Below are 55,913 nucleotides of genomic sequence, written 5' to 3' on the forward strand. Positions count from 1 at the left end.
GCCCCCCGCCGCTTCCGCGTTCAGCGGTGCAACAAGCTACCTCAATACCACTTACGCCGTGTTATAAAACTGGTCTGACTTTTCCCGATCCAGCGTCTTTTTCCATTCTCCCTCTGCCGTTTTTTCATTGTCCAGTAGGACAACACGCCGTTTGCACCTGCCGCTGCGCTTTTTGCTCGAAGTGGTATTACTCACTTTGATGCCACTTCAAAACCACTTGACCGCCTATTTTTTCAGCAGCATGCTGTTCTTGCAACTGCAAAAAAACAAGATCACAGGGTAGTTATTTACGAAGCAGAGTGGCATTTCTGCAAACCTGAACAGGAGACAACGTGGAAAATTTAATACTCAAAAAAACAATCAGAAACATGATGGTATGTCTGGCCAGCGGTGGCGTGCTGGCGGCATGCGGCGGTGGCGGCGACGCCAGCGCACCCGGCGGCTCGCAATTGCTGGCGGCCAGCACGGTGGTCGCTTGCGTGCCGTGGCAAGAGGGCGGCACGTATAACGCGGGCACCGTGGTCACTTATCTGGGCGCCAACTACACGGCCCTGGTAACGCAGACCGATCACGTGGGCTCCGGCTGGAATCCCGTTTCCACACCGAGCCTGTGGAGCGCCGGCGGCACCTGCGACGGCGGCACCACGCCGACCCCGACACCTACTCCCACCCCAACGCCAACCCCGACACCGACGCCGAATCCAACTCCGACCCCAACGCCCACCCCGACACCGACGCCAACCGGCGGCACGTGCGCACTGGCCTGGGTGGCCGGCACGGCCTACAGCGCGGGCGCCACCGTCAGCTATGCGGGCACGAATTACCGCGCCAACTACTGGACGCAGGGCGACAACCCGTCGACCAGCAGCGGCGCCGCCGGCACGGGCAAGCCATGGACCAGCCAGGAGATCTGCAGCACCACGCCGACCCCTACGCCGACACCGACACCGACACCGACACCGACACCGACACCGACACCGACGCCGACACCTACTCCAACGCCGACACCAACTCCAACGCCGACGCCAACGGGCCGCGAAGTCGGTTCCTACTTCGCGCAGTGGGGCGTGTATGGCCGCGACTATGAAGTGGCAAACGTGCACACGAGCGGCGTGGCCGACAAGCTGACCTTCATCAACTACGCTTTCGGCAATATCTATCCGAAAAACGGCGGCTATGAATGCGGCATGATCACCAAGGCCGAGCCGGGCGCGACGAATCCGAACGCGCCGGACGCGGGCACGGGCGGCGATGCCGAGGCCGACTACATCCGCACGCCGAAGCGCACCGTCGATGGCCAGGTCATTCCATGGGACGCTCCACTGTCGGGCAACTTCCTGCAGCTGAAAAAGCTGAAGGCGGCGCACCCGAACCTGAAGCTGTTCATTTCGCTGGGCGGCTGGAGCTGGTCGAAGAACTTCTCCGTCGGTTCGGCCACCGATGCGCTGCGCAAGCAGATGGTGCGCTCGTGCATCGATATCTACATCAAGGGCAACCTGCCGGTACAGGGCGGTCGCGGCGGCGTGGGTGCGGCGGCCAACATCTTTGACGGCATCGACATCGACTGGGAATATCCGGTCGGCGGCGGACAGCCGTACAACACGGTCAGCCCCAACGACAAGCGCAACTTCACCTTGCTGATGGCGGAATTCCGCAGCCAGCTCGATGCGCTCGGTGCAGCCAACGGCAAGCGCTACCTGTTGACGGCGGCTGTCGGCGCCGGCAAGGACAAGATCGACAACACGGAACCGGCCCTGTACTCGCAGTACATGGACTGGATCAACCTGATGACCTACGACTTCCACGGCGGCTGGGAAAACAGCACCAACTTCAACGCCCAGCTGTTTGCCGACCCTGCCGATCCGTCGACGGGCATGGCGCGCGAATACGTGGGCGACAAGGCGGTGCAGTACATGATTGCCGCCGGCGTGCCGCGCGACAAGCTGCTGCTGGGCATACCGTTCTATGGCCGCGGCTGGACGGGCGTGGCGCCGGGGCCGAATGGCGATGGCCTGTACCAGGCAGCCACGGGCATGGCGCCGGGCACGTACGAGTCGGGCATCGAGGACTATAAAATCCTCGTCGCCAAGTCCGGCACGCGCTACTACCATCCCGTGACCAAGCAGCTGTACCTGTACACGGGCGCGGGCGGCCAGTGGTGGAGCTACGATGACCCGACCGTCATCGGCACCAAGGTGAAATACGTGAAGGACCAGGGCTTGCGCGGCGCGTTCTCGTGGGAACTCGATGGCGACGCGAATGGCGTGCTGGCGACCGAGGTGTGGAAAGTGCGGTAATACTGCGCTAGAGTAGGAGGCGGCCGGGCGGCATTGCTGCCCGGCCGCTTGTTCACATAAAAAACAGGAGACGGGCGATGGCGGCGGTATCGACATTCGGAGTCAAGCAGAAAGAACAGCAGCCGGAACAGGAGCTGAGCCGCGAGTGGCGCAGCTGGATCGCGGAAAACCTCATGCTGGGCAGTCATCCGTCGGCGCTGATGCCGGTGCTGCAAAAGGCGGGCATCGCGGAGCCCTTGGCGCGCCGCGAAATCGAGCTGGCGCTGCAAAGCCCGTATCTTGCCGGCGCCGTGCGCCTGTCGAACCGGCTGGCCAAGCGCGACTGGGTGATCGACATCCAGCGCAAGCTGAACCAGCTGCGCGACCGCGATATTCCCCGCCGCGACAAATTGACGGCGCAGGAATTCCTGGACGAGTATTACTCCACCAACCAGCCCGTCATCATCACGGGCATGATGGACGACTGGCCCGCCATGGCCAAGTGGAGCCCCGCCTATTTCCGCGCGCATTACGCGCAGCGCGAAGTGGAAGTGCAGTTCGGCCGCGAGGCGGACGATCAGTACGAAATGAACAGCGTGGCCCACAAGCGCAAGATGGCGTTTGGCGAGTACGCGAGCCTGGTCGAGGGCGGCGGTGCGACCAACGATTTCTACATGACGGCGAATAACGATTCGCAAAACCGGCAAGCCCTGCGCGAGCTGTGGGACGATATCGGCCAACTGCCCGAATACCTGAAGCAGGATGGCGGCCCCACGGGATTTTTATGGTTCGGCCCGGCCGGCACCGTGACGCCATTCCACCACGACCTGACGAACAACTTCATGGCGCAGGTCAAAGGGCGCAAGCGGCTGCGCATCATGGCCGCCTGCGAGGTGGCGCGCGTGTACAACCAGCGCCACTGTTTTACGCCAGTCGACGGGCGCGACATCGACGTGCGGCGCTATCCGCTGATGGCCGACGTGCAGGTGCGCGAATGCGTGCTGGCGCCGGGCGAGATCCTGTTTTTGCCCGTCGGCTGCTGGCATTTCGTCGAAGCGCTCGACGTATCGATGACGGTGGCGTTTACCAACTTCAAATGGGATAACGATTTTTACAGCAAGTATCCATCGAATCACGACTTCTGATGGCGGGGCCAAGATGGCCGCGAACAGCCGCCTTATGGGCGGCTTTTTTCATGCTACGGTGCGCTTCTTGTATCAGATATTTCCATAAAATAATTGATTCAAATCATTTTGCAGCAATTATTTTGATATGAATAGCCACGATGTTTCATTATCCAGATGCTCATGGCGGGCGGATAATTTGATGGCTGGCGCGGCGCCAGCACCGACAACATCTGGAGGCGGCAGGGCATGAACACGCAGCAAATGACACAGTTACAGCAAGCAGCAGGTAGTGCCGAACTTCGGCTCGACACGCGGCTGACCCGCGAAGCGGCCGAGCTGCTGGCCAGGGCCGACATCCATCTGAATGGCCGCGCCGCCTGGGACATGCAGCTGCGCAAACCGGGCGTGCCGGAGCGCGCCTTCGCCAGCGGCAACTTGGGCCTGGGCGAGGCCTATATGGACGGCGACTGGGATGCGCAGCAGCTCGACGAATTCTTTTGCCATCTGCTGCGCGCCCGGGTGGCCGACGACGTGCGCCCCATGCGCCTGGCTTTTCACGTCTTGTATGCACGCCTGTTCAACCTGCAGACGGAGCGTCGCGCCTGGACGGTGGGCAAGGAGCATTACGACCTGGGCAACGCCTTCTATGCGGCCATGCTCGACCCGCGCATGACCTATACCTGCGGCTACTGGAAGGATGCGGGCAACCTGGCCGAGGCGCAGGAAGCCAAGCTCGATCTGGTTTGCCGCAAACTGTGCCTGGAACCGGGCATGCGCGTGCTCGACATCGGCTGCGGCTGGGGCAGCTTCATGCGCTATGCGGCGGAAAAATACCAGGTGCAATGCGTGGGCGTGACGATCTCGCAAGAGCAGGCCGCGTATGCGCGCAGCATGCCGGGCGGCGAGCGCCTGGACTTCCGCTTGCAGGACTACCGCGACATCGATGAAAAATTCGATCGCATCGTCAGCATCGGCATGTTCGAGCACGTGGGGCACAAGAACCACCGCGCCTTCATGGAAGTGGCGCACCGCTGCCTGGAAGACGACGGCCTGTTCCTGCTGCACACGATCGGCAAGAACAAGCGCCATTCCACGTGCGACCCGTGGATCGACAAATACATTTTCCCGAATGGCGACTTGCCGTCGATCGGCCAGATCGGCGACGCCATGGACGATCTGTTCGTGGCCGAAGACTTGCACAACTTCGGCGCCGACTACGACAAGACCCTGATGGCCTGGCACGCCAATTTTGAGCAGGCGTGGCCGCGCTTTGCCGCCCGGCTGGGCGAGCGCTTCCACCGCATGTGGTCCTACTATCTGCTGTCCTGCGCCGGCGCCTTCCGCGCGCGCGACCTGCAGCTGTGGCAGTGGATGCTGTCGAAGCAGGGTGTGCTGGGAGGGTATGCTCGTATCAGCTGATATCATGGACTGATGGATATCAATCAAGCGCGGACCTTCCTCGAAGTGGCGTCCTGCGGCAGCTTCATCATGGCGGCCGAACGCATGCACGTGACGCAGACGGCCGTCAGCGCCCGCATCCGCACCCTGGAGCAGCAGTTGGGGCGCCAGCTGTTCGTGCGCAACAAGGCGGGCGCGCGCCTGACGTCGGCCGGCGAGCGCTTCATGCGCCATGCGGCCACCATGGTGCAGGTGTGGGAGCGGGCGCGCCACCAGGTGGCCTTGCCGCCGGGGCGCGACGACGCCGTCAGCATCGGCTGCGAACTGAGCTTGTGGCCGCCGCTGCTGGGCGACTGGCTGATACGCATGAGCCGCGACTGTCCCGAGATCGCCCTGCGCGCGGAAGTTGACAGCCCCGCGCGCCTGCTCGACGCCGTGCACGACGGCTCGCTCGACCTGGCCGTGCTGTACAACCCGCCCCAGCGCCCGGGCCTGGCCAGCGAACTGCTGGCCGAGGAAAAGCTGGTGATGGTGACCACGCGCGCCGACGGCCAGATGCATGCCGATACGTACGTGTATGTGGACTGGGGGCCCAGCTTCGCGGCCAATCACCAGGCCACGTATCCGGAGCTGAGCAGCCCGCCCGTGTCGATCTCACTGGGGCCGCTGGCCCTCGTCTACCTGCTGGAAGTGGGCGGCGCCAGTTATTTTCGCATCGGCAGTGCGCAACCCTATCTTGACGCGGGTCTCTTGCACCGCGTGCGCGACGCGCCCGAATTCTCGCATTCCGCCTACGCCGTCTACGCGGCCCAGCGCGACAATCCGACCCTGGACCGGGCCCGTGCCTGCCTGCTCGAGGTGGCGGAGAGAATCAAGTAGCTTCGACAGACGTAAAAAAGCCGACCCGAGGGTCGGCTTTTTGCTGTTTCAATCGCAGCGCTTAGTCGCGGCTGCCGCCAGCGAAACCCAGCAACGAGAGCAGGCTGGTGAAGATGTTGTACACGTCCAGGTAGATGCGCAGGGTGGCGGAGATGTAGTTGGTCTCGCCGCCGTTGATGATTTGCTGCACGTCATACAGGATGTAGGCCGAGAAGATGGCGATGGCAACCATGGAGATCACGATCGACAGTGCCGACAGTCCCAGGAAGATGTTCGCCACCGATGCCAGGATCAGCACGATCACGCCGGCGAACAGCCATTTGCCCATGGCCGAGAAGTCGCGCTTCGAGACCGTCGCGATCGTCGCCATTACGGCCAGGATGGTGGCCGTGCCGCCGAATGCCGTCATGATCAGCATGCCGCCGTTCGAGTAGCCGAGCGTGCGCGTCAGGATAGGCGTGAGCATCAGGCCCATGAAGAAGGTAAAGCCCAGCAGGACGGCGACGCCGAGGCCCGAGTTCTTGGTCTTTTCAATCGCGTACATGAAGCCGAATGCGACGGCCATGAAGATGATGAAGCCCATGCCGCCGGTCAGCATCGGCAAATGCATTTGCACGCCGATGAAGGCGCCCAGCACGGTCGGGATCATGGACAGCGCCAGCAGCCAGTAAGTGTTGCGCAAGACCTGATGGCGGACTTGCTGCATGCCCCCCGACAGGTCAAAGGTGCGTTGCATGTTCTGATTCATAGTGCCTCCGTGTTGTCAATTCAAATTACTACTTTACCCAAGGATAGCATGGGGGGCGGAATTTGCCAAAAAAGCAGCTTAAGATTTCATTAAACAGGAGCAGGGCGGCAAGATGCCCCCTGCCTGTCTGGGTGATATGGGGTGGAGTATGGTAAAATCAAAGGTTGATTGAGTTCTCAATTTACCGTTTTAAACCTTACTTTTTATTGGAGTTTTCACACATGGCAATCGAACGCACCCTGTCGATCATCAAACCAGACGCAGTTGCAAAAAACGTAATCGGTCAAATCTACTCGCGTTTTGAAAACGCTGGCCTGAAAATCGTTGCAGCACGCATGACCCAACTGTCGCGCGAACAAGCTGAAGGTTTCTACGCAGCGCACAAAGAGCGCGGCTTCTTCAAGGATCTGGTCGACTTCATGGTTTCCGGTCCAGTCATGATCCAGGCCCTGGAAGGCGAAAACGCCGTTCTGGCCCACCGTGACCTGATGGGCGCGACCGATCCGAAGAAAGCAGAAAAAGGCACGATCCGCGCCGATTTCGCCGATTCGATCGACGCTAACGCCGTACACGGTTCCGACGCTGTCGAAGCTGCTAAAGTGGAAATCGCTTACTTCTTCCCAGAACTGAAGGCTTAATTGCCTTAGATAACGTTATTTCCTGGCGTTATCTGTGAAATAACTTATCACCCCCTGTTCCCGCTGCGCTGTGGAGTTTTCGCTCCGAATGCGCGCGGGGACGGATTTTTAGAATAGACAAGATCATGAATACGACGACCCTCACCAACTTGCTGGACCTCGATCCCGCGCAACTCATCGCCTACTGCGCCGAGTTGGGAGAGAAACCGTTTCGTGCGAAACAATTGCAACGTTGGATACACCAGTTCGGCGCCTCCGACTTCGACGCCATGACGGACCTGGCCAAGTCGCTGCGCGACAAGCTGGCCACGCGCGCCGAAGTGCGCGCCCCGGCCATCATCAGCGACCACACGTCGACGGACGGCACGCGCAAGTGGCTGGTCGACGTGGGCAATGGCAATGCCGTGGAAACCGTGTTCATTCCGGAAGAAAACCGCGGCACCCTGTGCATCTCGACCCAGGCCGGCTGCGCCGTGAACTGCCGTTTCTGCTCGACGGGCAAGCAGGGCTTCAACCGCAACCTCAGTGTCGGCGAAATCATCGGCCAGCTGTGGATGGCGGAATTCGAATTGCGCCGCACCAAGGGCATCGAGCCGGGCCCGAAAGGCGAGCGCCAGATCACCAACGTGGTCATGATGGGCATGGGCGAGCCCCTGCTGAACTTTGAGCCGACCGTCACGGCCCTGAAATTGATGCTCGACGACAACGCTTACGGCCTGTCGCGCCGCCGCGTGACCCTGTCGACGTCGGGCGTCGTGCCGATGATGGACAAGCTGTCGCAGGAAGTGCCGGTGGCCCTGGCCGTCTCGCTGCACGCCTCGAACGACGCCTTACGCGACGGTTTGATTCCACTGAACAAGAAATACCCGCTGAAGGAATTGATGGCGGCCTGCAAGCGCTACCTGGAATTCGCCCCGCGCGATTTCATTACCTTCGAATACTGCATGCTCGACGGCGTCAATGACAGCGACGAGCACGCGCGTGAACTGCTGGCGCTGGTGCAAGACCGCGAGTTCGGCGTGAACTGCAAGTTTAACCTGATCCCGTTCAACCCCTTCCCCGAGTCGGGCCTGTTCCGCTCGAAAAACCCGCGCATCAAGGCTTTTGCCCAAGTGCTCATGGATGGCGGCATCATCACCACCGTGCGCAAGACGCGCGGCGACGATATCGATGCGGCCTGCGGCCAGCTGGCTGGCGAAGTCAAGGACCGCACCCGGGTGCAGGAACGCATGGAAAAGATGACTGAATATCAACAGAAATTTGGCGCCAATTTCGGCAAGATCGTGGAGATCCGCTCCTGATGCGGGGAGGCATGGCTTATCCTGGCATACTTGCCGCGGCTGTTGTCAGCCTGGGCGTGCTGCTTGCCGGCTGTGCTTCCACCGCGGACAAGGAGCAAGCCGCATCTGTCGAGCAGCGCGCCGCCTTGCGCTTGCAGCTGGCCAGCGCCTATTATATGCAAGACCAGTTTGTGGTGGCGTTGGCCGAAGCGGAGCAGGCGGTCCAGCTGGTGCCGGGCAACGCGCAGGTGCGCGGCATGCGCGCCCTGATTTTTGCCGCTCTGCGCCAACCTGTCGCTGCTGAAAAAGATTTTCTTTACGCATTGCGCCTTGCGCCCCACAATCCCGAGTTGAGCAATAATTATGGCCTGTTTCTGTGCCAGACCGGGCGCGAGGCGCAGTCGCTGGCGTATTTTGATGCCGCATTGCAAGATGCCGCCTATGGCACGCCCGAACTGGCGCTGCATAATGCGGCCGCGTGCAGCCTGGTCATGAAAGATTACCCGCGCGCCGCCAGCTACTGGCTCAAGGCGGAGCGCATCGCACCTGGCGCGGCAATCACCTATGCCGGCCTGGTGCGCGTGTATTACCAACAGCAAGACTACCGGCAAGCGGCTCATTACCTTGAGCGGCTCGGTAAAGTAGCGACAATGGAGAGCCAGACGGCCGATGTGCTGTGGCTCGGGATCAAGGTGCAGCATAAGCTCGGGGATGCGGGTGCGGAAGCTGGCCTGGGAGCGCATTTGCGCAACCACCATTCCGGCTCCCCCGAATATGCTGCTTATCAAAATGGGGCGTTTGATGAGTGAGACAGGGATACCAATGAATTCAGAGTGGGCAGAAACGCCTCAGCAGCAGCCCCAGGGCAATCTTGCGTTGGCAGGTGCACAGTTGAAGGCGCAGCGCGAAGCGCTGGGCTGGCCTGTAGAGCAGGTGGCCGACCAGCTCAAGCTGGCGCCGCGCCAGGTGATCGCGCTGGAAGAGGGCGACATGGCGGCCTTGCCGAACCTGGCTGTGGTGCGCGGTTTCGTGCGCGCCTACGCCAAGGTGGTGCGCCTCGACGCGGCGCCGCTGGTGGCCATGATCGAAGTCCACCCGGCACCGGCGCAAGACCCGGCCGCGCCCGTGCGGCGTGAAATTTCCGCCACGTTTTCCGAATCGCGCTTCCCCTCGATGACGCAGCGCTCGTCGAACCAGACTCCCCTGTGGATCGCCGGCGCCGTGGCCGTCGTCGTGGCGGCCGCCTTTGGTGCGTATAAACTCGGCTACGTGCCGGCCAGCCTGCTGTCTTCGCAAGCCGGGAAAGAAACATCGCATGCGGAAGTGGGCCCCGTGGAAACGACCCTGATCAAGCCGGGCCAGGATTTGACGCCCGTGCAGTCGCCGTCCGTGCCCCTGATTTCCGTGCCGCCGCCACCAGGCAACGATACGCAGACGGGCGCACCGGCTGCCGCCATCGCTTCGGCGCCGGCCGCCGCCGTGCCGCCAGCGGCCGTGCCAGCCCCGGCGACAACTGCCGTCACGCCGCCTGCTGCCGCCCCTGCCGTGGGCGCAAATGCGCTGGTGCTGAAGGTGGAGCAGGATTCCTGGGTGGAAATCCGCCGCCCTGGCAGCGCGCCGCTGATTTCGCGCATGGTCAAGGCGGGCAGCACGGAAACCTTCGATATCACGGGTCCGGCCACCCTGGTGGTGGGCAAGCCCGGTGTGGTGCAGGCAACCTTGCGCGGCGCCAAGCTGGAGCTGCCGACCGTTGCCGGCGGCACGATCTCGCGCGTCAGCATCAAATAATTGCAGTAACCGTTCAAGCAAACTCAGAAGATAATATTATGGCTACCTCGAAAACAGCGATCGGCTCCGGTCCATCCGGCCGCCGCGACAGCCGCAAGGTGCTGATCGCGCACGGCCAGCGCCAGATCTGGGTGGGCGGCGACGCCCCCGTGGTGGTGCAGTCGATGACGAACACGGATACGGCGGACGCCATCGGCACGGCGATCCAGATCAAGGAACTGGCGCGTGCCGGTTCGGAGCTGGTGCGCCTGACGGTGGACCGTCCGGAAGCGGCCGCGGCCGTCCCCTACATCCGCGAACAGCTCGACAAGATGGACATCGACGTGCCGCTGGTGGGCGATTTTCACTACAACGGCCATACCCTGCTCAACGACTACCCCGATTGCGCGCGCGCGCTGTCAAAGTACCGCATCAATCCGGGCAACGTGGGAAAGGGCGCCAAGCGCGACACGCAATTTGCGCAAATGATCGAAGCGGCTTGCCGTTACGACAAGCCGGTGCGCATCGGCGTGAACTGGGGCAGCCTCGATCAAGCCTTGCTGGCGCGCATCATGGATGAAAACGCGGGCCGCGCCGAACCGTGGCCGGCGCAAGCCGTCATGTATGAAGCGCTGGTGACGTCGGCCATTGAAAACGCCGTGCGCGCCGAAGAGCTGGGCCTGGGCCGCGACAAGATCATCCTGTCGTGCAAGGTCTCGGGCGTGCAGGACCTGATCGCCGTATACCGCGAACTGGCGCAGCGCTGCGACTATCCGCTGCACCTGGGCTTGACGGAAGCGGGCATGGGCAGCAAGGGCATCGTCGCCTCGACGGCGGCTCTGGCCGTGCTGCTGCAAGAGGGCATCGGCGACACCATCCGCATTTCGCTCACGCCCGAACCGGGCGGCGACCGTACGCGTGAAGTCATTGTCGGCCAGGAAATCCTGCAAACCATGGGCTTGCGCAAGTTCGCGCCCATGGTCATCGCCTGTCCCGGTTGCGGCCGCACGACGTCGACCACCTTCCAGGAGCTGGCCGACAACATCCAGACGTATCTGCGCGAGCAGATGCCGGAGTGGAAGAAATCGTATCCGGGCGTGGAAGCGATGAACGTGGCCGTCATGGGCTGCATCGTCAACGGCCCCGGCGAATCGAAGCATGCGAACATCGGCATCAGCCTGCCCGGCACGGGCGAGTCGCCTGCCGCGCCCGTATTTGTCGACGGCGAAAAAGTCGTCACCTTGCGCGGCGAACGCATCGTCGAGGAATTCCAGGACATCGTCCTCAATTATGTTAAAAGCCATTACGGCGCCGCCGCCACGGCAACGGCGTAGGTCAGGTAGGTCGGATTAGCGCTACGCGCGTCATCCGGCAATCAAGTTAAAGCAAAGAAGAACACTATGTCCGAAAATAAAAAGCTCGACAAGATCACAGCAGTCAAAGGCATGAACGATATCCTGCCAGCCGACGCCCCGCTGTGGGAATTGTTTGAAAACACGGCGCAATCCGTGCTGCAAAGCTATGGCTTCCAGCAGATCCGCACGCCGATCGTGGAAGAAACGAAATTGTTCGCGCGCGCCATCGGCGCCGTGACCGATATCGTGGAAAAGGAAATGTATTCGTTCACCGATTCGATGAACGGCGACAACCTGACCCTGCGTCCTGAAGGCACGGCCGGCGTGGTGCGCGCCGTCGTCGAGCACAACCTCGTCTACGAAGGCCCGAAACGCCTGTGGTACAAGGGCCAGATGTTCCGCCACGAGCGTCCACAGAAAGGCCGCTACCGCCAGTTCCACCAGTTCGGCGCGGAAGCCATCGGCTTTACGGGCCCGGACATCGACGCCGAGCTGATCATGATGACCCGCCGCCTGTGGGATGACCTGGGCCTGGAAGGCATCCGCCTGGAACTGAACTCGATCGGCGACGCGGCCGAGCGCCTGCGCCACCGCGCCGACCTGATCGCCTACCTGGAAGGCCACAGCGAGCTGCTCGACGAGGAAGCCAAGCGCCGCCTGCACAGCAATCCGCTGCGTATTTTGGATACCAAGAATCCTGCCATGCAGGATCTGGTCAATGGCGCGCCGAAGCTGCTGGAGTACCTGGGCGAGGAATCGCTGGCCCATTTCCACGGCGTGCAGAAGATTCTGAACCACAACAATATTCCATTCATCATCAATCCACGCCTGGTGCGCGGCCTCGATTACTACAACCGCACGGTGTTCGAGTGGGTCAGCGACAAGCTGGGCGCGCAAGGCACGGTCTGCGCCGGTGGCCGCTATGACGGCATGGTGGAAATGTTTGGCGGCAAATCGACGCCAGCCGTCGGCTTCGGCATGGGCGTCGAACGCCTGGTGCTGCTGATGAAGGACGCGGCCGAGCCGGAACAGCCAGCCCAGTGCGACGTCTACCTGGTGCACCAGGGCGAGCAGGCAGGCTTGCAAGCGTTCGTGCTGGCAGAGCGGATTCGCGATGCGGGCCTGGACGTTGTGCTACATTGCGCAGCGAGCAACGGTGGCGGCAGCTTCAAGACGCAAATGAAAAAGGCCGATGCCAGCGGCGCGGCGTTTGCCGTGATCATGGGCGATGATGAAATCGCCAACAACGTCGCGACGGTGAAAGCCATGCGCGAAGCCGATGCGGGCGCGCAGCAGAACACGGTGCCGTTCGACGATGTCGTCGATTATGTGGTGGACCAGATCATCGGCGACCACGATTGCGGCCATGACCACGGTCCTGGCGGCCACGTGCATCATCACCACTGATTTGCAGCAAGACCGTTCTACCCTCGATCAACTACTCATTAAAACTGACGACCCATGGCATACGATCACGAAGAACAAGAACAACTGGCAACCCTCAAGGCCTGGTGGCAGCGCAATGGCAATCTGACCTCCTGGGTCCTGATCGTGGCGCTGGCAGGCTACAGCGGCTGGGCTGGCTGGCAGTACTACCAGCGCACGCAGGCTGCGCAAGCGGGCCAGCTGTACGACGAACTGCAAAACGCCATCGCCGCCAAGGACACGGCCAAGGTGATGCGCGCGGCCGGCGACATGCAGTCGCGTTTCAGCGGCACGGCGTATGCGCAGATGAGCGCCCTGGCCGCGGCCAAGGTGGCGTTCGATGCGAACGACCTGAAAACGGCCAAGACCCAGCTGCAATGGGTGGCCGAGCATGGCACGGAAGAGTACAAGTCCATCGCCAAGCTGCGCCTGGCAGGCGTCCTGCTGGATGAAAAAGCCTACGATGAAGCGCTGAAAGTGCTGGCAACGGCTTCCGTGGCGCAATTTGCCGGCGCCGTGGCCGACCGCAAGGGCGACATCCTGGTGGCGCAAAACAAGCTGGCCGATGCCCGCACGGCCTACCTGGCCGCACTGGCTGCGACGGACAAGAACAATCCAGGCCGTCAACTGATCCAAGTCAAACTGGAAGCGATCGGCGGTACGGTGCCGGAAGACAAAGCCAAGGCTGACAAGGCTGCCGCCTGACAGGAACACTGATGGCGTGGCCGGGTGGCGTTATGCGCCGTCTGCCTTGCCCTTACAAGTACAAGAAAAAGGTTGGATAACACTTATGCGTGTCACTGAAAAGCTGGTAGCTGCAAGTCTGTTGGCCCTGATGGCCGGTTGCTCGTCGTGGAACCCGTTCGCTTCGAAAGATCCGAAAGTCGAACCGGCCAAGCTGGTCGAGTTAAAATCGAGCATCGCCGTGCGCGACGCCTGGAAGTATTCGATCGGCAAGGCCGGCGTGTACGCGTTTACGCCTGCGCTGGCCGGCAACAGCCTGTACGTGGTCAGCGCCGATGGCGCGCTGGCGCGCCTCGATGCGGCCAGCGGCCGTGAAACGTGGCGCGTCAAGGCCGGCAGCGATATCACCGCGAGTGCCGGCAGCGATGGCACGGTCGTGGCCGTCGGTGCCGCCAAGGGCGCCGTGCTGGCGTTTGACGCCGATGGCAAGCAGCTTTGGAAGGCGCAGGCATCCAGCGAAGTATTGACGGCGCCCGTCGTGGGGCAGGGCGTGGTCGTGGTACGCAGCGTCGACAACCGCATCGTCGGCTTCGACGCCAAGACGGGCGAGCGCAAGTGGACGGTGCAGCGCGCCACGCCGGCATTGACCCTGCGCAATGCGCCGGGCATGGTGCTGGGCGGTGCGAACATCTACGTGGCCCAGCCTGGCGGCAAGCTGCTGGCACTGACGGCAGCGACCGGTGTGGTACGCTGGGAGATCGTCGTCAGCGAACCGCGCGGCGCTACCGAACTGGAGCGCGTCTCCGACATCGCCGGCACGCCGGTGGTGTACGAAGGCGAAGTGTGCGCCGTCACCTACCAGGGCAAGGCGGGCTGCTTCGATGCCGCCACGGGCGTGCCGCGCTGGACCAAGCCGATCTCGTCCGATGTGGGCGTGGCCGTCGACCAGCGTTTCGTGTTTGTCGCGGATGACCAGGGCGCCGTCGTGGCGTTCAGCCGCGAAGGCGGCCAGAGCGCCTGGAAGAATGAGGCGCTGGCGCGCCGCCGCCTGTCGACGCCGGCCTCCTACGGCCGCAGCGTCGCCGTGGGCGACTATCAAGGTTACATCCACTTCCTGTCACGGGAAGATGGCGCATTAATAGGTCGTGTCAGCACCGATGGTAGCCCGATTGTTTCGGCTCCCGTTGTTGCCGGTTCGAATTTGATTTTTCAAACCCAATCAGGGACAGTGACCGCTCTCGCGGTCGAGTAATACAATGAAGCCGGTAATTGCACTAGTAGGTCGACCCAATGTTGGGAAATCGACTTTATTCAATCGTCTGACCCGCTCGCGCGATGCGCTGGTGGCGGATTTGCCTGGGTTGACGCGCGATCGTCACTATGGCGAAGGCCGTGTCGGCGAACGTCCCTTCCTCGTCATCGATACGGGTGGTTTCGAACCCGTCGCCAAGGAAGGCATCATGCACCAGATGGCACTGCAGACCAAGCAGGCCGTGGCCGAGGCCGACGTGGTGGTGTTCATCGTGGACGGCCGTCAAGGCCTGACCCCGCATGACAAGACCATCGTCGACTTCCTGCGCAAGAGCGGTCGCCCGGTCTTGTTGGTGGTCAACAAAAGCGAAGGCATGCGCTACACGGCCGTCGTGTCCGAATTCTATGAATTGGGCATGGGCGATCCGTATGCGATCTCGTCGGCGCACGGCGACGGCGTCAACGACCTCGTCGAAGTGATGCTGGATCTGGCGTTCGCGCAGCGTCCGGATGAGCCTGAAGAGCTGGAAAAGACCGACCGCGGCATCAAGATCGCCCTCGTCGGCCGTCCGAACGTGGGCAAGTCGACCTTGATCAACACCTTGCTGGGCGAAGAGCGCGTGATCGCCTTCGACATGCCGGGCACGACGCGCGATTCGATCGAAATCCCGTTCGAGCGCGATGGCCAGCAATACACCCTGATCGACACGGCCGGTATCCGCCGCCGCGGCAAGGTGTTTGAAGCGATCGAGAAATTCTCGGTGGTGAAAACGCTGCAGTCGATTTCCGAAGCCAACGTGGTCGTGCTGATGCTCGACGCGCAGCAGGATATCTCGGAGCAGGACGCGCATATCGCCGGCTTTATCCTGGAATCGGGCCGCGCGCTGGTCGTGGCCGTGAATAAATGGGATGGCTTGCAATCGCACGAGCGCGACGAGATCAAGATCGATATCGACCGCAAGCTCGATTTCCTGTCGTTCGCGCAGATGCATTTCATTTCGGCGCTGAAGGGCACCAACATCGGTCCACTGATGAAGTCGCTCAACGCCGCGTATGCGGCCGCCATGTGCGACCTGTCGACGCCGAAGCTGACGCGCGCCCTGATCGAGGCCGTGGAGAAGCAGGAACCGCGCCGCAAGGGCTCGATCCGTCCGAAGCTGCGCTATGCGCACCAGGGCGGCATGAACCCGCCTGTGATCGTTATTCACGGCAATGCGCTCGACGCCGTTGGCGATCCGTACAAACGCTATCTGGAAAAACATTTCCGCGATACGTTTGCCCTGGTCGGCACGCCGCTGCGCATCGAACTGCGTACGGGTAAAAACCCGTTTGCACGCACGCCTAGCAAGTAAATAGTTAACGGCTGAATTAAGTGCATATTAAGGCGCCGCGGAGATAATGCGGCGCCGACAGACATTTAATGGCTGTTTGCACGAAAATAATAAAGTGTTAATGCGCCATGCGCGACAGCGATCGCGAAAACAGGTTACAGTAGCTATGACGCATCTTTCTTTCTTTGAAAGGTGTGAGAGCACTTGAAATCAAGCGAGTCGCCTCCAATTCTTACACAACAACATAAACAACGGAGCTGTTATGAGCAACAAAGGGCAACTGTTACAAGACCCATTCCTCAATGCATTACGCAAAGAGCATGTTCCTGTCTCGATCTACCTGGTCAATGGCATTAAATTGCAGGGCCATATCGAATCGTTTGATCAATATGTCGTATTGCTGCGCAATACGGTGACACAGATGGTGTACAAGCATGCCATCTCGACAGTGGTGCCGGCCCGTGCCGTCAATCTCAATATTGAATCTGAAGCGGAGTAAAGCGTTGAGCTTGACGGCCCAGCGCCTTTCACCCTCCATCGCCCCCGTCCGCGCCAGCGGCGCTGATGCGTTTGCATCGGCGTCGGCGTCCGCCGCAACTCATCAGATGCCATCATGCGCGCGGCACTAGTCGGAGTTGACTTCGGTCACAGCGACTTTGCCGCCAGCATGGAGGAACTCATGCTGTTGTCGCGTTCGGCTGGCGCAGACCCGATTTCCACCATCACGGCCAAGCGTTCCAGTCCCGATTCCGCGTATTTCGTCGGCAGCGGCAAGGCCGATGAAATTGGCGACGTCGTCGTCAACGATGGCCTGGAAATCGTTATCTTCAACCATGCCCTTTCACCTGCCCAGCAGCGCAATCTGGAAAAGCGCCTGAATGTGCGCGTGCTCGACCGTACCAGCCTGATTCTCGACATCTTTGCGCAGCGCGCCAAGAGCCACGAGGGCAAGCTGCAAGTCGAGCTGGCGCAGCTGCAGCATCTGGCCACGCGCCTGATCCGCGGCTGGACCCACCTTGAGCGGCAAAAGGGTGGTATCGGCTTGCGCGGTCCCGGCGAGACGCAGCTCGAGACCGACCGCCGGCTGATCGGCGACCGCGTCAAGGCCTTGCGCGCCCGTCTGGAAAAGCTGCACAAGCAGCGCGAAACGCAGCGCCGCGCGCGCGGCCGCAATCACACATTCTCGGTGTCCCTGGTCGGCTATACCAATGCCGGCAAGTCGACCCTGTTCAATGCCGTGACCAAGGCCGGCGTGTATGTCGCCGACCAGTTGTTCGCCACGCTCGACACCACCTCGCGCCGGGTTTACCTGGGGCAGGAGGTGGGCAACGTGGTGATCTCCGACACGGTCGGCTTCGTGCGCGAATTGCCGCACCAATTGGTGGCCGCCTTCCGCGCCACGCTCGAAGAAACCATCCATGCCGATTTGCTGCTGCACGTCGTCGACGCCGCGTCGCCGGTGCGCATGGAGCAGATCGAGCAGGTCAACCTGGTCTTGAAAGAGATCGGCGCCGATCATATTCCGCAAATCCTCGTGTGGAACAAGATCGATGCGGCCGGGCTGGAGCCTTCGGTGGAGCGCGATGAATATGCTACGATCAGTCGCGTGTTCGTCAGTGCGCAGAAGGGCAGTGGGCTCGACCTGCTGCGCGATGCGATTGTCGAGATGGCCAGGAAGGCGCCTCGTTCGGCCCACCTGTATCAGAACGATGAAGCACCGCAGGAAGATCAGTTTGACGGTCAGTACGACCAGCACGATGGCGCCGCCCCGGACCAGGACGAAGAGCCTGGCGAGGACGATAGGATTTCCACCCACTCCCAAGTCGGAACACGATAGTTATGCTTGTCTCCCTACTCAAAAAAACAGGCTTGAAGTTGTCCCTGAACGATCCCCGCTGGGGCAATCGCAAGGACGACGGCAAGAAAGCCCAAGAAGGCAAAAAGCCCGGCGAAGGTCCGCCGGACCTCGATCAGTTGTGGCGCGATTTCAATCAGCGCCTGAACGCCTTTTTCGGACAGAAGAACCGTCCCGACAACGGCGGCAATAACAACGGCGGCGGTGGTCCGCGTCCCGACATGAAGGGTGCAGGCATCACGGCCGGCGTGGTCGGCGTGATCGCCGTCTTCATCTGGCTCGCCAGCGGCGCCTTCATCGTGCAAGAGGGCCAGAGTGGCGTCGTGCTGACGTTTGGCCAATACACGCGCACGGCGCCGGCCGGTCTCAACTGGCGCTGGCCGTATCCGTTCCAGACAGATGAAACCGTCAACGTGTCGCAGGTGCGCACGGTGGAAGTTGGCTATCGCACGTCGCTGCGCAACAAGCAGGCCAGCGAGTCGCTGATGCTGACGGACGATGAAAACATCATCGACATCCAGTTCGCGGTGCAGTACACCTTGAAAGATCCGGTGGAATGGCTGTTCAGCCTGCGCGACCAGGAAGACACCTTGCGCCAGGTCGCCGAGACGGCGATCCGCGAAGTGGTCGGCCGCAGCAAGATGGATTTCGTGCTGTATGAAGGCCGTGAAAAAGTGGCCTTCGACACGCAAAAATTGATGCAGCAGATTCTTGAAGATTACAAGTCTGGCGTGTTGATCAACAACGTGACGATGCAGGCCGTGCAGCCGCCGGAGCAGGTGCAAGCCGCTTTCGACGATGCCGTCAAGGCAGGCCAGGACCGTGAGCGCCAGAAGAATGAAGGCCAGGCTTACGCCAATGACGTCATTCCTAAAGCACGCGGCGCGGCATTCCGCCTGGTGCAGGAAGCCGAGGCCTACCGGGCCATGGTGACCGAGAACTCCGAAGGTAATGCGTCGCGCTTCAAGCAGGTGCTGGTCGAGTACCAGAAGGCGCCGGCCGTCACGCGCGACCGCATGTACCTGGAAACGATGCAGCAAGTGTTCAGCAGTGCCAGCAAGGTCATGGTTGACGCCAAGACGGGCAGCAATCTGCTGTATCTGCCGCTCGACAAGTTGATCGCCCAGCAGGCGGCGTCGGACGCCTCGGCCGCGGCAGCGCGCACCACAGCGGCCGCACCCGCAGCCAATACCGTAATGCCACAGGAAGCCATGCAGACAGTAGAAGTCAATTCGCGTCGCGACAGCCGCTCTTCGCGTGAACGGGAGAGCCGCTAATGAACCGTATCGTCGCCGCCCTGATCGCGGGCTTTATCGCGATCATGCTCCTTTCCTCGACCGTGTTTGTCGTCGATCAGCGTAAATACGCCATCGTCTTCGCCCTGGGTGAAGTCAAGGACGAGATCAGCAAACCAGGCTTGTACTTCAAGCTGCCGCCGCCGTTCCAGAACGTCATCTACCTGGACAAGCGCATCCTGACGCTCGACACGCCGGAGCCGGAGCGCTTCATCACGGCCGAGAAGAAGAATATCCTCGTCGACGCCTATGTGAAGTGGCGCATCGTCAATCCGAAGACCTATTTCCGCAGCTTTGGCGGTGATGAAAGCCGCGCCCGCAACCGCATGTCGCAAATCGTCAAGGCTGCGCTGAATGATGAAATCACCAAGCGCACGGTGCGCGAAGTGATCTCGGGCGAGCGTGGCAAGGTGATGCAGGCGATCAAGGCCAAGGTGGCGGCCGAGGCCGAGGCCATCGGCGTGGGCATCGTCGATGTGCGCCTGAAGCGCGTCGATTACGTCGAGCAGATCAACAACTCGGTGTACGAACGCATGAAGTCCGAGCGCGTGCGCGTGGCCAACGAGCTGCGTTCGACCGGTTCGGCCGACTCCGAGAAAATCCGTGCCGACGCCGACAAGCAGCGCACGGTGATCCTGGCCGAAGCGTACCGCGAAGCCGAGAAGATCCGCGGCGAGGGCGACGCCAAGGCATCGCAAGTGTATGCGGAAGCGTTTGGCCGGAATCCGGAGTTCTACAAGTTTTACCGCAGCCTGGAAGCCTACCGCGCCACGTTCAAGGACAAGGGCGACGTGATGGTGGTCGATCCGAGTTCGGAATTCTTCAAGTACTTCAAGGGTAACGGCACGGCCGCTCCATCCAAGAAGTAAAACAGCATCGACACTGCCCCCGGCCGCAAGACCGGGTGCAGCATGAGCGGGGCCGGCGTCGTTGCCGGCCCCGTTTTTTTGTGTCCGTCAGGTTGTTGCGGGAAGGCGTAAAATGCGGTGTTTTTAGGGCTGCGCGGCAGCGTTTCGGACAACTTATCCCTAAAGGCCCGTGTTTTCGCGTAAAATATCAGGTTCGGCCTCTTGCCTGGCGCGCCCGCCGCTGCCTCGCATGATGCATTTTTCAACTTTCTTCCGTATCTCGCTCCCTCATGCCGAATTGGCTTTTGCCCGAAAATATTGCCGATGTTCTGCCGTCGGAAGCGCGCAAGATCGAAGAGCTGCGCCGCCTCATGCTGGATAATTTCCGTCTGTACGGATATGAACTGGTGATGCCGCCGCTGCTCGAGTATCTGGAATCGCTGATGACTGGCGCTGGCAAGGATACCGACCTGCGCACGTTCAAACTGGTCGACCAGCTGTCTGGCCGCATGCTCGGCCTGCGCGCCGACATGACGACGCAAGTGGCGCGCATCGACGCCCACCTGCTGAACCGTGCCACCGTGACCCGCCTGTGCTACGCCGGCAGCGTGCTGCATACCCGTCCGTCGGGTTTGCACGCCACCCGCGAACCGCTGCAGATCGGCGCCGAAATCTATGGCCACGCCGGCCTGGAAGCGGATGCCGAGATCCAGGAACTGGCGCTCGCTTCGCTGGCACTGGCCGGTTTCGATAGCGTCCGCCTGGATTTGTCGCACGTCGGCCTGTTGCGCGCTATCATTGCGCAAGACGCCGCCGCCGTGCGTGACGAAGCTGCGCTGTACACCCTGCTGCGCGCGAAAGATGCGCCGGGCCTGCGCGCCCTGACCGCATCCTACGATGCCGTCACGCGCGATGCGCTCTTGGCCTTGCCGAACCTGTATGGCGACATCGACGTGCTGGCGCGTGCGCGCGAAGTGCTGCCGCCGCTGCCGGGCGTGCTGAAGGCGCTGGCCGAACTGGCCGCGCTGGCAGGATCGGCACTGGGCCGCGCCGAAGTGGCGATCGACCTGGCCGACCTGCGCGGCTACCAATATGAAAGTGGCGCGATGTTTGCGCTGTATGTACCTGGCTTGCCGAACGCGGTTGCGCGCGGCGGCCGTTATGACCACGTCGGCGAAGCGTTCGGCCGGGCACGTCCCGCGACCGGCTTCTCGCTCGATTTGCGCGAACTGGCGCGCCTGCTGCCAACGGCGGAACGGAAGCATTCGATCCGCGCCCCATGGGGCAGCGCGCCAGAATTGAAGGAAAAAATCGCCGAGTTGCGCAAGGCGGGCGAGGTCGTGATCCAGAGTATGCCGGGTCACAGTAATGAACAAGACGAGTTCGAGTGCGATCGCGTGCTGGTACTTGCCGATAATGGTAGTAGCTGGATTCTTAAAAACTTAGGTTAAGTGATGTCAAAGAAAATTATGGCAAAGAACGTCGTTGTCATCGGCACCCAATGGGGCGATGAAGGTAAAGGCAAGATCGTCGATTGGTTGACCGATCACGCCCAAGGTGTGGTGCGCTTCCAGGGCGGCCACAATGCAGGCCACACGCTGGTCATCGGCGGCGTCAAAACCGCGCTGCAGCTGATCCCGTCGGGCATCATGCGTCCAGGCGTCGCCTGCTACATCGGTAACGGCGTGGTCGTTTCCGTGCCTGACGTGCTGCGCGAAATCGACAAGCTCGAAGCTGTCGGCGTCGAAGTCGCTTCGCGCCTGAAAGTGTCGGACGCGGCGCCTGTGATCCTGCCTTACCACACCGCGATCGACCTGGCGCGTGAAGCCAAGCGTGGCGATGCGAAGATCGGCACCACGGGCAAGGGCATCGGCCCGGCCTACGAAGACAAAGTGGCGCGCCGCGCGATCCGTATCGCCGACCTGCTGAACGAGAAGCGCTTTGCCGAAAAGCTGGCCGAAAACCTCGATTACCACAACTTCGTGCTGGAAAACTACCTGAAGGCGCCGAAGGTCGACTATCAGAAGACCCTCGACGACGCGCTGGCCTATGTGCCGCGTCTGCGTCCGATGGTCACCGACGTGTCGAGCGCGCTGTACAAGGCGCACAAGGCCGGCGCGAACCTGCTGTTCGAAGGCGCGCAGGGTTCCTTGCTCGACGTCGACCACGGCACCTACCCGTTCGTCACCTCGTCGAACTGCGTGGCCGGTAATGCCGCCGCCGGTTCGGGCGTGGGTCCTGGCATGCTGCACTACATCATGGGCATCACCAAGGCCTACACGACGCGCGTCGGCTCCGGCCCGTTCCCTTCGGAACTGCCAACGGATGCGGGCGTCGGCCACCACCTGGCGCAAGTCGGCCATGAATTCGGCACCGTGACGGGCCGTGCCCGCCGCTGCGGCTGGTTCGACGCCGCCTTGCTGCGCCGCTCCGTGCAGATCAACGGCGTGACGGGCATGTGCCTGACCAAGCTGGACGTGCTGGACGGTATCGAAACGCTGAAACTGTGCACCGGCTACACCATCGACGGCGTGGCCACGGACATCTTCCCATCGGGCGCTGAAGAAGCCGCCCGTTGCGTGCCGGTGTACGAAGAGATGCCGGGCTGGACGGAAAGCACGGTCGGCGCGAAATCGCTGGCGGCCCTGCCTGCAACGGCGCGCGCTTACATCAAGCGCATCGAAGAACTGGTCGGCGTGCCGGTGGACATGGTTTCGACCGGTCCGGATCGTGAAGAAACGATCGTGCTGCGTCACCCATTCGAATAAGCTGCTGGACACAATCCGCCGCAAGGCGGATTTTTTTAATCACGCTAATAATAAGATTCCACTATCATGACTACCCCACAATCGAACGATCAACACCTCTGGGTCAACTGGGAAGAATACCACCGCCTGATCGAGCGCCTGGCGCTCAAGGTCTACGAATCGGGCTGGAAATTCGACCAGGTATTGTGCCTGGCGCGCGGCGGCGTGCGTCCCGGCGACGTCTTCTCGCGCATTTTTGACTTGCCGTTGGCCATCCTGTCGACCAGCTCCTACCGCGAAGACGCGGGCACGGTGCGCGGCGACCTCGATATCGCCAAGTACATGACCATGACCAAGGGCCCGCTGGCCGGCCGCATCCTGCTGGTCGACGACCTGGCCGATTCGGGCGTCACGCTGGACAAGGTCACGCGTCACCTGAAGGAAAACTTCCCTGACGTGACCGAAGTCAAATCGGCCGTGATCTGGCTGAAGGGCTGCTCCGTCGTGCGTCCCGACTACTTCCTCGACGAACTGCCGCACAATCCGTGGATCCACCAGCCATTCGAAGACTACGATGGCCTGCGTCCGCACCAGCTGGCGGCGTGGATCAAGAAGGGCGAAGCAGGCAAGTAATTGCGTGCGCGCTTGCAAAAAAAAGACGATCGTGTATCGTCTTTTTTTTCGTCCAAGGAAATGCCATGACCATATTGACGACGGCGCGCCTGCGCCTGGAACCGATCACGGAAAACCACTATGAGCGCATGCGTACGCTCAACACCGATCCCGAGGTGATGACCTATCTGAACGCGGGCCAGCCCGAAGCGGAAGAGGACACGCGCGCGGCCGTCACGCGGCTGGTGGGACGCTGGGCCGAGTGGGGCTATTCGTGGTGGGCGCTGATACGCCTCGATGATGGCGAGATGGTGGGCATGGCCTGCCTGCAGCATCTCGATGGCGATAAAAACAAGCCGCATGAAATCGGCTGGCGCCTGGCGCGCACGGGCTGGGGCCAGGGCTATGCCAGCGAAGCGGCCGTCGCCATCGTCGCGCATGCGTTCAACGTCGTCGGCGCGCCCGAAGTGGTGGCCGTGGCCCATCCCGATAACGCGGCCTCGATCAAGGTCATGACGCGCCTGGGCATGCAGTACGTGGGCATGGAACGCCATTACGATATCGATAGCGTCGTGTACCGCCTGGCGCGCCCATGACAGTAACGCGCAAGCCTTTGAAGCTGGGCTGTGCCTACGGCGTGCGGTTTTCACCCGATGGCACGCGCCTGGCCGTGCTGGGGCGCGACCTGGTGCTGTGGGACGTGGCGGCGCGCCAGAAACTGTGGCGCGGCAAATTCATCGCCCATTGTTCCAGCATGGCGTTCTCGCCCGACGGCAGCCGGCTGGCCATCAAGAGCACGACGGGCCAGATGGCCGTGGTGGACAACGAGGCGGGTCAGCTGCTGCTGAATTTCCAGAATAAAAAGGATGGCGAAGGCTGCGGCCCCGCATGGTCGCCGTGCGGCCGTTATCTGGCCGACGGCGGCTGGGATGGGAGCCTGCGCGTGCGGGACGCGCAGACGGGCGAAGTGTTGTTCACGCAGGAGCACACGGGCGAGATGCTGCGCGCAATCTACGCCATCGATGGCGGGCGGCGTTTGCTGGTCCTGCACGGCGTCAAATCGGTGGACGAGGGACAGGTGCAGCCGCCCGACTACTGCAGCGTGTGGGACTGGCCCCTGCAGGCGGGAGGCGGCCGTGTGGTGCTGTCGCTGCCCAAGCTGGCGTCGTGCGCGCCATCGCCCGATGGCGAGCGCCTGGCCGTGCTGCATTACGCGGGCGGCGAGGAATTCTTATCCGTGCATGCGATGGACGATGGCCGCGTGCTGGCCACCGCGCCGGTTGAAGGAGGCGGCGGCACGGGCGACGCCTTGCGCTGGCTGCCCGACGGCAGCGCGCTGGGACGCATCGGCAAGGGCAAGCTGCTGTTCTACGCCTGGCCCGGCCTTGGCGTCCTGACGCAGGAAGATTTCAGCTATCCCTGCGCGCTGGACTTTTTGCCTGGCCCGCCATTGGCCGCCATCGGTTCCTGGGAATCTGGCATGCTGATGGATCTGAACGTTCACAAGGAAACCCCATGATCACCTGCTACCTGCGTTACATCATCGACCCGTACAAATTGCGGGAATTCGAAGCCTACGGCAAGTTGTGGATACCGCTGGTCGAACGCTTCGGCGGCCAGCACCACGGCTATTTTTTGCCATCGGAAGGCGCCAGCAACGTGGCCCTGGCCATGTTCTCGTTTCCCAGCCTGGCCCTGTACGAGCAGTACCGCAGCGACTCGATGCAGGACGCCGAATGCCAGGCCGCCTTCCGCTATGCCGAAGAGACGCGCTGCATCGTCAGCTACGAGCGCAGTTTCTTCCGCCCCGTGTTTGCCTGAACGGGGTCAATCGCGCTGCGGCGCGCCCGCCGCCTAACTCAGGCTTGCCAAGTAGCGCAATCCCGTGATGCTGGGGAAGAAGCAATACACGCCGCCACGCGTGATGACGCTGCGCGAGAAATGCTGCAGTTTCTTATTGCCGCTGCCCTTGGCGCCCACGCCCGGCAAGGTGAAGGAACTGGCGCTCGGGTCGTTGATGCCCAGGAATACGTCCTGGCCGCTGATGTTGAGCGTGGCATTGCCCGCCTCGGGGCCGGCCGGGCCGACGGCCGATTTGACGAAGGTAGCGTCATCGTTCCATTGCTGCATCAGGAATTCGAACTGATTGCGCAGGTTGGCGTTGATGAAATAGCCGACCAGTCCCCGCTGCTCTGCGATGGGTGTAACCGGATCGTATTCGCTGCCGTAGGGCATGGCGCGCCGCACGATGCGGTGGTGGCGGGCCGAGGTGCCCACGACGCCTTCATCGCGCGGATTGTTGCGCCGGATATGCGCGCCGACCGGGCATTTCAGGCCCAGCGTGTCGTCCTTTCCCGACTGCGCATCGACATAGTGAAAGTGGTTCAGGCTGGCGTCCGGCAGCACGGGCCCCGGCTCGTCCGGCGCGAGCACGAGCGGATTGCCGTTGCGCCAGCGTCCGCACATCTTGGCGGCCACCATCTCGGTACTGAGTCCGGAGCTGGCCGCGCCCTGGCTCAGAATACTGTCGAACAGGGGCACGTCCTGCTCCAAGATGCGGAAGGCGGCATAGCTGCCATTGGTGGACAGTTGCGGCGGCTGCACCTGATAGGTGCCGCCGTTTTCATTCGGATAGCCGAGCAGGAATTCGCCCGTCTTGACGCTGTTGAGCGGGTCCGGGTCGTATTCGCGCTCGTGCTTGCGCGGCGGGGCGCCGTCGACGTCCGGCTGGGCGATATTGTCGCGGTAGCCGAAATGCACGCGGTTGCCTGGCAGTGCCACGCCATCGTGCGCATACAGTTCACGCCAGCCGGCGGCAAAGGCGCCACGCAGCTTGGCCGACGTTGCCTGCAGCACTTCCTCCGATTCGCTGACCCACAGGCTCAGCATCGCATGCACCTGGCCGGCTTTGGTGGCCGGTCCCAGGTTGGCGAGCCAGTGTTCGGGGGCGCTGTCGCCCACGTCGCCCACGGCGGCGACGCTGGCCGGATCGGCCGCACCCCGTTGAAATGCCTGGTCGAAGGTGGCCAGGTCGGCTGCGGTTATCCCCAGCGCGGACAGGCCGGGAGCGGTAAAACTGATATTCAGAAAGCAGGCCGGCTTGGGATGGATATGGCGCGCGGTGGTAATGGCCGGCAGCCCGTCGCTGCCGTCGAGCAGGGCCGCGATGGTGCGCCGTGCCTGCGCCGCATCCGTGATGCTGAAGATGAAATGGCGCGCCAGGTTGACGCGGTAGCCGCGCAGGATCGTGCCTTGCACGTCGTCGTAATCGATGGTGGGATCGGCCATGCTGTCTCTCCGGGGGCTGGGGTGGCGGGGCCGCTTGCGCAGCCCCGGCGTGGCGTTCAGTTCAGGCTCAGACGGAAGCGAGGATTTGCTGGACGGTCTGCGGATAGGCGCTATACAGGCCCGTGTTAGGCACGTGCTGCGCGGCGTCGTTGGCGGTGATGAAGGCTTCGAATGCGGCCACATGGTTGGCAACGGGCATCAGCGCCTTGCCGCCCACGACAAACTGCAGCAGCGCGTCGAATACCTCGCCCAACTGCGCCACGAAATCCTCGATGTAGCCATTGAAACTGCCGTCATACTCGGTGATCACGCCGATGATCAGGGTGTCGGAAGTGCCCGTCTTGCTGATGTCGGGCAGCAGATTGGCTTGGGAGCGGTCAAACAGGGTGAAGCGGGCAAAGTGCACGGTACCGATATCGGTGAGTGCGCTATTGATCTTTGTCTGGTATTCCTGCAACGCGGCGGCGATGGAGATCGGATTGGTGCCGGGTAGTACCGGCATCAGTAAGCACAGTGGATTTGCCATGGGAGGCTCCTCATTACGTGGTTGTCGGGACGACCGACACTACGCCGCGGCTCCTGCTGCGTCAAAAACTATATTTCTGTATTTGTTGTTAAATGTATACTATTGCAACATGATAGTTGCTATGAAATGTGGTCTCATGTGAAGAGTCGCCGAGGCTGGCCGGCGCCGGCGGGCACTCTGCCGCCGGGCTGTTCCAGCCTGTTTCGGGAAGCGCAAGGGGCGCCGTCGGCAGCGCCTGGTTTTGAAGGGTTTATTTTTGCAGGATGGGACGGCGCCTCAATCCTCGGCCTGGAATTCGCTGGCCGAGACGAACAGATCCCACGAGGCGATGAACAGGGCCGCCACCACGGGGCCGATGACGAAGCCGTTCAGGCCAAACAGGGCCATGCCGCCCACGGTCGACAGCAGCACCACGTAGTCGGGCATCTTGGTGTCCTTGCCCACCAGGATGGGGCGCAGCACGTTGTCGACCAGGCCGATGACGAAGACGCCGAAGGCGGCCAGGCCCGCGCCTTGCCAGATGGCGCCCGTCGCCAGGAAGTAGGCGGCCACGGGCGCCCAGACGAGTGCGGCGCCGACGGCCGGCAGCAGCGACAGGAAAGCCATCAGCACGGCCCATAGCAGGGGCGCCGGTACGTCGAGGAACCAGAACGCCAGCCCGCCGAGGGCGCCCTGGGCGATCGCCACGAGGATGTTGCCTTTCACCGTGGCGCGGATCACGGTGGTGAAATTGGTGAACAGGCGCTGCTTGTACTTGCGGCTCAGCGGCACGGCGCCCTTGATGCGGGCCGACAGGGTCGAGCCATCGCGCATGAGGAAAAACAGCAGGTACAGCATGATGCACAGGCTGGTGAGGAATTCAAAGGTGTACAGGCCCACATTGATGGCTTTCACCGCCACCACCTGGCTCACCTGCGTGGCGCCCTCGGCCAGTTTGTCCTGCAGGCTGGCCAGGCTGGTCAGGTTGAAGCGGTCGAGCAAGTTGATCAGCCATTGCGGCAGCACCGCCATGATTTTATTGAAGAACATGGCAACCGTGATTTCGCCCGAACGTACCATTTCCACGACGCTGGCCGCCTGGTTCACGAGCGATACGGAAATGAGCGACAGCGGCAGGATCACGATGACGATGATCAGCAGCAAAGTCAGCAGCGACGCCAGGCCGGCGCGGCCCTTGGTTTTCAGCAGCAGCCAGCGGTACACGGGCGCGAACAGGATCGCCAGGATGACGCCCCAGAAGATGGCGCCCGCATACGGCGCCAGTATCCAGCCGAAGCCGATGGTGACGATGCTCAGGAGGAGCAGGAACACTTTCTGGTGCAGCGTGAGGGTAGGCATGGGCGGTAGCGGAATGATAAGGGTTGAGTTGTCCCATCATAAGCGAGGCATGGCGCGACGCGCCATACAATTGTCTCGATGCGTGCGCGAGCGCACCTGGCGCCGGCGGTCTGACAGCGCGGTGGCGGCAATTCCAGTAAGCTGTCGCTCCAGGCGTTCCATCCCGGGCGCCTTTGACTTCGACTTCAGGAACGCGCGTGCTTGACCCCATTCACTTTTATGAACCTGCACAGGGCCATGGCCTGCCGCATGACCCTTTCAATGCCATCGTGGGGCCGCGACCCATCGGCTGGATTGCTTCGCGCAGCAGCGAGGGCGTGCTCAATCTGGCGCCGTACAGCTTTTTCAACGCCTTCAATTACCATCCGCCGCTGATCGGTTTTTCCAGCATCGGCCGCAAGGATACCTTGCGCAATATCGAACAGACGGGCGAATTCGTGTGGAACCTGGCCACCCGCCCACTGGCCGACGCGATGAATACCAGCTGCGCGCCGGCGCCGCCCGAGGTCGACGAATTTGCGCTGGCCGGCCTGACGCCTGCCGCCTCGCGCATCGTCAATGTGCCGCGCGTGGCGGAAAGCCCCGTCTCCTTCGAATGCCGGCGCACGCAGATCATTGAACTGCAAGGCGTCAATGGCGACGGTGTCGGCAGCTGGCTGGTGCTGGGGGAAGTGGTGGGCGTGCACATCGCGCGCCACCTGTTGACCGACGGCGTGTACGACACGGCCGCCGCCGCGCCGATCTTGCGCGGCGGCGGTCCGGCCGATTATTTCGAGATCGGACCGGACAGCCTGTTCCACATGCGCCGGCCCGCCTGGCCGTAACATCATGCGGGGAGCGGATGGCGCTCCCTGACGATGCCGCGATAGATCAGCCACGTCGCCAGCAGGCTGATGGCGCCGGCGCCTGCCATCCAGTAGCCTGGCGCCGCCTTGTCGCCGGTGCTCTCGATCAGCAGGGTCGACACCAGCGGCGTCATTCCGCCGAACAGCGCCGTGGCCAGGCTGTAGGCCAGCGAAAAACCCGTCGTCCTGACGCTGGCCGGGATGATTTCCGTCAGCGCGACGATGGTGGCCCCGTTGTAGCTGCCGTACAGGAAGGACAGCCACAGCTCCACCATCAACATGTGGTCGAAACTGGGATGGGCGACCAGCCAGGACAGGGCCGGATACGCCGTCAGCACCGTCAGCGCCGAGCACACGGCCATGATGGGCCAGCGCCCGATGCGGTCGGACAGCGCACCCATGACGGGCAGCCAGATGAAGTTCGACAGGCCGATGCACAGGGTGACGAGCAGGCTTTCCTCGGTGCTCAGTTTGAGTACGTTCTTGCCGAAGGTCGGCGTGTAGACGGTGATCAGGTAGAACGCGACCGTCGTCAGCACGATCAGCATCGTTCCGGCGACCACCAGCGGCCAGTTGAGGGCGATCGTCTTGAGCATTTGCCGGAACGTCGGATGCGACTTGCGCGTCAGGTAGGCCTCGGTCTCCTGCAGCGAACGGCGGATGTAGAACACCACCGGAATGATGGAGCAGCCGATGAAGAACGGGATACGCCAGCCCCAGTCCGCGATGAATTCCTTGCTCAAGGTTTCATTGAGAAAGTAGCCCAGCGCGGCGGAAAAGATGATGGCGACTTGCTGGCTGGCCGACTGCCAGCTGACGTAATAGCCCTTGTTGCCGGGTGTCGCCATCTCGGACAGGTAGACGGACACGCCGCCCAGCTCCACGCCGGCGGAAAAGCCTTGCAGCAAACGCCCGATCAGCACGAGGAACGGCGCCAGCAGCCCGATGGTGGCATAGCCGGGCACGAAGGCGATCAGCGCCGTGCCGGAAGCCATGATGGCCAGGGTGAGCACCAGCCCCTTGCGGCGACCGATGCGGTCGATATAGCTGCCGAGAATGATGGCGCCCAGCGGCCGCATGAAAAACCCCGCGCCGAAGGTGGCGAACGTCATCATCAGGGCCGCGTATTCGCTGGTGGCGGGGAAGAAGGCCTTGGCAATGTACGTGGCGTAAAAGCCGAACAGGAAAAAATCGTACATTTCGATGAAGTTCCCGCTCGTCACCCGGATGACGGTGGCGATGCGGGAGGGCGGACGCACTTGCGCGCGCGGCGTTGCGGCCTTGGCGATGGGTGCGGCGGTGGAGGGAATGGCCATGATTTACCTATTGATGAAAGATGAGTGACGTCGCCTAGTGCGCCGCTGTCGCCGCTGCCGGTTCCAGTCCGGTCGCTTCGATCGCGCCCGCGTTGGCAGGGGCGGCGAGGAAGCGCAGCAAGGCGCGGCCGGCTTCCGGTTCCTTGCCGCCCGGGACCAGCGCCGCCGAAAACTGCGTCATCTTCTGCACTTCCGGCGGCAGCAGGCCGACGATGTCGATGCCGTCGACCGGCAGCAGCTCGCTGCGCTGCTGGCAGCCGAAATCGGCCTGGCCATGGGCGATGATTTCGCCGACGGGGGTGGCGGGAATTTTTGCGGCCTTGCCCTGCATCTGCTGCGAAATCTGCAACTTGTTCATCAGCTGCGTCTCGATGTAGACGCCGCTGGCGCTGTCCGAATAGGCGACCTTGTCCGCCTTCAGAAAGGCGCTGCGCAAGCCCTCGGTGGTGCTGATGTCGGGCTTGGCCGCGCCGCGCCGCACGGCGCAGGCAATCGGCGAATTGGCCAGGACCACCTTGCTGCCGGGGACCAGGCGGCCTTCCTGCATCAGCTTGTCGAGTGCGTCGCCCACCATGATGACGACGTCGATCTGCTCGCCGCGCGCCAGGCGCGCCGGGATCGCATTCTTGGTGGTGCCCATCGACGGCCCCCATTCGGAAACCAGATGGTCGCCGCTGGCGCGCTCGTAGGCGGGGGCGAGGTTTTTGTAGGCCTGGGCGAAACCGCCCGAGCTGACCACGCGGATGTCGGCGGCATGGGCCGCGCCGGCGGCGAGCAGCGTGAAGCCGGCCAGTAGGGGGGCGGAGCGCCGCACGAGGGTCTGTTGAAGCATGGTTGTTTCTCCTGTCGTTAAAATTTGTGCATGAGGCCGAGCGTCAAGCCCATGCCTTTGCGGTCGTTGGCCCGCGTTCCCGTGACGCCGGCCGCATCGCCTTGCCACGTGGTGTAGTCCGATTCGAGATACAGGGTCGAGCGCGGCGAGAGCGTTTTTTCCAGGTAGGCGAAAGCACGCTGGAAGCCGTCGTCGACGTGGCCTGTGGCGCTGCGCCGCACCTTGTAGTAGGCGGTCGTGAGCAGCACGTCCTGCGCCATTTGCCGGCTTACGCCGGCCGACATCACGCTCTGCCGGACCGACTTGCCGGCGTCCACGTCGGCGCGGTTGACGCCCAGGTTGGCCTTGAACTGCCAGGCGTCCATCTTGTAGGCGGCGCCCACGGTGGCGGCGTCGAGGCTGCGGTTGTCGCGATTGCGAAAGCGCATCACTGCCCCCGACATGGCCAGCCCCGCCTGCTGGTATGTCAGGGCGCCGCCCCAGGTCGACAATGACGACGTGGCGCCCGCCACCTCGCCAAAGGAATAGGCGGCGCGCGCCACCACCGGCCCGAGGTTGGCGCTGGTTTTCACCATGTTGTCGAGCCGGTAGAAGTTGTCGGCATAGCCGCTGCTGCCGTATTGCTGGCCGAACGAATGCCGGCCAAAAGCCGTGTTGCTCAAGCCCGTGATGTTGACGTTCGGATTGAAGGAGGCATAGCGGATACCCAGCGGGTCCACCGGTGCGATGGCGTCGGCCAGCAAGGTCGCCTGGCGCCCCAGGGTCACGGAGCCCAGCGGCGACTTGAGACCGACCCACGCTTGCCGGTCGAACAGCTTGTCGGATTTGGCCGCGCTGCCCGTGTCCAGATTCAGGCCACCCTCGAGGCGGTACAGCGCCTGCCAGCCGTCGCCGAGGTCTTCCTGGCCGCGCAGGCCCCAGCGGCTCGTGTTGTTGATGCCGCTGCTGACGGCGGGCGTGGTGCCGCCGGGCGTGGGCGCATTGGCGGCGTTCAAGCCTTTACCATAGCGGATGCCGGCATCCGCGATGCCATACAAAACCGCGCCGCTCTGGGCCAGGCAGGTGCCGCTGGCCGCGAACAACAGCGCGAACGTGGAACAATGTCGCATGGTGTCTCCCTCTTTTTTGAGTGATGCCTTCTTGGCGAGGCTCAGCATTAAGACCCCATCATCGTTGAAATGGCATAATTTGATAATTGCAATTTTTCCGGAGATTCATGCATGCAGCGCATCAATTACGAACTTCACGATTTGCAGGCCTTCGTGGCCGTGGCGGAGCGCAACAGCTTTCGCCAGGCCGCGGCCGACCTGTTCCTGTCGCAGCCGGCACTGAGCCGCCGCATCGAAAAACTCGAGGATGCGCTGGGGGTCAAGCTGTTCGAACGCACCACCCGGCGCGTGCAGCTGACGAATGTGGGACAGGTGTTTCTGGTGAACGTGCGCGATGCGCTCAACGGCCTCGAGGATGCCGTGCTCGGTGTCGCCGACCTGGCCGCGCACCGCACCGGGACGGTGACGTTCGCCTGTGTGCCGTCAGCCGTGTGGCACTTCCTGCCGGACGTGCTCAAGCGCTTCAGCGCGCAGTTTCCGAAAATCCGCGTGCGCGTGCATGACGAAAGCGCGCAGGATGTGCTCAACCTCGTGCTGACAGGCGAGGCGGATTTCGGCATCAGCTTTACGGGCGCGGAAAATCCGGAGATTCTTTTCCAGCCCATCTATGTCGAAACCTACGTGCTGGCGATGCGGCACGATCACCGGCTGGCCAAGCGCAAGAAGCTGAGCTGGAAGGATACCGTCGACGAACGCTATATCTCGGTGGCCAAGTCGAGCGGCAACCGCAGCGTGCTCGATGCGGCGCTGGCCGGTGTGGAAAAGCACCCGTGGATCTCGTGCGAGATCAACCACGTGTCAGGCATCTTGGCGCTGGTGGAGTCGGGCTTGGGCGTGGCGGCCGTGCCGGGGCTGTCGATTTTGCCGGAGCGGCAAGGCACTGTGGTCGGCGTACCGCTCGTCAATCCCGCCGTGAAACGGACATTGGGCTTGATCAGCCGGCATCAGCATGCGATGCCGCCCGCGTCGCGCACCCTGTTCGACATGATGAGCGCGAGCATAGGAAAGCAGGGGCGGCGGGTGTGAGCGGTCTTATTTTTGCATGATGGGATCGCGCCCCAAGGTGCGCGCCAGCGCGCCGCCGTCGCCGCGCCAGAATTCGCGGTCGGCCAGGCGCACGCGCTCGGCCGCGTGCTGCATGTGTTCCATGGCCGCCTGGCGCGCCCGCTGCGGGTCGCCGTCGGCGATCGCCTGGACGATCTTTTCATGTTCGCGCCGCACCTCGATGGAGAAGTCCGTGCGCCGCGCTTCATTCGCGCGCGTCACCTTGACGGCCGAGCGGATCGGGTCGGCGAACATGGCAACGAATTTCGGCCAGTAGGGATTGCCCGTCGCTTCGGCGATGGACAGGTGCAGGCGCACGTCTTCTTCCACGCCGTCGACGCCGGCCGCCACGGCTTCCTCGATGCGCCGCAGCGCGTGTTCGATGTCGGCCAGCTGGCCCGGCGTGCGCCGCACGGCCGCCAGCGCGGCGATTTCCGCTTCCAGTCCCTGGCGCACCTCGATCAGGTTCAGCAGCGATTGCACCGACTGCTCCGTCAGCTCGTCGCCCCGTTCGCCCGTCTTCGCGCCATCCTGCGCGCACACGAACGTGCCGCTTCCCTTGCGCGTGGCGACGATGCCGTCCGCCTGCAGCAGGGCGATGGCTTCGCGCAGCACCGTGCGGCTCACGCCAAAGTGGCTGGCCATCGCCTGTTCCGACGGCAAGCGCGTGCCGCCGGCCAGGCCATCGTGGTGGATTTGCTGGCGCAGCCGTGCCGCCACCCGCGCACCCAGTGTGCCGGTGGTGAAACTGCCCGCGGCGGGCTCCGGCGGGGGAAGGGTAAAGCGGAACGTGCGGTCCATCGGGTGCATCCTTGTGCTAGCGGTTCTCATGGGGCTTGCCTGCTTGCCATTATATGGAATATACAGCTTGACACACACAAAACACACACATAATATACATCCATACAAATTTTAGACAAGTTGCCAGCCACCTCCGGTGGACCATAAAAACCCGGCACGGTCGATCCCCCAGCGATCAGGAGACAAGCATGGACGTATCACAAGCATTGGCCGGGCAGCCGGCCGGCGCCGCCGCAAACCAGAAAACCATCGACGACGCCGTCTACCGCAAGGTGACCTGGCGCATCATTCCCTTCCTCATGCTGTGCTACATCGTCGCCTATCTCGACCGTGTCAACGTGGGCTTCGCCAAGCTGCAAATGCTGGCCGACCTGCAGTTTTCCGAAACCGTGTACGGCCTGGGCGCGGGCGTGTTCTTCCTCGGTTACTTCCTGTTCGAAGTACCCAGCAACGTGATGCTGCACAAGATCGGCGCGCGCGTGTGGATCGCCCGCATCATGATCACGTGGGCCATCATCTCGGGTGCCTTCATGTTCGTCACCACGCCGACCCAGTTCTACGTCATGCGCTTCCTGCTCGGCATCGCCGAGGCGGGCTTCTTCCCCGGCATCATTCTTTATCTGACCTACTGGTATCCGTCCGAGCGCCGCGCGCGCATGGTGTGCACCTTCATGGCAGCCATTCCCGTGGCGGGCCTGATCGGCGGCCCCCTGTCGGGCTGGATCATGGAAACCTTCGCCGGCTGGCACGGTTATGCGGGCTGGCAGTGGATGTTCGTGCTCGAAGCGATTCCCGCCGCGCTGATGGGCGTGGCCGTGCTGCTGTATCTCGACAACAGCATCCGCGCCGCGAAGTGGCTGACGGAAGATGAAAAAGTCATCCTCGAGCAGCGCATCGCCACGGAAGCGCAGGGCAAGGTATCGCACCCATCGATCCGCGCCATGTTCGCCGACCCGCGCATCTGGGTCATGGCCCTGATTTATTTCTGCTGCGTGATGGGCCAGTATTCGCTGACCTTCTGGCTGCCCAGCCTGATCAAGGCGGCCGGTGTGACGGGCGTGCTGAATATCGGTCTCTTTACGGCGATCCCGTACTCGGTGGCCGTGGCGTCGATGATCTTGCTGGGCCGCAGTTCGGACAAATACCGCGAACGCCGCTGGCACATGGCCATCCCGCTGGTGGTCGGCGCCGCCGCCATCGTTTGCAGCGCGCTGGCCGGCGCCCATAACACGGGCTGGGCCATCTTCTTCCTGACGATCGCCGCCGGCGGCATCCTGGCCGCCTCGCCGATGTTCTGGAGCTTGCCGACGGCTTTCCTCGGTGGCGTCTCGGCCGCCGCCGGCATCGCCGCCATCAATTCGGTGGGCAACCTGGCCGGCTTCGCGGCGCCGTACATGATCGGTTCCATCAAGGACCTGACACAGTCGACCGACATCGCCATCTACCTGCTGGCCGGCATCCTGGTGTTCGGCGCCTTCATCATCATGCGGGTGCCGGCCAAACTGGTGAACAAATAAACAAATGGAGCAAATAATGAGCGCAACAATCGAAAAAGTGGGTGTAATCGGCCTGGGCGCCATGGGCATGGGCATCGCGCAATCGTTGCTGCGCGCCGGCTTTGACGTGCATGCCTGCGACGTGCGGCCCGAAACCGTGCAAAAGCTGGTTGACCAGGGCGCCCATGCGGCGCAGTCTCCCGCTTCGCTAGCGGCGCAGGTGCAAGCCTTGCTGATCGTCGTCGTCAATGCGCAGCAGACGGAAGCCGTGCTGTTCGGCGAACACGGTGCGGCCAGCACGCTGGCGCCAGGCAGCGTGGTGATCGCCTGCGCCACCGTGGCGCCCGAGTTTGCCGAAGCCCTCGGCGCGCGCCTGGCAGCCATGGGACTGCGCTTCATCGATGCGCCCATTTCCGGTGGCGCGGCCAAGGCGGCTGCCGGCGAGATGTCGGTCATGGCGGCCGGCGCGCCCGATGCGTTCGACGCCTGCGCCGGCATTTTCGACGCCATCTGCGCCAAGCTGTACCGCCTGGGCGAACAGCCGGGCCAGGGTTCGAAAGTCAAGATGATCAACCAGTTGCTGGCCGGTGTGCACATCGCCGCCGCCGCCGAAGCGATGGCGCTGGGCTTGCGCGCGGGCTGCGACCCGGACGCCCTGTACGAAGTCATTTCAAACAGCGCCGGCAGTTCCTGGATGTTCCAGAACCGCGTGCCGCACATTTTGAAGGGCGATTACACGCCGCTGTCGGCCGTGAATATCTTCGTCAAGGATTTGGGCATCGTGCTCGATTACGCGAAGAAAAGCGTGTTCCCGTTGCCGCTGTCCGCCACGGCGCACCAGATGTTCATGCAGGCGTCGGCGGCAGGCTTTGGCGGCGAGGACGACTCGGCCGTCATCAAGACTTTCCCGGGAATTACTTTGCCGGCGAAGGTGTCACTGAATCAAGAGGAACCATCATGACCGTACTACTGGGATGTATCGCCGACGATTTCACGGGTGGCACCGACCTGGCCGGCATGCTGGTCAAGGCCGGCATGCGTACGGTGCAGCTGATCGGCGTGCCGCAAGGTCCGCCGCCAGCCGACGTCGACGCCGTCGTCATCGTCCTCAAGTCGCGCACGAATGCGCCCGAGGAAGCCGTGGCCGAATCGCTGGCCGCGCTGGCCTGGCTGCAGCAAGCCGGATGCAAGCAGTTCTACTTCAAATACTGCTCCACCTTCGACTCCACGCCGCGCGGCAATATCGGCCCTGTGGCCGAAGCGCTGATGCGCGCGCTCGACACGGACTTCACCATCGCCTGTCCCGCATTCCCCGCCAACGGCCGCACCATCTACAAGGGCAACCTGTTCGTCGGCGACGTGCCGCTGGCCGAATCGGGCATGCGCGAGCATCCTTTGACGCCGATGACGGATTCGAACCTGGTGCGCGTGCTGCAGCAGCAGGTGCAAGCCAAGGTCGGCCTGGCCGATTTCTCCGTGGTGGAAAAGGGCGCAGCAGCCATCGCCCAGCGCTTCACGGACTTGCGCGGCCAAGGCTGCCATTTCGCCGTCGTCGATGCCGTGTCGAACCGCGACCTGGAAGCCATCGGCGCCGCCTGCGCCGACTTGAAACTGATCACGGGCGGCTCTGGCATCGCCCTGGGACTGTCGCAAAATTTCCGCCAGCGGGGCCAGCTGGCGCCATCGCCGGCGGGACAGGCCGGGCGCTTGCCGCCGACGACGGGTTTGCGCGCCGTGATCTCGGGCAGCTGCTCGGTAGCCACGCAGCAGCAGGTGGCGCACATGCGTGAATTGGCGCCAGCGTTCCACGTCGATCCGCTGCAGCTGGCCGCAGGCGGCGAAGTGGTCGACGCCGTGGTGGAACAGGCCTTGGCCTGGGCCGGCGCGCACCTGGCGCAAGGCCCGGTATTGATCTATGCCACGGCCACGCCGGACGCCGTGCGCGCCGTGCAGGCGCAGCTGGGCGTGGAGCGGGCCGGCGCCCTCGTCGAGGAAACCCTGGCCGCCATCGCGCAAGGGCTCGTGCGCCTCGGCGTGGGCCAGCTGATCGTCGCCGGCGGCGAAACCTCGGGCGCAGTGGTGAAAGCGCTGGGCGTGGCTGGCTTGCGCATCGGTCCCGAGATCGATCCTGGCGTGCCGTGGACGCAAGCCTTGCCGGTGCCGGGCGACGATGGCATGGCGCCGTTGGCGCTGGCGCTGAAGTCCGGTAATTTCGGCACGGCCGATTTCTTCAGCAAGGCCTGGCAGGTGCTGGCATGAGCGCCGCCGAATCGCGCCAGCGCGAACAGATCGTCGACTTCGGCAAGTCGCTGTTCGAGCGGGGCCTGACAGCCGGCAGCAGCGGCAACCTGAGCGTGCGGCTGGATGACGGCTGGCTGCTGACGCCAACGAATGCCAGCCTGGGGCGGCTCGATCCGGCGCAATTGTCCAAGCTCGATTGGGACGGCAATTTGATCAGCGGCGCGCCACCGTCAAAAGAGGCGTTCCTGCACCGCGCCATGTACCAAGAGCGCGGCAGCGCCGGCGCCATTGTGCATTTGCACTCGACCCATTCGGCCGCCGTGTCCTGCATGTGCGGCTTGAACCATGACGACTGCATCCCGCCGCTCACGCCATATTTTGTAATGAAGGTGGGGTGCTTGCCGCTGGTGCCGTATCACCGGCCGGGCGACCCGGCGCTGGCGGGCGCGATTGGCGCCATGGCGCGCAAGCACTCGGCCGTGCTGCTGGCCAATCACGGTCCCGTCGTGTCGGGCACCAGCCTGGAAGCGGCCGTGTATGCGGCCGAGGAACTGGAAGAGACGGCCAAGCTGTTCCTGCTGCTGCGCGACGTACCTACGCGCCCGCTCGACGCGGCGCAGATCGCGGACCTGAAGCACACGTTCAAACTCGACATATAAGATTCCCAAGGAGATACCGCATGCCCCGTTTTGCCGCCAACCTGACCATGATGTTCAACGAAGTCCCATTCCCGCAGCGCTTTGCCGCCGCGGCGCAAGCGGGTTTTAAAGGCGTCGAATTCCTGTTCCCGTATGACCACGCATCGCAGGAAGTGGCCGGCTGGCTGCGCGAGCACGGTTTGACAAATGTGCTGTTCAACCTGCCGCCGGGCGACTGGGGTGCCGGTGAGCGGGGCATCGCTTCGCTGCCGGGCCGCGAAGAAGAATTTCGGCTTGGGGTGGCGCGCGCCATCGAGTATGCGCTGGCGCTGGGCACGCCGCGCGTGCACATGATGGCGGGCTTGCTGCCCGTCGGTGCCGACGTCAAGCTGCACCGCGCCACCTACCTGGCCAACCTGCAGTACGCGGCCCAGGCCGTGGGCCAGCACGGCATCGAGCTGTTGATCGAACCGATCAACGGGCGCGACATGCCCGGCTACTTCCTCGTCACGCAGGCGCAGGGCCACGCGCTGCGCCTGGAGTCGGGCGCGGCCAACGTCAAGGTGCAGATGGATTTTTACCACACGCAGATCGTCGAGGGCGATATCGCCATGACGTTCAAGAACAACTTCGACGGCATCGGCCACGTGCAGATCGCCAGCGTCCCGGCCCGCAATGAACCGGACGATGGCGAAGTCAATTACCCGTATCTGTTCACGCTGTTGGACGAGCTGGGCTACGACGGCTGGATCGGCTGCGAGTACCGTCCGCGCGGGCGCACTCAGGATGGCCTGGGCTGGCTGGCCGCTTACAACAACAAACAAGGAGCATGAAAATGAAAGTACTGATTACCGGCGGCGCCGGTTTCCTGGGACAGCGCCTGGCGCGCCAGTTGCTGGCGCAAGGCCAGCTGACGGACAGCCACGGTCAGTTGCAAACGATCAGCGAGCTGGTACTGGTCGACGTGGTGGCCGCGCATGATTTCAACGATGCGCGCGTGACAGTCGTCACGGGCGACATCGCCGACGGCGCTCTCATGCGCGCCACCATCGATGCCCAGACAAGCTCGATCTTCCACCTGGCAGCCATCGTCAGCGGCCAGGCGGAAGCCGATTTCGAGCTGGGCATGCGCATCAACCTCGACGCGTCGCGTTTGCTGCTCGATATCTGCCGTGAACTGGGGCACAAGCCGAAGGTCGTGTTTACCAGTTCCGTGGCCGTCTATGGCGGCAAGCTGCCGGACGTGGTGCAGGATACGACGGCCTTGAACCCGCAGTCGTCGTACGGCGCCCAAAAAGCCATCGGCGAATTGCTGCTCAACGATTACAGCCGCCGCGGCTTTGTCGATGGCCGCGTGCTGCGCCTGCCCACCATCAGCGTGCGTCCCGGAAAACCGAACAAGGCCGCGTCCTCGTTCGCCAGCGGCATCATCCGCGAACCGTTGAATGGCGAAGCGGCCGTCTGCCCCGTGGCCACCGATCTGCGTCTGTGGCTGCTGTCGCCGCGCGGCGCCATCGCCTCGCTGATCGCCGGCCATGAACTGGCGGGCGAGGCGTTCGGCGCCAGCCGCACGGTGAACTTGCCGGGTTTGAGCGTGAGCGTGGGCGAGATGATCGCCGCACTCGAAGAAGTGGCCGGCAGCGAAGTGACAACCCGCATCAGCTACGCGCCCGATCCGGCCGTCGAGCGCATCGTCAAGAGCTGGCCCGGCGCCTGGGATACCCAACGCGCCGAAGCGCTGGGCTTGACGGCCGATGCGGATTTCGCCGCCATCATCCGCGCCTACATGGACGACGTGAAAGCATGAAGTCGCGTAGGTCGGATTAGCGGCAAGGCCGCGTAATCCGACACCGCCACCAGCGCCAACGATGTTGTCGGATTACGGCCCGCAGGGCCTAATCCGACCTACCCAGTATCGACGCCACGTTGTCCGTACCCGGTGCGCCAAACAGCTGCTGCTTGAGTATGTGCAGCTGGTCGCGCACTTGCGCCGCTTTTTCGAACTCCAGGTTCTTGGCGTGGTCGACCATCAGTTTTTCCAGGCGCTTGATTTCCTTGCTGACCTGCTTCTCGCTCATCGATTCGAACTTGGCCGCTTCCTGCGCCACTTGCAGGGTTTCGCGCGCTTCCTGCGGGCTGTAGACGCCGTCGATCATTTCGCGGATCGATTTTTTCACGCCGATCGGGATGATGTTGTTCGCCGTATTGAAGGCGATCTGCTTGGCGCGGCGGCGTTCCGTCTCGTCGATGGCGCGGCGCATGGAGTCCGTGATGCGGTCGCCGTACAAAATCGCCGTGCCGTTCAGGTTACGCGCGGCGCGGCCGATGGTCTGGATCAGGCTGCGCTCGGAGCGCAAAAAGCCTTCCTTGTCCGCGTCGAGGATGGCGACCAGCGACACTTCCGGCAAGTCCAGGCCCTCGCGCAGCAGGTTGATCCCCACCAGCACGTCGAAGGTGCCCAGGCGCAGATCGCGCAGGATTTCCACGCGCTCCACCGTTTCGATATCGCTGTGCAGGTAGCGCACCTTGATGCCATGGTCGCCCAGGTATTCCGTCAATTGCTCGGACATGCGCTTGGTAAGCGTCGTCACCAGCACGCGTTCGTCCTTCTTGATGCGCTCGACGATTTCCGACATCAGGTCGTCCACCTGGCTGCTGGCCGGGCGCACGATGATCTGCGGGTCGACCAGGCCCGTGGGGCGCACGACCTGTTCGACCACCTGGTCGGAATGGTTCTTTTCGTATTCGGCCGGCGTGGCCGAGACGAACACGGTCTGGCGCATCTTCTGCTCGAATTCCTCGAATTTCAAGGGGCGGTTGTCGAGCGCTGACGGCAGGCGGAAGCCATAGTCGACGAGATTCGTCTTGCGCGAGCGGTCGCCGTTGTACATGGCGCTCAGCTGGCCCGTCAGCACGTGCGACTCGTCGAGGAACATCAATGCGTCGGGCGGCAGGTAGTCGACCAGGGTCGGCGGCGGCTCGCCCGGCAGCGCGCCGGACAGGTGGCGCGAGTAGTTCTCGATGCCCTTGGTGAAGCCGATTTCCGCCATCATTTCCAGGTCGAAGCGCGTGCGCTGTTCCAGCCGCTGCTCCTCGATCAGCTTATTCTCCTTGCGGAAGAACTCGAGGCGCTCGCGCAGCTCGTCCTTGATGGTTTCCACGGCGCGCAGCACGGTGGAGCGGGGCGTCACGTAGTGCGAGCCCGGGTACACGGTGAAGCGGGGGATTTTTTGGCGCACTCTGCCCGTCAGCGGGTCGAACAGCTGGATCGATTCGATCTCGTCGTCGAACATTTCCAGGCGCACGGCCAGCTCCGCATGCTCGGCGGGGAAGATGTCGATCGTATCGCCGCGCACGCGGAAGGTGCCGCGGCCGAAATCGACCTCGTTGCGCGTGTACTGCATCTGGATCAGGCGCGCGATGACGTCGCGCTGGGCGACCTTGTCTTTTACGCGCAACGTCAGGATCATCTGGTGGTATTCGTTCGGATTACCGATACCGTAGATGGCCGAGACGGTGGCGACGATGATGACGTCGCGCCGTTCCATCAGCGACTTGGTGCACGACAAACGCATCTGCTCGATATGTTCGTTGATCGACGAGTCCTTTTCGATGAACAGGTCGCGCTGCGGCACGTAGGCTTCGGGCTGGTAGTAATCGTAGTAGCTGACGAAGTATTCGACCGCGTTTTGCGGGAAGAAGTCGCGGAATTCGCTATACAGCTGCGCGGCCAGCGTCTTGTTGGGCGCAAAGACGATGGCGGGCCGGCCCATGCGCGCGATGACGTTGGCCATGGTGTAGGTCTTGCCCGAACCGGTCACGCCCAGCAGGGTCTGGAAGGCCAGTCCGTCGGCAATCCCCTCTGACAACTGGTCGATTGCCGTGGGCTGATCGCCGGCCGGAGGGAAGGGCTGGTGCAGCTTGAACGGGGAGTCCGGGAAAGAGATAATTGCGCTTTCCGCCTCGCTGGCGGTAGATAATTCGGGCATGTGAATCAGACCTTTGTTAGAATAGTGCTCTGCTGGCGGCCCTGGCGTTGTATTTTGGGGCGCTGTCTACAACTCCGCTGTGAACCTGCTTCCAATCGAATCCAATCTTATCATGACGAACCCAACTGTTTCTGCCAGTCTGTTTAGCGCCATCGAGATGGCCCCACGCGACCCGATCCTGGGCATCACCGAAGCATTTAACGCGGACCAGAATCCCGCCAAAATCAATCTGGGCGTTGGCGTCTATTATGACGACAACGGCAAAGTGCCTCTGTTAGCTTGCGTACGCAAGGCAGAAGCGATCCTGATCGAACAGGCGGCGCCACGCACCTATCTGCCGATCGAAGGCCTCGCCGCCTACGACAAGGCTGTGCAAGAACTCGTATTTGGCGCCGATAGCGCCGTAATTCAAGAGCGCCGCGCTGTTACCGTGCAAGCCATCGGCGGCACGGGCGCACTGAAGATCGGTGCCGACTTCCTGCAGCGCTTCGCGCCGGGCGCGCAAGTCTACATCAGCGACCCGAGCTGGGAAAACCACCGCGCGCTGTTCGAAAACGCCGGTTTCGTCGTGAACAACTACGCGTATTACGATGCCGCCACCCATGGCGTGAACTTCGACGGCATGCTGGCCAGCCTGAACGCCATGCCAGCCGGCTCCATCGTCGTGCTGCACGCCTGCTGCCATAACCCGACCGGCGCCGACCTGAGCGTGGCCCAGTGGGATCAGATCATCAGCGTGGTGACCTCGCGCGGCCTGGTGCCGTTCCTGGACATGGCCTACCAAGGCTTCGCCAACGGCATCGCCGAAGACGGCGCCGTGGTGCGCCGCTTTGCCGACGCGGGCGGCCCGCTGCTGGTGTCGAACTCGTTCTCGAAATCGTTCTCGCTGTACGGCGAGCGCGTGGGCGCCCTGAGCGTCGTCGCCTCGAGCGCCGACGAAGCGGCCCGTTTGCTGTCGCAGCTGAAGCGCGTCGTGCGCACCAACTACTCGAACCCGCCTACGCATGGCGGCAAGGTGGTCGCCACCGTCCTGGCCACCCCGGAACTGCGCCAGCTGTGGGAAGAGGAACTGGCCGGCATGCGCGTGCGCATCCGCGAAATGCGCAACGCCTTCGTGGAAAAACTGAAAGCCAAGGCGCCAGGCCACGACTTCGAATTCGTGCGCCAGCAAATCGGCATGTTCTCGTACTCGGGTCTCACCAAGGAGCAGGTGGCGTCGCTGCGCGAGCAATCGATCTACGCCGTCGACACGGGCCGTATCTGCGTGGCAGCATTGAACTCGCGCAATATCGACATCGTTATTGACGCGATCGCCAAAGTGCTTTAATATCTTGCTTCTTCGGCGTTGCATGCAAGTGCGGCGCTGATGGCGGTAGAAAGTCGGCGATGGCCGTGTTTGTGAAGATGCAGTATCAGTCTTGCAAATATGAAACAAGCGACATATAATATTGCCTCTTTTCCCTGATAGCTCAGTTGGTAGAGCGACGGACTGTTAATCCGCAGGTCCCTGGTTCGAGTCCAGGTCGGGGAGCCAGAATTCGAAAGGCCACGTTGAAAAACGTGGCCTTTTTTGTTTTTGCGCCGCTGGTGCATAGCTTGGGCCAAGATAAGATTTCCCCTTTGGAAATCTGGACAGCGCCAGGTTTGGCCTATATAATACGGCCTCTTTTCCCTGATAGCTCAGTTGGTAGAGCGACGGACTGTTAATCCGCAGGTCCCTGGTTCGAGTCCAGGTCGGGGAGCCAGAACACGTAGTAGCAGAAAGCCCAGCCTTCACCGGCTGGGCTTTCTGCATTTCAGCGTGTCGCGATTGGCGCGGGCAGGGTCCCGATGATCGATCGCTGGAATTTTTCCGGTTCGTCCTGGTGTATCTGGTGTCCCGACTGTTCAAATACAAACAGCCCCTTCCTTGGCGCTTGCAGCTGCTCAAAATAGTCTTGCGTGATGCGGGTGGAGGTCTGGATGTCGTTCTTGCCAACGAAGAAATAGACCGGGCAGTCGACTTTCTTCAAGGTCTTCGGCAAATCGATATGCATGACTTCGTTCCATACGGGCGACCAGGCTTTGGACCATTGCAGAAAGCCGGTCTTGAAGCCATCGCTGGTGGCGAATGTTTTCCCCTCTTTATGGAAAAGCCATTTGCGCAGGTAAAACAGGTCTTCATCCCGTTGAAAGGGGATCTGTACCTGCGCCAGTTCTTGGCTGGCGACGACATCGTCCCGGAAATGCGTCTGCAAATTAAGCAGCAATGCCTTTTCGCTGGCCAGCTGACTGATGACGGGATTGACGGCGAAATACGCGTGCAGCAGTTCCGGATGCTGTTCGACGATATGAAAACCCAGCACATTGCCCCAGGAACTGCCCAGCAAGTATATTTTTTCCTGCTTGAGCTCTTTTTGAAGAAATGTGATGACCTGATACGTGTCCTGCTCCATCTGCGCGACGGATGGCTGGCTTGGCGACGGATTGAGTGTCAGGGTTTTTCCCGCATCGCGCTGATCCCATTGGACCAGCGTAAATCTGTTTTTCAGGATGGCCGTAAAGGCATCCGCGTTCTTCATCATCGAACTTCCCGGCCCGCCCGATAAAAAGAGCAGAACAGGTTTTTTTGAGTCATCTGTCTTGATTTCCACATACTGCTTGATGCCGCCAATGTCGGGAGTCAGCAGCGCGTCGATGGCAAGCGCTTGCGCTTTGCAGGCATACAATGGCATCAGGGTGAGGAATAGCACTGTTAATAGCTTTGTCATGGTTTGATATGGATGGTTGCCTGGGGGTATGGGGTGTCCATGGGGGATATTATCCGAATAGCATGTTGCATATAGAAAATATGTGCGGCGTGGCCGGCCGCTGCCTGTGTGCTTTTTCGTTTTGCGCTATCCTGAATGCAACCCCATAGGAGATCCGCCACCATGACCTGTTCAATTCCGTTGCGCCATATCGTCCTGTGTGATTTTCTCGAGGACATCACACCGGCCAAGCATGCCGAGCTGGTCTATGAATTTTCCCAGCTTAAACACCGCATTCCCGGCGTGCTGCAATTCGAATGGGGGCCGAACGTCAGCCCGGAAGGCCTCGACGACGGCTTTACCGATTGCTTCACCTTGACCTTCGATGGCGCCATCGCGCGCGACCTGTACCTGGCCCATCCTGCCCACTTGGCCTTTGTCGATCTGCTCAAGCCATGGCTGGGAAGGGTGCTGGTGTTTGACTATCAGCCACGGGAAAATCCGGGTTGAATGGCGATACGCGTAATTTTTTCAGCGTAAATCTGGACAACTGAAAATTTGCCCTATAGAATGCGGCCTCTTTTCCCTGATAGCTCAGTTGGTAGAGCGACGGACTGTTAATCCGCAGGTCCCTGGTTCGAGTCCAGGTCGGGGAGCCAGAACATCAGCAGTATCGAAAAGCCCAGCCTTCACGGTTGGGCTTTTTGCATTGCCGCCATTGTTTTCGTGACATTTCACGCAGATTTGCCGAAAAGCATCTGTCATACTGGTATTGCACGTTTGCTGCCTGTGGATGAAAACAACCTTTCCTATGAAGAATCTCTGCGCCCTGGTGTTGATGCTGGCCGCCGGCACGGCCTACGCGCCCCTTGCCGGCAGTCAGGGGCGCCAGCCGGCATCCGAAGCAAAGGTCAAGCAGCAGATCATCGCCGAGTCGATTGCCGCCTATCCGGGCCGCTGCCCCTGTCCCTACAATGCCGCCAAGAATGGCAGCGCTTGCGGAGGACGCAGCGCATGGAGCCGGAAGGGCGGTTACGCTCCCATCTGCTATGAACGCGAAATCAGCAGCGAGATGGTGCGCAAGTGGCGCGAGGACAATGCCGCCGCGTTGTGACTATTGCCCCGTGCGCAGCGCTTCCAGCGCCAGATAACTTGGTTGCACTTGCGCGGCGATGGCGGCCAGGCCGCTTGCCGCGGCCACTGGCGGGTCGCCGTGGTAGGCCGTGCCGTATTTCGCATGCACGCCGCCCCGCGCGCGCATCGCTTGCAACTGTGCCGGCGTGGGTGTGATGCCCAGGCGGGTCAATACATCGCTGAACACGATATCTGGCAATTGCTTGTAATGAATTAACTGCAGCTGGCCGGCCGCCGCATGGGGCAGGGCCGCGTCGAACAGGCTGGCCAGCACGAGGCCCGCATAGCCATCGATATCGCCGGGCGCCAGCTGCTGCATGGGCAGCGGCAGCTGTGCCGGGTGCAGCATGCCGGGCACCATTTGCGGGCCGCGCTGGCGCTGGTGCGAGGCCAGCACGGCTTGCGGTTCGCGGTACAGGAACAGGCAGGGCGTATCGGGAAACGCCTGGCGCAGCAAGGTCAGGTTGTGGATGTGCCAGCAATCGAACTTGACGAAGAAGTGCGTCTCCTCGCCCGTGCGGCGCTGGCCCAGGGCCAGGATGGCTTGGCGCAGCAGCGCGATGCCATCGCTGCCCGCCATGCCATCGTGATGCAGACGCAGCAGCGAGTCGATGATGGTTGGCTCGGACAGCACCACGCATTGCGGCAAGGTCGCCAGCAATTGCGTCAGCAGGGTCGAGCCGCAGCGCGAGACGTGGAAGATGAAGGCGTCGGGCGCCAGGCAATCGCCGAGCGTGGCCAGCGCCGCCAGCGGCGTGCGGCAGACGCGGCGCTCCTCATGCGGCTGGCGCGCGAGGGTGTTGACAAAGAATGGTTCGCTGAACGGCTGCCGGCCCAGGTCGCGCCAGCAGAGCGACACCTCTCCCGTTTGCGCGTCGCGCTGCGCAAAGAGTGGATACCAGTGGTGCATGTCCATGCCCGCATGCCAAGAAACAATATTGCCCCTGGCCAGCAAGCCTTCCTGCTGGGTCAGGCCATGCGGGGCGTTCACGGCGCACTCCCGTCAGCCAGGGCAGACAGTTGGCTGGCCAGCGCCAGGCTGGCCGGCGAGGGCGACAGCCGCAGCTGGGCGATGACGGCCCGCACATTGCCATCGTTGATGCTGGGGTCGCCATATTTATGGGCCGCTTTCGGCACGAAGCCGGCCGAGGCGAACAGCGCTTCGAGCCAGGCATTGGTGATGCAGTCGAGCACGAGATGGATGCGCGGCGCCGCGCCCTGGTTGTGCACCGCGTGCAGGCAGCTGGCGTCCATGTACCAGGCGTGGCCGGCCGTGAAGTGCACGTTCTCGCCGTCGATGCTGAACAGCACTTGGGGCGAAGTGTGGATGGGGATGTGGATGCGGATCAAGCCATCGGCCAGCGAGGTGCCGGCGTCGCGGTGCGCGCGGATGATGGCGCCCGGCGCCAGAGCCATCAGGCGTGCGGCGCGGATATCGCAGGCGAAGCTGGCGAGCACCTCGCGCAGGCAGGGGCAGCGCGCCAGTTGCGGCGTGCCGGCATAGGCGGCGCCGTCGACGGGCATGATGTCGCCGGCTGCTCCGCCGGCCGAACGCAGCGGTAAGCAGCTCCAGCCCTGGTCGTAGGCGCCCGTATTGAAATGGCTGATCCACTCGCCGGCGGCGAACTGGTCGCTGTCGCCTTGCATGCGCGCCACGTCAAAGCGCAGCGGCAGTCGCAGCCAGGTGCTGGGCGGAGTCGGCGCCGCCACTATGACGCGCTCCATTCCAGTTGTTCCTGGACGTCGTTTTCCCCGCGCAATCGAAAGCCCAGCCGCTGGTACAGCGCGCGCGCGGCGGTGTTGCTTTTGTTGACGGCAAGGCGGAGCCGGCATTGCTGGGCGCCCGCTTGCGCCTGCAGGCCGCGCAGCACGGCGCTGCCGGCGCCCTGGCCTTGCGCGGCGGGCAGGATGGCGATGTCGACCAGGTGCAGCACCTGATCATGGCGGTCCAGCACCAGGCGCCCGATGGGCGTGTCGCCGTGCTGCAGCACCAGGTACATGGCCTGCGGATACGCTTGCCGGTAACCGTGGCTTTGCATGCGCTGCTGCATGGCGATCAGCTGCTCGATGACGGCGGAATCGGCCGGCATCTGGCGCAAGTCGTCGCGCGTGGAGCTGTACAGCGCGGCGGCAAAGCCATCGTCATCGTCGCGCTGGACGCGCAACTGGTAGGGGGCGGAAAGCGGCAGGTCGTGCATCGGTGCTCCGGTAGGTGGTGGCGATGGCGGCAAATGCGCACGCGTTTATTTATTTGCTATGCTGCCAATTTTTCCCTGTACTTGCAATCATTTCAAGGAAGCCGCCATGCATTGTGTCTGTATCCCGTCTTTCCAGTGGAGCCGCGCATGAATCCGGCACGGGCGGAACTGGCCGCTATTGCGGCCGCGCTGTGCGATCCGCAGCGTTCGCTGGCCAGCCTGGTCGGCGAAACGGTGCAGCTGCGCCAGCTTGTCGAGCGCCATTCGCGCCTGACCATGGACGGGCAGGATGGCTTGCGCGATGGCGAAAGTTTCCTGCCCAGCGGCTGGGCCATCTCGCCCGTGCAGGCGGGATTGTGCGCGCGCGAGCCCTACCGCAGCGCCGCCTTCATCCAGGGCCTGGCGCAGGCCGTGCGCGAGCGGCTGGCCGTGAGCGGCGGGCAGCCCGTGCGCGTGCTGTATGCGGGCTGCGGCCCGTTTGCGCTGCTGGCCCTGCCGGTGATGGCCGTGCTGGACGCCAGCCAGGTGCAGTTTGCCATCCTCGAAGTGCATGCGGAAACCCTGGACTATGCGCGCGAGCTGATCGCAGCCCTGGACCTCGATAGCCACGTCGCCGAGTATATCTGCGCCGACGCGGCCGCCTACCGCATGCCTGCCGGCGCCATGCCGGACGTGATCGTCAGCGAAACCATGAATACGGCGCTGGGCAAGGAGCCGCAGGTGGCCATCCTGCGCAATCTGCACGCGCAAGCGCCCGCGGCGGCGCTGCTGCCGGCAGCCGTCACCGTGCACCTGGGCCTGGACCGGCGCAGCCCTGGCGAGCCGTGCACGGACTGGGGCCGCGTGTTTGCGCTCGACGCGGAGGCCTTGCGCGCCTGGCGGCATGAACAGGGCGACAGCCTGCCCGCCGCCAGCATCCGCCTGCCTGACGTGCTGGAGCAGGCGCCGCGCTTGCTGACGCGCATCCGCGTGCATGGCGACATCATCCTGGGCGACCATGAGTGCAGCCTGAACCTGCCCCTGCCTTTGCCGGGCAAGCCTAACCTGGCTGGCGGCAGCGTGCTTGATTTTCGCTACCGACTGGGCGGCCAGCCGGGCCTGGAATTTCGCCTGCGCTTGCCTCGGACCGGGCAGGGCGGGCGCATGTAGCAATGCTCCATTGGCAAACAATTTATTTATGTAGGATAATATGGAACCGGTTCCATCTATGCGCAAATGCAATGTAGCGCAATCATCGAAGTCAATAAAACAACAAGTCTTGCGGGAGTCTCATGAACCATCCAGGCACTGAACCATCTGCAACATCCGTTTCATCCCTTCCCCGCATCAGCCGCCGCCACGCCCTGATCGGCCTGGCCGCCTTGCTGGCGCAGGCCGGTTTCTGGAGCAATCCACTGTCTGCCGCCCAGGCGCCGGCCAGCGCGCCGGCGACCGGACTGGCGCCCGCCACCATGCTGTTCTACACCTTGTCGCAAACGATCACGGGCCACCGCGACTTGTCCGCCGCGACGGCGGCGCGCATCGAACAAGCCATGCGTACCAACGTGCCCGGTTTCGCCGACCGTTTGCCGCAGCTGGGCGCGCTGCTCGTCACGGGCCAGGAAGCGAAAGTCCTGCTGGCGGCCGCCACCGCCGCCGATGCGAGTCTGCGCGAGCTGGCGCTGGCCATCGTTGCCGCCTGGTACACGGGCACCGTCGCCGGCAATGCGGCGCAAGGGACGAAGTCCATCGTCGTCGCCTACGCCGAGGCCTTGATGTACCGCACGGTGGCCGATGGCCAGGTCGTGCCGACCTATTGCAATTACGGCCCCCTGTGGTGGCTGAAGGCGCCGCCGGCCGTGCGCGTTTCCGCACCCGTGGAACCGAAACCCGTACCGGCCCCGGCCACTACCGGCACTCCCGAACCGAAAGGCAAGCAAGCAAAATGAAATCACCCCAATTCAAGAGTAATGGCGACGTCGTCGCCGATGTCGTCATCGTCGGCACGGGCGTCGTCGGCGCCATGATGGCCGACCAGCTGGCCGCGCAAGGCCATTCCGTGATCATGCTGGAAGCGGGCCTGCGCATCGAGCGTGGCCAGGCCGTGGAAAACTGGCGCAACATGCCGTTCGAAAACCGCGTCGGTTCCGACTTCCAGGGCCTGTATCCGCAAGCGGAAAATGCGCCCGCGCCGCTGTACTTCCCGAAGAATAACTACGTGGAAGTGTCCGGCCCAAATGGCAGCAGTTTCCAGCAGGGCTATCTGCGCACGGTAGGCGGCACGACCTGGCATTGGGCGGCGTCGTGCTGGCGCCACTTGCCGTCCGACATGCGCATGAAAAGCGATTACGGGGTAGGGCGCGACTGGGCCATTTCCTACGATGAGCTGGAACCGTACTATTGCCGCGCCGAGCAGGAAATGGGCGTGGCCGGCCCCAACGATCCGGCGCTGCAGTCGCCGAGCGAGCGCAGCGCGCCTTACCCGATGGACATGGTGCCCTGGGGCTATGGCGACAAGCGCTTCGCCGAAGTGGTCAATCCGCACGGCTACCGTTCCGTGCCGATTCCGCAAGGCCGTTCGACGCGCCCATGGCAGGGCCGTCCCACCTGCTGCGGCAACAACAATTGCCAGCCGATCTGCCCCATCGGCGCCATGTACAACGGCATCCACCACGTGGAACGGGCCGAGCTGAAGGGCGCGGGCGTGCTGGCCGAGGCCGTCGTCTATCGCATCGACACGGACCACAACAACCGCGTGACGGCCGTGCACTGGTATGACGCCAAGAAACAGTCGCATATGGCGACGGGCAAGGCTTTCGTGATTGCCTGCAACGGTATCGAGACGCCGCGTTTGCTGCTGCTGGCGGCAAATCAAAACAATCCGAACGGCATCGCCAACAGTTCGGACCAGGTGGGCCGCAACATGATGGACCACTCGGGTTTCCACTGTACCTTCCTCGCCAATGAACCGATCTGGACGGGCCGTGGCCCCGCGCAAAGCAGCTGCCTGGTGGGCCCGCGCGACGGCGCCTTCCGTGCGCAATATTCGGCCAACAAGATGATCCTCAATAACATCACGCGTGTCGGACCGGCTACCCAGCAGTCGTTGAAGCTGGGCCTGGTGGGCAAGGATCTCGACGACGAGATCCGCCGCCGCGCCGCGTTTGGCGTGGACTTGTCGATCAGCCTGGAACCGCTGCCCGAAGCGCATAACCGTTTGACCTTGAGCAAGACGCGCAAGGATCCGCTGGGCCTGGCCTGTCCCGACATTTACTATGACGTGGGCGATTACGTGCGCGATGGCGCGAAGGCCGCGCATGCGCAGCTCAAGCACATCGGCAAGCTGTTCGGCGCCGTGGAATTCCATATCACCGACAGCCTGAACGCGAATAACCACATCATGGGCGGCGTCATCATGGGTTCGAATCGTCTTGACTCCGTGGTCGATGGCAATTGCCGCGCCCACGATCACGCCAATCTGTGGCTGCCCGGCGGCGGCGCCATGCCGTCGGCCAGCGTCGTCAACACCACCCTCAGCATGGCCGCGCTCGGTTTGCGCGCGGCCGACGACATCGCCCGTACCCTGGCAAGGGAGGCCGCATGATGCGCCGTTTATTGCTGAGCCTGACCCTGGCGGCCGGCTTGCCGCTGGCCGCGCATGCTTTGCCGCCTGTGCCGCCGGCGCCGCCCGTCACTCTGACGCCGGACCGCCCGGCCGCGCCTGTCGCCGCCAAGCCCGATGCGCGTCTGGAGCGGGGCCGCTACCTGGCCATCGCCGCCGACTGCATGGCGTGCCATACGGCAGCGGGCGGCAAGCCGTATGCGGGCGGCTACGCCATCGATTCGCCGCTGGGCACGATTTACGCGACGAATATCACGCCGTCGAAAAAAGGCGGCATCGGCCACTACACGGAAGCCGATTTTGCGCGCGCCCTGCGTGCAGGCGTGCGCGCCGATGGCAGCCACCTGTATCCGGCCATGCCCTACACCAGCTATGCGCAGCTGACGGATGCGGACGTGGGCGACCTGTATTACTACTTCATGCAGGCCGTCAAGCCCGTCGACGAGCCGGCGCGCCAGACGGCGTTGCCGTTCCCGTTCAATGTGCGCTTGTCCATGCTGGGCTGGAATACCTTATTCCTCGACAATAAGCGCTTCGTGCCGGACGCAACGAAGAGCGCGCAGATCAACCGCGGCGCCTACTTGGCTGAAGGCCTGGCGCACTGCAGCGCCTGCCACACGCCGCGCAACGCGCTGATGGCGGAAATCGGCAGCCAGACCCTGGCCGGCGCGTCGCTCGGTTCCTGGCATGCGCCCAACATCACGTCCGACAAGGTCAGCGGCATTGGCGCGTGGACGGATGCGGAAATCGCCGCCTACCTGAAGACGGGCCACGTGGAAGGCAAGGGGCAGGCGGCGGGCGGCATGGCCGAAGCCATCCAGAACAGTCTGCAATTTTTGCGCGACGATGACGTGGCCGCCATCGTGGCGTACTTGCGCACGGTGCCGCCCGTGCGCGCACCGGGCCAGACCAAGGCTGCCTTCAGCCACGGCAGCGCCGCCAGCGAAGAACCGCTGCTGCGCGGCATGGCCAGTTCCACCGAGCACCATTCGCTCAATAGCGGCGCCGTGCTGTTTTCCGGCTACTGCGCCAGCTGCCATTCGGCCAGCGGCGCGGGCAGCACGGGACAAAGCTATCCAGCGCTGTTCAACAACACGGCGACGGGCGGCAACACGCCGGCCAACCTGGTCTCGGCCATCTTGTTTGGCGTCGAGCGCAAGATCGAAGGGGAAGAGCACGAAGCGTTCATGCCCCGTTTCGACCAGCGCTCCTACGTGCAGCCCTTGACGGACGAGCAGATCGCGTTGATCGCCAATTACGTGCTGAAGCAGTACGGCAACCCGGACGTGTCCGTCACGCCGGCCTACGTGGCGCAGGCACGCAACGGTGGCGAGAAACCCGTGCTGGCGCGGGCGCAACCGTTCATGCTGCCAGGCGGCATCGTGGGAATCCTCCTGCTGATCGCGCTGTTTGTCTGGCTGCGCCGGCGCCGTCAGCGCAGAGAGTGAACGCTGAAACGGCGGCGAATATGAACGTTGGGCGCAACTTGCAGTAAAATGCAGGCTGAAAAATGGTTACGAGCAATCGTAGCCATTTTTTATTCTGGCCCGATCCTGGCGGGTGTCTTCGCCTTATTTGAAAATTGACAATGTCACATTCCCTGCATCACCAATTTCTACGTTTCGCCGCCGTCGGCGCTTCCGGCACGGCCGTGCAATACAGCGTGTTGTGGGGCGGCGTGGAGTGGGCCGGCATCAGCGCCGCCGCCGCGTCCGGCATCGGTTACATCATGGGTTCCGTCGTTAACTACCTTCTCAATTACTTTTTCACGTTCAAGAGCGACAAGGGCCATGGCGAGGCGGCCAGCAAGTATTTCACCTTGCTGGGCATCGGCTGGTGCATCAATACGGGCCTGATGTGGCTGCTGGTGCACCAGATGGGCTGGTATTACTGGCTGGCGCAGGTGCTGGCGACGGGCATCGGGCTGGTCTGGAATTTCGCAGGCAGCCGCTGGTGGGCCTTCAAGCCGGCCGGCGCAGCGACCAAGTAACTAGTTATTGCAAGAAAAAAATGCGCTAGGCCAAGACCTGGCGCGCGGTTTTACCAAAACAAGGGGTTAATCATGCAGTTCCTGGAACGCTATTTCAAACTGAAGGACAACGGGACCAATGTGCGCACGGAGCTGCTGGCCGGCCTGACCACGTTCCTGACGATGGCCTACATCATCTTCGTCAACCCGTCCATCCTCGGCGACGCGGGCATGCCGAAAGACTCCGTCTTTGTCGCCACCTGCCTGGCGGCCGCCATCGGCACGCTGATCATGGGCTTGTACGCGAACTACCCGATCGCGCTGGCGCCGGGCATGGGCTTGAATGCGTACTTCTCGTACACGGTGGTCAAAGGCATGGGCATGAGCTGGGAAGTGGCGCTGGGCGCCGTTTTCATTTCCGGCTGCCTGTTCATCCTGGTCAGTCTGTTCAAGATACGCGAGATGATCATCAACAGCATCCCGCCCGCGCTGCGCACGGCCATCACCGTCGGTATCGGCTTGTTCCTGGCGATCATTTCCCTGAAAAGCGCCGGCGTGGTGGTGTCGAACCCGGCCACCATCATCGCGCTGGGCGACTTGCACCAGGTGGCGCCCATCCTGGCCATCCTCGGCTTTTTCATCATCGTTGCGCTGGACCGCCTGAAAGTGCCGGGCGCCATCCTGATCGGCATCCTCGCCATCACGATTGCCAGCTTCTTCTTTGGCGGCAACCAGTTCAACGGCATCGTCTCGGCGCCGCCCGCCATCGAGCCGACCTTGTTCAAGCTCGACATCATGGGCGCGCTGTCGATCGGCATCGTCAACGTGGTGCTGGTATTTTTCCTGGTCGAATTGTTCGATGCGACGGGCACCCTGATGGGCGTGGCCAACCGTGCCGGTTTATTAAAAGACGGCAAGATGGAACGCATGAACAAGGCCTTGCTGGCCGATAGCACGGCGATTGCCGCCGGCGCTTGCCTGGGCACGTCGAGCACGACGGCCTTCGTGGAAAGCGCTGCCGGCGTGCAAGCGGGTGGCCGCACGGGCTTGACGGCCGTGGCCGTCGCGCTGCTGTTCCTGGGCAGCCTGTTCTTCGCCCCGCTGGCGCACACGGTGCCGCCATACGCGACGGCCCCAGCGCTGCTGTATGTGGCGTGCTTGATGCTGCGCGAACTGACCTTCATCGACTGGGATGACAGCACGGAAAGCATTCCTGCCGCCATCACGGCACTGATGATGCCATTTACCTATTCGGTGGCCAGCGGCGTCGCGTTCGGCTTCATCACCTATGCCGTATTGAAAC

General features: G+C 62.8%; 53 protein-coding genes and 3 tRNA genes (1 of these 56 running past the window's edge). 43 read left to right on the forward strand and 13 right to left on the reverse strand.

From position 1 onward, the window contains the following. Nucleotides 1-368 precede the first annotated feature (368 nt). The 4 genes from ASN89_RS27330 (at nucleotide 369) to ASN89_RS27345 (ending at nucleotide 5,680) form a co-directional block, all read left to right on the forward strand. Nucleotides 369-2,297, forward strand: coding sequence for a glycosyl hydrolase family 18 protein (locus tag ASN89_RS27330; RefSeq protein WP_268766409.1), 1,929 nt, complete (start codon nucleotides 369-371; stop codon nucleotides 2,295-2,297). Between the two features lie 77 nt (nucleotides 2,298-2,374). Next, nucleotides 2,375-3,421: a cupin-like domain-containing protein gene (locus ASN89_RS27335; protein ID WP_082654782.1), complete on the forward strand. Its 1,047-nt coding sequence runs from the start codon at nucleotides 2,375-2,377 to the stop codon at nucleotides 3,419-3,421. A 228-nt stretch (nucleotides 3,422-3,649) separates the two neighbouring features. Then, the gene (gene cfa / locus ASN89_RS27340; RefSeq protein WP_235502105.1) at nucleotides 3,650-4,822 is read left to right on the forward strand and encodes a cyclopropane fatty acyl phospholipid synthase; all 1,173 of its coding nucleotides are present in this window, start codon (nucleotides 3,650-3,652) and stop codon (nucleotides 4,820-4,822) included. A 12-nt stretch (nucleotides 4,823-4,834) separates the two neighbouring features. After that, on the forward strand, nucleotides 4,835-5,680 hold the full coding sequence (locus tag ASN89_RS27345; RefSeq protein WP_058051416.1) for a LysR family transcriptional regulator: 846 nt from the start codon (nucleotides 4,835-4,837) through the stop codon (nucleotides 5,678-5,680). A gap of 61 nt (nucleotides 5,681-5,741) precedes the next feature. On the opposite strand, the gene ASN89_RS27350 is transcribed toward ASN89_RS27345, so the two are convergent. Further along, a complete protein-coding gene (locus tag ASN89_RS27350) occupies nucleotides 5,742-6,428 on the reverse strand; it encodes a Bax inhibitor-1/YccA family protein (RefSeq protein WP_034752039.1) in 687 nt (228 codons plus the stop codon). Between the two features lie 221 nt (nucleotides 6,429-6,649). Here ASN89_RS27350 and ndk point away from each other — a divergent pair, with 221 nt between their 5' ends. The 19 genes from ndk to ASN89_RS27445 all read left to right on the forward strand — a co-directional run bounded on the left by ndk (nucleotide 6,650) and on the right by ASN89_RS27445 (nucleotide 25,337). Beyond that, entirely contained in the window at nucleotides 6,650-7,066 is a 417-nt protein-coding gene (gene ndk, locus ASN89_RS27355) for a nucleoside-diphosphate kinase (RefSeq protein ID WP_034752036.1), read from the forward strand. Between the two features lie 125 nt (nucleotides 7,067-7,191). Then, entirely contained in the window at nucleotides 7,192-8,367 is a 1,176-nt protein-coding gene (rlmN, locus tag ASN89_RS27360; protein ID WP_034752035.1) for a 23S rRNA (adenine(2503)-C(2))-methyltransferase RlmN, read from the forward strand. An 11-nt stretch (nucleotides 8,368-8,378) separates the two neighbouring features. Next, a complete protein-coding gene (gene pilW / locus ASN89_RS27365; RefSeq protein WP_046685714.1) occupies nucleotides 8,379-9,155 on the forward strand; it encodes a type IV pilus biogenesis/stability protein PilW in 777 nt (258 codons plus the stop codon). A gap of 67 nt (nucleotides 9,156-9,222) precedes the next feature. After that, nucleotides 9,223-10,134 (forward strand): helix-turn-helix domain-containing protein, encoded by a 912-nt coding sequence (locus ASN89_RS27370; RefSeq protein ID WP_321166445.1) that lies wholly within the window; start codon nucleotides 9,223-9,225, stop codon nucleotides 10,132-10,134. 38 nt (nucleotides 10,135-10,172) lie between these two features. Beyond that, nucleotides 10,173-11,447, forward strand: coding sequence for a flavodoxin-dependent (E)-4-hydroxy-3-methylbut-2-enyl-diphosphate synthase (gene ispG, locus ASN89_RS27375; protein ID WP_046685712.1), 1,275 nt, complete (start codon nucleotides 10,173-10,175; stop codon nucleotides 11,445-11,447). 66 nt (nucleotides 11,448-11,513) lie between these two features. Next, nucleotides 11,514-12,875, forward strand: a complete 1,362-nt coding sequence (hisS, locus tag ASN89_RS27380; protein WP_046685711.1) for a histidine--tRNA ligase — start codon at nucleotides 11,514-11,516, stop codon at nucleotides 12,873-12,875. Nucleotides 12,876-12,929: 54 nt separating this feature from the next. After that, nucleotides 12,930-13,598, forward strand: coding sequence for a YfgM family protein (locus ASN89_RS27385; RefSeq protein WP_046685710.1), 669 nt, complete (start codon nucleotides 12,930-12,932; stop codon nucleotides 13,596-13,598). Between the two features lie 85 nt (nucleotides 13,599-13,683). Continuing rightward, nucleotides 13,684-14,829: an outer membrane protein assembly factor BamB gene (bamB, locus tag ASN89_RS27390; RefSeq protein WP_046685709.1), complete on the forward strand. Its 1,146-nt coding sequence runs from the start codon at nucleotides 13,684-13,686 to the stop codon at nucleotides 14,827-14,829. 4 nt (nucleotides 14,830-14,833) lie between these two features. After that, a complete protein-coding gene (gene der / locus ASN89_RS27395; protein WP_034752028.1) occupies nucleotides 14,834-16,180 on the forward strand; it encodes a ribosome biogenesis GTPase Der in 1,347 nt (448 codons plus the stop codon). Nucleotides 16,181-16,421: 241 nt separating this feature from the next. After that, nucleotides 16,422-16,658: an RNA chaperone Hfq gene (gene hfq, locus ASN89_RS27400; RefSeq protein ID WP_008450615.1), complete on the forward strand. Its 237-nt coding sequence runs from the start codon at nucleotides 16,422-16,424 to the stop codon at nucleotides 16,656-16,658. A 114-nt stretch (nucleotides 16,659-16,772) separates the two neighbouring features. Continuing rightward, nucleotides 16,773-17,996 carry a GTPase HflX gene (gene hflX / locus ASN89_RS27405; RefSeq protein ID WP_046685708.1) on the forward strand — a complete coding sequence of 408 codons (1,224 nt, stop codon included), beginning with the start codon at nucleotides 16,773-16,775 and terminating at the stop codon, nucleotides 17,994-17,996. Nucleotides 17,997-17,998: 2 nt separating this feature from the next. Next, nucleotides 17,999-19,291, forward strand: coding sequence for an FtsH protease activity modulator HflK (gene hflK, locus ASN89_RS27410; protein ID WP_058051418.1), 1,293 nt, complete (start codon nucleotides 17,999-18,001; stop codon nucleotides 19,289-19,291). Beyond that, the gene (gene hflC, locus ASN89_RS27415; RefSeq protein WP_046685707.1) at nucleotides 19,291-20,178 is read left to right on the forward strand and encodes a protease modulator HflC; all 888 of its coding nucleotides are present in this window, start codon (nucleotides 19,291-19,293) and stop codon (nucleotides 20,176-20,178) included. Before hflK ends, hflC begins: the two co-directional genes overlap by 1 nt. A gap of 269 nt (nucleotides 20,179-20,447) precedes the next feature. Next, nucleotides 20,448-21,608 (forward strand): ATP phosphoribosyltransferase regulatory subunit, encoded by a 1,161-nt coding sequence (locus ASN89_RS27420; RefSeq protein ID WP_035820702.1) that lies wholly within the window; start codon nucleotides 20,448-20,450, stop codon nucleotides 21,606-21,608. A gap of 3 nt (nucleotides 21,609-21,611) precedes the next feature. Continuing rightward, nucleotides 21,612-22,925 (forward strand): adenylosuccinate synthase, encoded by a 1,314-nt coding sequence (locus tag ASN89_RS27425; RefSeq protein WP_034752021.1) that lies wholly within the window; start codon nucleotides 21,612-21,614, stop codon nucleotides 22,923-22,925. A gap of 66 nt (nucleotides 22,926-22,991) precedes the next feature. Then, a complete protein-coding gene (locus ASN89_RS27430) occupies nucleotides 22,992-23,537 on the forward strand; it encodes a phosphoribosyltransferase (RefSeq protein ID WP_034752020.1) in 546 nt (181 codons plus the stop codon). Nucleotides 23,538-23,602: 65 nt separating this feature from the next. Continuing rightward, on the forward strand, nucleotides 23,603-24,112 hold the full coding sequence (locus tag ASN89_RS27435; protein ID WP_058051419.1) for a GNAT family N-acetyltransferase: 510 nt from the start codon (nucleotides 23,603-23,605) through the stop codon (nucleotides 24,110-24,112). Further along, nucleotides 24,109-25,035, forward strand: a complete 927-nt coding sequence (locus ASN89_RS27440) for a WD40 repeat domain-containing protein (protein WP_058051420.1) — start codon at nucleotides 24,109-24,111, stop codon at nucleotides 25,033-25,035. The genes ASN89_RS27435 and ASN89_RS27440 overlap by 4 nt, the downstream gene beginning before the upstream one ends. After that, on the forward strand, nucleotides 25,032-25,337 hold the full coding sequence (locus ASN89_RS27445) for an NIPSNAP family protein (protein WP_034752016.1): 306 nt from the start codon (nucleotides 25,032-25,034) through the stop codon (nucleotides 25,335-25,337). Before ASN89_RS27440 ends, ASN89_RS27445 begins: the two co-directional genes overlap by 4 nt. Nucleotides 25,338-25,370: 33 nt before the next feature. Here the strand turns inward: ASN89_RS27445 and ASN89_RS27450 are convergent, their stop codons facing one another. The 3 genes from ASN89_RS27450 to ASN89_RS27460 form a co-directional block, all read right to left on the reverse strand. Beyond that, nucleotides 25,371-26,804, reverse strand: a complete 1,434-nt coding sequence (locus tag ASN89_RS27450) for a Dyp-type peroxidase (RefSeq protein WP_058051421.1) — start codon at nucleotides 26,802-26,804, stop codon at nucleotides 25,371-25,373. A gap of 67 nt (nucleotides 26,805-26,871) precedes the next feature. Next, on the reverse strand, nucleotides 26,872-27,330 hold the full coding sequence (locus tag ASN89_RS27455; protein WP_058051422.1) for a hypothetical protein: 459 nt from the start codon (nucleotides 27,328-27,330) through the stop codon (nucleotides 26,872-26,874). A gap of 276 nt (nucleotides 27,331-27,606) precedes the next feature. Continuing rightward, nucleotides 27,607-28,668, reverse strand: a complete 1,062-nt coding sequence (locus tag ASN89_RS27460) for an AI-2E family transporter (protein ID WP_058051423.1) — start codon at nucleotides 28,666-28,668, stop codon at nucleotides 27,607-27,609. A gap of 197 nt (nucleotides 28,669-28,865) precedes the next feature. On the opposite strand from ASN89_RS27460, the gene ASN89_RS27465 reads away from it, so the two are divergent. Further along, nucleotides 28,866-29,492 (forward strand): flavin reductase family protein, encoded by a 627-nt coding sequence (locus ASN89_RS27465; protein ID WP_058051424.1) that lies wholly within the window; start codon nucleotides 28,866-28,868, stop codon nucleotides 29,490-29,492. A 2-nt stretch (nucleotides 29,493-29,494) separates the two neighbouring features. Here ASN89_RS27465 and ASN89_RS27470 read toward each other — a convergent pair whose 3' ends face one another. Genes ASN89_RS27470 through ASN89_RS27480 form a run of 3 tightly spaced genes read right to left on the reverse strand, consistent with a single transcriptional unit; the run spans nucleotide 29,495 to nucleotide 32,770 of the window. Beyond that, complete coding sequence (locus ASN89_RS27470; RefSeq protein WP_082654783.1) at nucleotides 29,495-30,829, reverse strand: MFS transporter; 1,335 nt, start codon at nucleotides 30,827-30,829, stop codon at nucleotides 29,495-29,497. A gap of 34 nt (nucleotides 30,830-30,863) precedes the next feature. Then, the gene (locus tag ASN89_RS27475) at nucleotides 30,864-31,661 is read right to left on the reverse strand and encodes a substrate-binding domain-containing protein (RefSeq protein ID WP_046685700.1); all 798 of its coding nucleotides are present in this window, start codon (nucleotides 31,659-31,661) and stop codon (nucleotides 30,864-30,866) included. Between the two features lie 17 nt (nucleotides 31,662-31,678). Then, nucleotides 31,679-32,770 (reverse strand): porin, encoded by a 1,092-nt coding sequence (locus ASN89_RS27480; protein WP_046685699.1) that lies wholly within the window; start codon nucleotides 32,768-32,770, stop codon nucleotides 31,679-31,681. 111 nt (nucleotides 32,771-32,881) lie between these two features. Here ASN89_RS27480 and ASN89_RS27485 point away from each other — a divergent pair, with 111 nt between their 5' ends. After that, nucleotides 32,882-33,796: a LysR family transcriptional regulator gene (locus ASN89_RS27485; protein WP_046685698.1), complete on the forward strand. Its 915-nt coding sequence runs from the start codon at nucleotides 32,882-32,884 to the stop codon at nucleotides 33,794-33,796. Between the two features lie 6 nt (nucleotides 33,797-33,802). On the opposite strand, the gene ASN89_RS27490 is transcribed toward ASN89_RS27485, so the two are convergent. Next, entirely contained in the window at nucleotides 33,803-34,615 is an 813-nt protein-coding gene (locus tag ASN89_RS27490; protein ID WP_058051426.1) for a FadR/GntR family transcriptional regulator, read from the reverse strand. A 188-nt stretch (nucleotides 34,616-34,803) separates the two neighbouring features. Between ASN89_RS27490 and ASN89_RS27495 the strand changes: the two genes are divergently transcribed. Genes ASN89_RS27495 through denD form a run of 6 tightly spaced genes read left to right on the forward strand, consistent with a single transcriptional unit; the run spans nucleotide 34,804 to nucleotide 40,797 of the window. Beyond that, on the forward strand, nucleotides 34,804-36,132 hold the full coding sequence (locus ASN89_RS27495) for an MFS transporter (protein ID WP_058051427.1): 1,329 nt from the start codon (nucleotides 34,804-34,806) through the stop codon (nucleotides 36,130-36,132). Between the two features lie 16 nt (nucleotides 36,133-36,148). Beyond that, entirely contained in the window at nucleotides 36,149-37,072 is a 924-nt protein-coding gene (gene ltnD / locus ASN89_RS27500) for an L-threonate dehydrogenase (protein ID WP_058051428.1), read from the forward strand. Continuing rightward, nucleotides 37,069-38,370, forward strand: a complete 1,302-nt coding sequence (gene otnK / locus ASN89_RS27505; protein ID WP_082654784.1) for a 3-oxo-tetronate kinase — start codon at nucleotides 37,069-37,071, stop codon at nucleotides 38,368-38,370. The genes ltnD and otnK overlap by 4 nt, the downstream gene beginning before the upstream one ends. Beyond that, on the forward strand, nucleotides 38,367-39,011 hold the full coding sequence (gene otnC / locus ASN89_RS27510; RefSeq protein ID WP_058051430.1) for a 3-oxo-tetronate 4-phosphate decarboxylase: 645 nt from the start codon (nucleotides 38,367-38,369) through the stop codon (nucleotides 39,009-39,011). Before otnK ends, otnC begins: the two co-directional genes overlap by 4 nt. 20 nt (nucleotides 39,012-39,031) lie before the next feature. Continuing rightward, nucleotides 39,032-39,823 (forward strand): 2-oxo-tetronate isomerase, encoded by a 792-nt coding sequence (gene otnI / locus ASN89_RS27515; RefSeq protein WP_058051431.1) that lies wholly within the window; start codon nucleotides 39,032-39,034, stop codon nucleotides 39,821-39,823. Between the two features lie 2 nt (nucleotides 39,824-39,825). Further along, nucleotides 39,826-40,797, forward strand: a complete 972-nt coding sequence (gene denD / locus ASN89_RS27520) for a D-erythronate dehydrogenase (RefSeq protein ID WP_058051432.1) — start codon at nucleotides 39,826-39,828, stop codon at nucleotides 40,795-40,797. Between the two features lie 88 nt (nucleotides 40,798-40,885). Here denD and uvrB read toward each other — a convergent pair whose 3' ends face one another. Further along, nucleotides 40,886-42,979, reverse strand: coding sequence for an excinuclease ABC subunit UvrB (gene uvrB, locus ASN89_RS27525; protein ID WP_046685690.1), 2,094 nt, complete (start codon nucleotides 42,977-42,979; stop codon nucleotides 40,886-40,888). Between the two features lie 112 nt (nucleotides 42,980-43,091). On the opposite strand from uvrB, the gene ASN89_RS27530 reads away from it, so the two are divergent. The 3 genes from ASN89_RS27530 (at nucleotide 43,092) to ASN89_RS27540 (ending at nucleotide 44,724) form a co-directional block, all read left to right on the forward strand. Further along, nucleotides 43,092-44,306 (forward strand): aromatic amino acid transaminase, encoded by a 1,215-nt coding sequence (locus tag ASN89_RS27530; RefSeq protein WP_185982127.1) that lies wholly within the window; start codon nucleotides 43,092-43,094, stop codon nucleotides 44,304-44,306. A gap of 131 nt (nucleotides 44,307-44,437) precedes the next feature. Next, nucleotides 44,438-44,513 (forward strand) — tRNA-Asn (locus ASN89_RS27535). A gap of 135 nt (nucleotides 44,514-44,648) precedes the next feature. Beyond that, nucleotides 44,649-44,724: transfer RNA gene (locus ASN89_RS27540), tRNA-Asn, on the forward strand. Nucleotides 44,725-44,775: 51 nt separating this feature from the next. Here the strand turns inward: ASN89_RS27540 and ASN89_RS27545 are convergent. Next, entirely contained in the window at nucleotides 44,776-45,729 is a 954-nt protein-coding gene (locus tag ASN89_RS27545; RefSeq protein ID WP_058051433.1) for an alpha/beta fold hydrolase, read from the reverse strand. A gap of 162 nt (nucleotides 45,730-45,891) precedes the next feature. Between ASN89_RS27545 and ASN89_RS27550 the strand changes: the two genes are divergently transcribed. The 3 genes from ASN89_RS27550 (at nucleotide 45,892) to ASN89_RS27560 (ending at nucleotide 46,822) form a co-directional block, all read left to right on the forward strand. Continuing rightward, nucleotides 45,892-46,218, forward strand: a complete 327-nt coding sequence (locus ASN89_RS27550) for a Dabb family protein (RefSeq protein WP_058051434.1) — start codon at nucleotides 45,892-45,894, stop codon at nucleotides 46,216-46,218. 73 nt (nucleotides 46,219-46,291) lie between these two features. Continuing rightward, nucleotides 46,292-46,367 (forward strand) — tRNA-Asn (locus tag ASN89_RS27555). 152 nt (nucleotides 46,368-46,519) lie between these two features. Then, nucleotides 46,520-46,822 carry a hypothetical protein gene (locus tag ASN89_RS27560; protein ID WP_200899260.1) on the forward strand — a complete coding sequence of 101 codons (303 nt, stop codon included), beginning with the start codon at nucleotides 46,520-46,522 and terminating at the stop codon, nucleotides 46,820-46,822. On the opposite strand, the gene ASN89_RS27565 is transcribed toward ASN89_RS27560, so the two are convergent. Genes ASN89_RS27565 through ASN89_RS27575 form a run of 3 tightly spaced genes read right to left on the reverse strand, consistent with a single transcriptional unit; the run spans nucleotide 46,823 to nucleotide 49,040 of the window. Further along, the gene (locus tag ASN89_RS27565; protein WP_058051435.1) at nucleotides 46,823-47,833 is read right to left on the reverse strand and encodes a hypothetical protein; all 1,011 of its coding nucleotides are present in this window, start codon (nucleotides 47,831-47,833) and stop codon (nucleotides 46,823-46,825) included. It abuts the gene before it with no gap. Further along, nucleotides 47,830-48,567, reverse strand: a complete 738-nt coding sequence (locus ASN89_RS27570; RefSeq protein ID WP_058051436.1) for an aspartyl/asparaginyl beta-hydroxylase domain-containing protein — start codon at nucleotides 48,565-48,567, stop codon at nucleotides 47,830-47,832. The genes ASN89_RS27565 and ASN89_RS27570 overlap by 4 nt, the downstream gene beginning before the upstream one ends. After that, nucleotides 48,552-49,040, reverse strand: a complete 489-nt coding sequence (locus ASN89_RS27575) for a GNAT family N-acetyltransferase (RefSeq protein ID WP_058051437.1) — start codon at nucleotides 49,038-49,040, stop codon at nucleotides 48,552-48,554. Before ASN89_RS27575 ends, ASN89_RS27570 begins: the two co-directional genes overlap by 16 nt. Before the next feature lie 147 nt (nucleotides 49,041-49,187). Between ASN89_RS27575 and ASN89_RS27580 the strand changes: the two genes are divergently transcribed. The 6 genes from ASN89_RS27580 to ASN89_RS27605 all read left to right on the forward strand — a co-directional run. Further along, nucleotides 49,188-50,189 (forward strand): hypothetical protein, encoded by a 1,002-nt coding sequence (locus ASN89_RS27580; protein WP_152988721.1) that lies wholly within the window; start codon nucleotides 49,188-49,190, stop codon nucleotides 50,187-50,189. 122 nt (nucleotides 50,190-50,311) lie between these two features. Next, nucleotides 50,312-50,968, forward strand: a complete 657-nt coding sequence (locus ASN89_RS27585; RefSeq protein WP_058051439.1) for a sugar dehydrogenase complex small subunit — start codon at nucleotides 50,312-50,314, stop codon at nucleotides 50,966-50,968. Further along, a complete protein-coding gene (locus ASN89_RS27590; protein WP_058051440.1) occupies nucleotides 50,965-52,623 on the forward strand; it encodes a GMC family oxidoreductase in 1,659 nt (552 codons plus the stop codon). The genes ASN89_RS27585 and ASN89_RS27590 overlap by 4 nt, the downstream gene beginning before the upstream one ends. Further along, nucleotides 52,620-54,089 carry a c-type cytochrome gene (locus ASN89_RS27595; protein WP_235502107.1) on the forward strand — a complete coding sequence of 490 codons (1,470 nt, stop codon included), beginning with the start codon at nucleotides 52,620-52,622 and terminating at the stop codon, nucleotides 54,087-54,089. Before ASN89_RS27590 ends, ASN89_RS27595 begins: the two co-directional genes overlap by 4 nt. Nucleotides 54,090-54,229: 140 nt before the next feature. Further along, nucleotides 54,230-54,631: a GtrA family protein gene (locus tag ASN89_RS27600; protein ID WP_046685682.1), complete on the forward strand. Its 402-nt coding sequence runs from the start codon at nucleotides 54,230-54,232 to the stop codon at nucleotides 54,629-54,631. Between the two features lie 72 nt (nucleotides 54,632-54,703). Continuing rightward, nucleotides 54,704-55,913: the 5' portion of an NCS2 family permease gene (locus tag ASN89_RS27605; protein ID WP_058051441.1), read on the forward strand. Its footprint extends 89 nt past the window's final position; the window shows 1,210 of its 1,299 coding nt (coding positions 1-1,210); its start codon is at nucleotides 54,704-54,706; its stop codon lies beyond the right edge, outside the window.

The organism is Janthinobacterium sp. Ant5-2-1 (genome assembly GCF_001445815.1).
Taxonomy (GTDB): domain Bacteria; phylum Pseudomonadota; class Gammaproteobacteria; order Burkholderiales; family Burkholderiaceae_D; genus Janthinobacterium; species Janthinobacterium lividum_E.

Excerpts from the sequence above, each read along its gene's own strand:
- ASN89_RS27330 (WP_268766409.1), top strand. The coding sequence starts at position 369 with ATGATGGTATGTCTGGCCAGCGGTGGCGTGCTGGCGGCATGCGGCGGT.
- ASN89_RS27335 (WP_082654782.1), top strand. The coding sequence starts at position 2,375 with ATGGCGGCGGTATCGACATTCGGAGTCAAGCAGAAAGAACAGCAGCCG.
- cfa (WP_235502105.1), top strand. The coding sequence starts at position 3,650 with ATGAACACGCAGCAAATGACACAGTTACAGCAAGCAGCAGGTAGTGCC.
- ASN89_RS27345 (WP_058051416.1), top strand. The coding sequence starts at position 4,835 with ATGGATATCAATCAAGCGCGGACCTTCCTCGAAGTGGCGTCCTGCGGC.
- ASN89_RS27350 (WP_034752039.1), bottom strand. The coding sequence starts at position 6,428 with ATGAATCAGAACATGCAACGCACCTTTGACCTGTCGGGGGGCATGCAG.
- ndk (WP_034752036.1), top strand. The coding sequence starts at position 6,650 with ATGGCAATCGAACGCACCCTGTCGATCATCAAACCAGACGCAGTTGCA.
- rlmN (WP_034752035.1), top strand. The coding sequence starts at position 7,192 with ATGAATACGACGACCCTCACCAACTTGCTGGACCTCGATCCCGCGCAA.
- pilW (WP_046685714.1), top strand. The coding sequence starts at position 8,379 with ATGGCTTATCCTGGCATACTTGCCGCGGCTGTTGTCAGCCTGGGCGTG.
- ispG (WP_046685712.1), top strand. The coding sequence starts at position 10,173 with ATGGCTACCTCGAAAACAGCGATCGGCTCCGGTCCATCCGGCCGCCGC.
- hisS (WP_046685711.1), top strand. The coding sequence starts at position 11,514 with ATGTCCGAAAATAAAAAGCTCGACAAGATCACAGCAGTCAAAGGCATG.
- ASN89_RS27385 (WP_046685710.1), top strand. The coding sequence starts at position 12,930 with ATGGCATACGATCACGAAGAACAAGAACAACTGGCAACCCTCAAGGCC.
- bamB (WP_046685709.1), top strand. The coding sequence starts at position 13,684 with ATGCGTGTCACTGAAAAGCTGGTAGCTGCAAGTCTGTTGGCCCTGATG.
- der (WP_034752028.1), top strand. The coding sequence starts at position 14,834 with ATGAAGCCGGTAATTGCACTAGTAGGTCGACCCAATGTTGGGAAATCG.
- hfq (WP_008450615.1), top strand. The coding sequence starts at position 16,422 with ATGAGCAACAAAGGGCAACTGTTACAAGACCCATTCCTCAATGCATTA.
- hflX (WP_046685708.1), top strand. The coding sequence starts at position 16,773 with ATGCGCGCGGCACTAGTCGGAGTTGACTTCGGTCACAGCGACTTTGCC.
- hflK (WP_058051418.1), top strand. The coding sequence starts at position 17,999 with ATGCTTGTCTCCCTACTCAAAAAAACAGGCTTGAAGTTGTCCCTGAAC.
- hflC (WP_046685707.1), top strand. The coding sequence starts at position 19,291 with ATGAACCGTATCGTCGCCGCCCTGATCGCGGGCTTTATCGCGATCATG.
- ASN89_RS27420 (WP_035820702.1), top strand. The coding sequence starts at position 20,448 with ATGCCGAATTGGCTTTTGCCCGAAAATATTGCCGATGTTCTGCCGTCG.
- ASN89_RS27425 (WP_034752021.1), top strand. The coding sequence starts at position 21,612 with ATGTCAAAGAAAATTATGGCAAAGAACGTCGTTGTCATCGGCACCCAA.
- ASN89_RS27430 (WP_034752020.1), top strand. The coding sequence starts at position 22,992 with ATGACTACCCCACAATCGAACGATCAACACCTCTGGGTCAACTGGGAA.
- ASN89_RS27435 (WP_058051419.1), top strand. The coding sequence starts at position 23,603 with ATGACCATATTGACGACGGCGCGCCTGCGCCTGGAACCGATCACGGAA.
- ASN89_RS27440 (WP_058051420.1), top strand. The coding sequence starts at position 24,109 with ATGACAGTAACGCGCAAGCCTTTGAAGCTGGGCTGTGCCTACGGCGTG.
- ASN89_RS27445 (WP_034752016.1), top strand. The coding sequence starts at position 25,032 with ATGATCACCTGCTACCTGCGTTACATCATCGACCCGTACAAATTGCGG.
- ASN89_RS27450 (WP_058051421.1), bottom strand. The coding sequence starts at position 26,804 with ATGGCCGATCCCACCATCGATTACGACGACGTGCAAGGCACGATCCTG.
- ASN89_RS27455 (WP_058051422.1), bottom strand. The coding sequence starts at position 27,330 with ATGGCAAATCCACTGTGCTTACTGATGCCGGTACTACCCGGCACCAAT.
- ASN89_RS27460 (WP_058051423.1), bottom strand. The coding sequence starts at position 28,668 with ATGCCTACCCTCACGCTGCACCAGAAAGTGTTCCTGCTCCTCCTGAGC.
- ASN89_RS27470 (WP_082654783.1), bottom strand. The coding sequence starts at position 30,829 with ATGGCCATTCCCTCCACCGCCGCACCCATCGCCAAGGCCGCAACGCCG.
- ASN89_RS27475 (WP_046685700.1), bottom strand. The coding sequence starts at position 31,661 with ATGCTTCAACAGACCCTCGTGCGGCGCTCCGCCCCCCTACTGGCCGGC.
- ASN89_RS27480 (WP_046685699.1), bottom strand. The coding sequence starts at position 32,770 with ATGCGACATTGTTCCACGTTCGCGCTGTTGTTCGCGGCCAGCGGCACC.
- ASN89_RS27485 (WP_046685698.1), top strand. The coding sequence starts at position 32,882 with ATGCAGCGCATCAATTACGAACTTCACGATTTGCAGGCCTTCGTGGCC.
- ASN89_RS27490 (WP_058051426.1), bottom strand. The coding sequence starts at position 34,615 with ATGGACCGCACGTTCCGCTTTACCCTTCCCCCGCCGGAGCCCGCCGCG.
- ASN89_RS27495 (WP_058051427.1), top strand. The coding sequence starts at position 34,804 with ATGGACGTATCACAAGCATTGGCCGGGCAGCCGGCCGGCGCCGCCGCA.
- ltnD (WP_058051428.1), top strand. The coding sequence starts at position 36,149 with ATGAGCGCAACAATCGAAAAAGTGGGTGTAATCGGCCTGGGCGCCATG.
- otnK (WP_082654784.1), top strand. The coding sequence starts at position 37,069 with ATGACCGTACTACTGGGATGTATCGCCGACGATTTCACGGGTGGCACC.
- otnC (WP_058051430.1), top strand. The coding sequence starts at position 38,367 with ATGAGCGCCGCCGAATCGCGCCAGCGCGAACAGATCGTCGACTTCGGC.
- otnI (WP_058051431.1), top strand. The coding sequence starts at position 39,032 with ATGCCCCGTTTTGCCGCCAACCTGACCATGATGTTCAACGAAGTCCCA.
- denD (WP_058051432.1), top strand. The coding sequence starts at position 39,826 with ATGAAAGTACTGATTACCGGCGGCGCCGGTTTCCTGGGACAGCGCCTG.
- uvrB (WP_046685690.1), bottom strand. The coding sequence starts at position 42,979 with ATGCCCGAATTATCTACCGCCAGCGAGGCGGAAAGCGCAATTATCTCT.
- ASN89_RS27530 (WP_185982127.1), top strand. The coding sequence starts at position 43,092 with ATGACGAACCCAACTGTTTCTGCCAGTCTGTTTAGCGCCATCGAGATG.
- ASN89_RS27545 (WP_058051433.1), bottom strand. The coding sequence starts at position 45,729 with ATGACAAAGCTATTAACAGTGCTATTCCTCACCCTGATGCCATTGTAT.
- ASN89_RS27550 (WP_058051434.1), top strand. The coding sequence starts at position 45,892 with ATGACCTGTTCAATTCCGTTGCGCCATATCGTCCTGTGTGATTTTCTC.
- ASN89_RS27560 (WP_200899260.1), top strand. The coding sequence starts at position 46,520 with ATGAAGAATCTCTGCGCCCTGGTGTTGATGCTGGCCGCCGGCACGGCC.
- ASN89_RS27570 (WP_058051436.1), bottom strand. The coding sequence starts at position 48,567 with ATGGAGCGCGTCATAGTGGCGGCGCCGACTCCGCCCAGCACCTGGCTG.
- ASN89_RS27575 (WP_058051437.1), bottom strand. The coding sequence starts at position 49,040 with ATGCACGACCTGCCGCTTTCCGCCCCCTACCAGTTGCGCGTCCAGCGC.
- ASN89_RS27580 (WP_152988721.1), top strand. The coding sequence starts at position 49,188 with ATGAATCCGGCACGGGCGGAACTGGCCGCTATTGCGGCCGCGCTGTGC.
- ASN89_RS27585 (WP_058051439.1), top strand. The coding sequence starts at position 50,312 with ATGAACCATCCAGGCACTGAACCATCTGCAACATCCGTTTCATCCCTT.
- ASN89_RS27590 (WP_058051440.1), top strand. The coding sequence starts at position 50,965 with ATGAAATCACCCCAATTCAAGAGTAATGGCGACGTCGTCGCCGATGTC.
- ASN89_RS27595 (WP_235502107.1), top strand. The coding sequence starts at position 52,620 with ATGATGCGCCGTTTATTGCTGAGCCTGACCCTGGCGGCCGGCTTGCCG.
- ASN89_RS27600 (WP_046685682.1), top strand. The coding sequence starts at position 54,230 with ATGTCACATTCCCTGCATCACCAATTTCTACGTTTCGCCGCCGTCGGC.